The 57,671-nt window shown below is 42.5% G+C and carries 44 protein-coding genes and 1 other RNA gene (1 of these 45 running past the window's edge); 25 read left to right on the top strand and 20 right to left on the bottom strand.

The features are described 5' to 3' along the window. The 3 genes in view from F9Y84_RS01510 to F9Y84_RS01500 are tightly spaced (at most 9 nt apart) and all read left to right on the top strand, a layout consistent with a single transcriptional unit that may run on beyond the window. Positions 1-475 carry the 3' portion of a YajG family lipoprotein gene (locus tag F9Y84_RS01510; protein WP_125250948.1) on the top strand. It extends 83 nt beyond the left edge of the window, so only the last 475 of its 558 coding nucleotides appear in the window; its start codon lies beyond the left edge, outside the window; its stop codon occupies positions 473-475. Then, positions 475-1,092 (top strand): peptidylprolyl isomerase, encoded by a 618-nt coding sequence (locus F9Y84_RS01505; protein WP_147389003.1) that lies wholly within the window; start codon positions 475-477, stop codon positions 1,090-1,092. Before F9Y84_RS01510 ends, F9Y84_RS01505 begins: the two co-directional genes overlap by 1 nt. 9 nt (positions 1,093-1,101) lie before the next feature. Continuing rightward, positions 1,102-2,487, top strand: coding sequence for an AmpG family muropeptide MFS transporter (locus F9Y84_RS01500; RefSeq protein ID WP_147389004.1), 1,386 nt, complete (start codon positions 1,102-1,104; stop codon positions 2,485-2,487). Positions 2,488-2,529: 42 nt separating this feature from the next. Here F9Y84_RS01500 and F9Y84_RS01495 read toward each other — a convergent pair whose 3' ends face one another. Next, the gene (locus F9Y84_RS01495) at positions 2,530-2,772 is read right to left on the bottom strand and encodes a helix-turn-helix domain-containing protein (protein ID WP_125250951.1); all 243 of its coding nucleotides are present in this window, start codon (positions 2,770-2,772) and stop codon (positions 2,530-2,532) included. Between the two features lie 732 nt (positions 2,773-3,504). Beyond that, positions 3,505-3,843, bottom strand: coding sequence for an iron-sulfur cluster insertion protein ErpA (gene erpA, locus F9Y84_RS01490; RefSeq protein WP_088529908.1), 339 nt, complete (start codon positions 3,841-3,843; stop codon positions 3,505-3,507). 190 nt (positions 3,844-4,033) lie between these two features. Between erpA and F9Y84_RS01485 the strand changes: the two genes are divergently transcribed. From F9Y84_RS01485 to F9Y84_RS01465, 5 genes are all read left to right on the top strand, one after another. Beyond that, positions 4,034-5,716 (top strand): chloride channel protein, encoded by a 1,683-nt coding sequence (locus F9Y84_RS01485; protein ID WP_125250952.1) that lies wholly within the window; start codon positions 4,034-4,036, stop codon positions 5,714-5,716. Positions 5,717-5,752: 36 nt separating this feature from the next. Next, on the top strand, positions 5,753-6,187 hold the full coding sequence (locus F9Y84_RS01480) for a CopD family protein (RefSeq protein ID WP_128729734.1): 435 nt from the start codon (positions 5,753-5,755) through the stop codon (positions 6,185-6,187). A 123-nt stretch (positions 6,188-6,310) separates the two neighbouring features. Beyond that, positions 6,311-7,327: an aspartate carbamoyltransferase gene (locus tag F9Y84_RS01475; RefSeq protein ID WP_125250954.1), complete on the top strand. Its 1,017-nt coding sequence runs from the start codon at positions 6,311-6,313 to the stop codon at positions 7,325-7,327. Positions 7,328-7,339: 12 nt separating this feature from the next. After that, entirely contained in the window at positions 7,340-8,620 is a 1,281-nt protein-coding gene (gene hemL / locus F9Y84_RS01470; protein WP_147389005.1) for a glutamate-1-semialdehyde 2,1-aminomutase, read from the top strand. A gap of 132 nt (positions 8,621-8,752) precedes the next feature. Continuing rightward, positions 8,753-10,594, top strand: a complete 1,842-nt coding sequence (locus tag F9Y84_RS01465) for a methyl-accepting chemotaxis protein (RefSeq protein ID WP_147389006.1) — start codon at positions 8,753-8,755, stop codon at positions 10,592-10,594. Between the two features lie 127 nt (positions 10,595-10,721). Here F9Y84_RS01465 and mrcB read toward each other — a convergent pair whose 3' ends face one another. From mrcB to F9Y84_RS01445, 4 genes are all read right to left on the bottom strand, one after another. Then, positions 10,722-13,043, bottom strand: a complete 2,322-nt coding sequence (gene mrcB / locus F9Y84_RS01460; RefSeq protein WP_147389007.1) for a penicillin-binding protein 1B — start codon at positions 13,041-13,043, stop codon at positions 10,722-10,724. A 233-nt stretch (positions 13,044-13,276) separates the two neighbouring features. Then, positions 13,277-14,506, bottom strand: coding sequence for an ammonium transporter (locus tag F9Y84_RS01455; protein ID WP_147389008.1), 1,230 nt, complete (start codon positions 14,504-14,506; stop codon positions 13,277-13,279). 13 nt (positions 14,507-14,519) lie between these two features. Next, positions 14,520-14,858, bottom strand: coding sequence for a P-II family nitrogen regulator (locus F9Y84_RS01450; protein WP_125250959.1), 339 nt, complete (start codon positions 14,856-14,858; stop codon positions 14,520-14,522). Between the two features lie 188 nt (positions 14,859-15,046). Further along, on the bottom strand, positions 15,047-16,276 hold the full coding sequence (locus F9Y84_RS01445) for a GGDEF domain-containing response regulator (RefSeq protein ID WP_125250960.1): 1,230 nt from the start codon (positions 16,274-16,276) through the stop codon (positions 15,047-15,049). 274 nt (positions 16,277-16,550) lie between these two features. Here F9Y84_RS01445 and F9Y84_RS01440 point away from each other — a divergent pair, with 274 nt between their 5' ends. The 5 genes from F9Y84_RS01440 (at position 16,551) to serA (ending at position 21,413) form a co-directional block, all read left to right on the top strand. After that, complete coding sequence (locus F9Y84_RS01440; protein WP_147389009.1) at positions 16,551-18,062, top strand: S10 family peptidase; 1,512 nt, start codon at positions 16,551-16,553, stop codon at positions 18,060-18,062. Positions 18,063-18,255: 193 nt separating this feature from the next. Then, complete coding sequence (locus tag F9Y84_RS01435) at positions 18,256-18,789, top strand: hypothetical protein (RefSeq protein ID WP_125250962.1); 534 nt, start codon at positions 18,256-18,258, stop codon at positions 18,787-18,789. Then, positions 18,786-19,412, top strand: coding sequence for a 5-formyltetrahydrofolate cyclo-ligase (locus F9Y84_RS01430; RefSeq protein WP_147389010.1), 627 nt, complete (start codon positions 18,786-18,788; stop codon positions 19,410-19,412). The genes F9Y84_RS01435 and F9Y84_RS01430 overlap by 4 nt, the downstream gene beginning before the upstream one ends. A gap of 106 nt (positions 19,413-19,518) precedes the next feature. After that, on the top strand, positions 19,519-20,172 hold the full coding sequence (gene rpiA / locus F9Y84_RS01425) for a ribose-5-phosphate isomerase RpiA (RefSeq protein ID WP_125250964.1): 654 nt from the start codon (positions 19,519-19,521) through the stop codon (positions 20,170-20,172). A gap of 11 nt (positions 20,173-20,183) precedes the next feature. Beyond that, positions 20,184-21,413 carry a phosphoglycerate dehydrogenase gene (serA, locus tag F9Y84_RS01420; RefSeq protein WP_125250965.1) on the top strand — a complete coding sequence of 410 codons (1,230 nt, stop codon included), beginning with the start codon at positions 20,184-20,186 and terminating at the stop codon, positions 21,411-21,413. 80 nt (positions 21,414-21,493) lie between these two features. Here the strand turns inward: serA and mdh are convergent, their stop codons facing one another. Next, on the bottom strand, positions 21,494-22,426 hold the full coding sequence (mdh, locus tag F9Y84_RS01415) for a malate dehydrogenase (protein ID WP_147389011.1): 933 nt from the start codon (positions 22,424-22,426) through the stop codon (positions 21,494-21,496). 241 nt (positions 22,427-22,667) lie between these two features. Here mdh and argR point away from each other — a divergent pair, with 241 nt between their 5' ends. The 4 genes from argR (at position 22,668) to F9Y84_RS01395 (ending at position 32,006) form a co-directional block, all read left to right on the top strand. Then, positions 22,668-23,135: a transcriptional regulator ArgR gene (argR, locus tag F9Y84_RS01410; RefSeq protein WP_125250967.1), complete on the top strand. Its 468-nt coding sequence runs from the start codon at positions 22,668-22,670 to the stop codon at positions 23,133-23,135. A gap of 345 nt (positions 23,136-23,480) precedes the next feature. Further along, entirely contained in the window at positions 23,481-24,092 is a 612-nt protein-coding gene (locus F9Y84_RS01405; protein WP_125250968.1) for an OB-fold-containig protein, read from the top strand. Between the two features lie 262 nt (positions 24,093-24,354). Beyond that, positions 24,355-26,445 (top strand): SPFH domain-containing protein, encoded by a 2,091-nt coding sequence (locus tag F9Y84_RS01400; RefSeq protein ID WP_147389012.1) that lies wholly within the window; start codon positions 24,355-24,357, stop codon positions 26,443-26,445. Between the two features lie 65 nt (positions 26,446-26,510). Continuing rightward, positions 26,511-32,006, top strand: a complete 5,496-nt coding sequence (locus F9Y84_RS01395) for a DNA repair ATPase (protein WP_147389013.1) — start codon at positions 26,511-26,513, stop codon at positions 32,004-32,006. A gap of 256 nt (positions 32,007-32,262) precedes the next feature. Here F9Y84_RS01395 and F9Y84_RS01390 read toward each other — a convergent pair whose 3' ends face one another. The 6 genes from F9Y84_RS01390 to F9Y84_RS01360 all read right to left on the bottom strand — a co-directional run bounded on the left by F9Y84_RS01390 (position 32,263) and on the right by F9Y84_RS01360 (position 39,528). Next, positions 32,263-32,664: a hypothetical protein gene (locus F9Y84_RS01390; protein ID WP_125251648.1), complete on the bottom strand. Its 402-nt coding sequence runs from the start codon at positions 32,662-32,664 to the stop codon at positions 32,263-32,265. A 283-nt stretch (positions 32,665-32,947) separates the two neighbouring features. Continuing rightward, complete coding sequence (locus F9Y84_RS01385) at positions 32,948-33,862, bottom strand: Dyp-type peroxidase (protein WP_147391306.1); 915 nt, start codon at positions 33,860-33,862, stop codon at positions 32,948-32,950. Between the two features lie 29 nt (positions 33,863-33,891). Then, on the bottom strand, positions 33,892-34,923 hold the full coding sequence (locus F9Y84_RS01380; RefSeq protein WP_147391307.1) for an ABC transporter ATP-binding protein: 1,032 nt from the start codon (positions 34,921-34,923) through the stop codon (positions 33,892-33,894). Beyond that, on the bottom strand, positions 34,923-36,554 hold the full coding sequence (locus tag F9Y84_RS01375) for an ABC transporter permease (protein ID WP_147391308.1): 1,632 nt from the start codon (positions 36,552-36,554) through the stop codon (positions 34,923-34,925). Before F9Y84_RS01375 ends, F9Y84_RS01380 begins: the two co-directional genes overlap by 1 nt. Continuing rightward, the gene (locus F9Y84_RS01370; RefSeq protein WP_125251644.1) at positions 36,554-37,558 is read right to left on the bottom strand and encodes a Fe(3+) ABC transporter substrate-binding protein; all 1,005 of its coding nucleotides are present in this window, start codon (positions 37,556-37,558) and stop codon (positions 36,554-36,556) included. The genes F9Y84_RS01375 and F9Y84_RS01370 overlap by 1 nt, the downstream gene beginning before the upstream one ends. Positions 37,559-38,862: 1,304 nt before the next feature. Next, positions 38,863-39,528, bottom strand: a complete 666-nt coding sequence (locus F9Y84_RS01360) for a tRNA-uridine aminocarboxypropyltransferase (RefSeq protein ID WP_125251643.1) — start codon at positions 39,526-39,528, stop codon at positions 38,863-38,865. Positions 39,529-39,658: 130 nt separating this feature from the next. Between F9Y84_RS01360 and F9Y84_RS01355 the strand changes: the two genes are divergently transcribed. After that, on the top strand, positions 39,659-40,204 hold the full coding sequence (locus F9Y84_RS01355; protein WP_125251642.1) for a GNAT family N-acetyltransferase: 546 nt from the start codon (positions 39,659-39,661) through the stop codon (positions 40,202-40,204). Between the two features lie 153 nt (positions 40,205-40,357). On the opposite strand, the gene F9Y84_RS01350 is transcribed toward F9Y84_RS01355, so the two are convergent. From F9Y84_RS01350 to zntR, 3 genes are all read right to left on the bottom strand, one after another. Next, positions 40,358-41,452, bottom strand: a complete 1,095-nt coding sequence (locus F9Y84_RS01350; protein ID WP_125251641.1) for a lysophospholipid acyltransferase family protein — start codon at positions 41,450-41,452, stop codon at positions 40,358-40,360. Between the two features lie 170 nt (positions 41,453-41,622). Next, positions 41,623-42,879 carry an SO_0444 family Cu/Zn efflux transporter gene (locus F9Y84_RS01345; protein WP_147390674.1) on the bottom strand — a complete coding sequence of 419 codons (1,257 nt, stop codon included), beginning with the start codon at positions 42,877-42,879 and terminating at the stop codon, positions 41,623-41,625. Further along, positions 42,872-43,279, bottom strand: a complete 408-nt coding sequence (zntR, locus tag F9Y84_RS01340; protein ID WP_147390675.1) for a Zn(2+)-responsive transcriptional regulator — start codon at positions 43,277-43,279, stop codon at positions 42,872-42,874. Before zntR ends, F9Y84_RS01345 begins: the two co-directional genes overlap by 8 nt. Before the next feature lie 91 nt (positions 43,280-43,370). Between zntR and F9Y84_RS01335 the strand changes: the two genes are divergently transcribed. Together F9Y84_RS01335 and F9Y84_RS01330 are read left to right on the top strand one after the other, a co-directional pair. Then, positions 43,371-44,318 carry a D-2-hydroxyacid dehydrogenase gene (locus F9Y84_RS01335; RefSeq protein ID WP_147390676.1) on the top strand — a complete coding sequence of 316 codons (948 nt, stop codon included), beginning with the start codon at positions 43,371-43,373 and terminating at the stop codon, positions 44,316-44,318. Positions 44,319-44,506: 188 nt separating this feature from the next. Further along, positions 44,507-44,884 carry a DUF3192 domain-containing protein gene (locus F9Y84_RS01330; protein ID WP_125251637.1) on the top strand — a complete coding sequence of 126 codons (378 nt, stop codon included), beginning with the start codon at positions 44,507-44,509 and terminating at the stop codon, positions 44,882-44,884. 123 nt (positions 44,885-45,007) lie between these two features. On the opposite strand, the gene F9Y84_RS01325 is transcribed toward F9Y84_RS01330, so the two are convergent. From F9Y84_RS01325 to F9Y84_RS01310, 4 genes are all read right to left on the bottom strand, one after another. After that, positions 45,008-45,910: a GGDEF domain-containing response regulator gene (locus F9Y84_RS01325; protein WP_147390677.1), complete on the bottom strand. Its 903-nt coding sequence runs from the start codon at positions 45,908-45,910 to the stop codon at positions 45,008-45,010. 9 nt (positions 45,911-45,919) lie between these two features. Continuing rightward, entirely contained in the window at positions 45,920-49,615 is a 3,696-nt protein-coding gene (locus F9Y84_RS01320) for a PAS domain-containing sensor histidine kinase (RefSeq protein ID WP_147390678.1), read from the bottom strand. A gap of 69 nt (positions 49,616-49,684) precedes the next feature. Further along, a complete protein-coding gene (locus F9Y84_RS01315) occupies positions 49,685-51,085 on the bottom strand; it encodes a PhoH family protein (protein ID WP_125251634.1) in 1,401 nt (466 codons plus the stop codon). 155 nt (positions 51,086-51,240) lie between these two features. After that, a complete protein-coding gene (locus F9Y84_RS01310) occupies positions 51,241-51,381 on the bottom strand; it encodes a hypothetical protein (RefSeq protein ID WP_167508290.1) in 141 nt (46 codons plus the stop codon). On the opposite strand from F9Y84_RS01310, the gene rapA reads away from it, so the two are divergent. The 5 genes from rapA to yacG all read left to right on the top strand — a co-directional run bounded on the left by rapA (position 51,380) and on the right by yacG (position 57,457). Continuing rightward, a complete protein-coding gene (rapA, locus tag F9Y84_RS01305; RefSeq protein ID WP_147390679.1) occupies positions 51,380-54,277 on the top strand; it encodes an RNA polymerase-associated protein RapA in 2,898 nt (965 codons plus the stop codon). The genes F9Y84_RS01310 and rapA overlap by 2 nt on opposite strands. 101 nt (positions 54,278-54,378) lie before the next feature. Next, positions 54,379-55,032, top strand: coding sequence for a bifunctional tRNA pseudouridine(32) synthase/23S rRNA pseudouridine(746) synthase RluA (rluA, locus tag F9Y84_RS01300; protein WP_176031988.1), 654 nt, complete (start codon positions 54,379-54,381; stop codon positions 55,030-55,032). A gap of 174 nt (positions 55,033-55,206) precedes the next feature. Beyond that, positions 55,207-55,389: non-coding RNA, 6S RNA (gene ssrS, locus F9Y84_RS01295), on the top strand. Positions 55,390-55,688: 299 nt separating this feature from the next. Continuing rightward, positions 55,689-57,047, top strand: a complete 1,359-nt coding sequence (locus tag F9Y84_RS01290) for an L-cystine transporter (protein ID WP_125251632.1) — start codon at positions 55,689-55,691, stop codon at positions 57,045-57,047. A gap of 167 nt (positions 57,048-57,214) precedes the next feature. Further along, positions 57,215-57,457 carry a DNA gyrase inhibitor YacG gene (gene yacG, locus F9Y84_RS01285; RefSeq protein WP_125251631.1) on the top strand — a complete coding sequence of 81 codons (243 nt, stop codon included), beginning with the start codon at positions 57,215-57,217 and terminating at the stop codon, positions 57,455-57,457. Positions 57,458-57,671 lie beyond the last annotated feature (214 nt).

Raw genomic sequence — 57,671 nt, 5'->3', positions numbered from 1 at the left:
GCAGTATCAAGGTCCATCTTCGAATGCTTTGAATACCAACATGGCATTACAAGTCAATGACTTGCGCACGACTAAATACACTATTCGCGTGAAAGATCAGGAACCGGCGCTGTACATGCCGGATGCAAACTTGCCAGTCAACCTTAATCATGTGATGACACAAGCGCTTGCAGCGCATGGCGCACAAGTTACACCTATAGCACCAACCAAAGTTGTGGTGAACATCAACCGCTTTAAAGCAATTATCGCAGAAACCCTGTCACAGCACCAAAGTGACGCTCAAACCAATGTAACGATACAAGTTACGCAAGGCACTAGAAGCTTTGAAAAGCAGTATAAGGGGAGCGCGAGCTTATCGGGGCCGCTAAAGCATGATCAAGCCAAAGTGGAAGAACAGCTTAATAACCTAGCTCAACAAGTCGTTGCCCGCATCGTTCAAGACCCAGAATTTATCCAGTTTGTGAGAGGACGTTAATGAAAAAAATAATCTTAAGTTTAACTATCTTACTATTTAGTGTCTGCGCCTTTGCCGATATGAACGGCAAGTTTGTGCAAAAAAACAATCTATTCCCACGGGTGCAAATCAATACCACCAAAGGCCCCATTATCGTTGAACTAGATCGCTCAAGAGCACCTATCACGGTCAACAACTTCCTCACTTATGTGATTAATAAAGACTACAATGGCTCTGTTTTTCATCGTGTTGAGCGCGATGAAGCCAACGAAAGAGACTTCGTCATTCAAGGTGGAGGCTACGACAAAGAATACGATGGTATGTTTGAGCGAGAGGCCATTTTTAATGAAAGTGGTAATGGTTTGAAAAATGATATGTACACCATTGCAATGGCTTATCAAGATAGTAAACCACATTCTGGTACTCGACAGTTTTTCTTTAACATGGCTGACAATGACCATTTAAATCCGGGTCGAGGCTGGGGTTTTGCTGTGTTTGGAAATGTAATGGAAGGCTATGAAACACTGGATGCTATCATGCAAGTGGAAACGGATTACAATGAAAAACTTGGCTATACCTTTATTCCCAAAGAGCCTGTTGTGATCCTGTCCATCGACGTACTAAAGCAACCTGAGTAAATCTTCGTTATGTTGGTATCATCTAGCTTTTCACAGTACCTCAGTTACTACAAGGATAAACGCCTACTTACCATTTTTGCCTTTGGAATAAGTAGTGGTTTTCCTTGGGTATTAATTGGCTCGGTGATGTCAGCTTGGCTCAAAGACGAAGGTTTGAGCCGAAGCACCATAGGTCTTTTTGGTCTGGTTTATGGTGCATACACCATTAATTTTCTTTGGTCTCCACTCGTCGACAGAATCAAAATACCGCTGTTGCACACTTGGTTAGGTCAGAGACGCAGCTGGATAGCTAGCTGCCAAGTTATTGTTATTGTTGCCACCTTTGCACTGGCAAGTGTGTCGATCACGGAACACCTTTCACATGCCGCATTATTGTGCTTCATTATTGCGTTTTTCTCAGCAACACAAGATATTGCAATAGATGCTTATCGTATTGATATTTTGCCCGAGAACGAGAGCGAGAAAGCAACCGCTGCCGCCGCGATGGCAACGTCAGGATGGTGGTCGGGTTATGCTTTATTAGGAGCAATTCCATTTTTTATCGCCGACTTGCCCGGATTCAGCTGGCCTATTATTTACCAAATCTTAAGTGCTGTTGTTTGCTGTCTATTTATCATCACACTCTTAGCCAAAGAGCCTGAGTCTCATCGAGATCAGGTCCAAGCGCAGTTACAGCAAAGCTATGAGCAGAAGCTGACACTCGCCAGCTCACCTTCTGTCTATACCAAGGTGGTAGCGTGGTTAGCTGTAACCTTAGTCGAACCATTTAAGCGCTTTTTCGAGAAAAATGGAGTGAAAACAGCGTGTGCACTGCTTGCTTTTATTTTTATGTTTAAGATTGGTGAAGCATTTTTGGCTCGAATGTCTATCGTCTTTTACAAAGAAATCGGCTTCACTAACACCCAAATAGGTCAGTACTCTAAGCTCGGAACAGGTGTTATTACTATCATATTTGCTTTTTTAGGCAGCATATTTAATCACAAATATGGCATCGTCAAGGGCCTATTTATCAGTGGTGTTGCCATGGCAGCGTCTAACTTGATGTTCTCTTGGATTGCAGTAGCAGGTCCACAAGAGCACTTATATTTGATGGCTATTATTATTGATGGATTTACACAAGCTTGGTCGCTCGTGGCCATGGTTGCATTCATTTCGATGCTTTGCGATAGAGCTTTCAGCGCTACTCACTATGCGCTACTCGCCTCTCTTGGGAGTCTAGGACGTACCATGCTATCGGGTTATAGTGGTTTTGTAATAGATGATTTACTTGGAGGAAATTGGGCGGTCTTTTTCGCGCTAACAGCACTAATGGTACTACCATCCTTGTTGTTCTTATATCTCATTAGACACAAACTTTATGCAATTGAACGTGCATATCACACTAACAAGCGCTAGAGGTGCAGTTCCTTGCACCTTTTCATTTTGCTAGCGTAGCGCTTATTGCTCTTCTTTAATTAGCTGCAATCCCTCGTAAGGGTCAACTTCAAGCGCTTCGCAATAACGTAAAAACTCGATTACATCCAAACGACGCTCTTGGTTTTCAATTTTACCAATGAAAGAATGTGGTGTACCTAGCACTTGAGCAAGGCTACGCATTGTATGACCCTTCTCATGGCGTTTTGATTTAAGCCACTTAGTTAGTTTGCCGTTTTCTTCGGAAGAAACCGTTTTACCCATCATATTAAACATCTCCTACTAGATGAAAGACTAAATTACCTAAATGAAATATGCCCGTCTCATTTAGTGTTTGCTCAAATATCACAGTTGACTCTTTAATGCTAAGCGCGGCACCCTCCGCCAGCTCAACATCAAACCAGTACAAAGCTTTGCTCAGTAAATTGTTTTTATTGACTGCTAAAACGCTAAGGTTGCGATCACATATCACTGAACCATAAATTGTAACATATCGACAAATTGGCTTTGTCCCCATGTACCCAATTAGGTATAGACTAAAAAACAGTTAACACCTAATTAATTTTTTACTTTTTCTTAATTCATCAAGCACAGTAATATCCAGTAACACTTTAACAAATTTTTTAAAAAATGTACCAGTATTTGAAATAAATTATTTTTCTTTAAAAAATAAAAACTTATAGCTAGTATTCAATAAAAGGTTAAAAAAGAGGCCGATACAAAATGATTCGACTACTGTTTTTGCTGCCAATTTTACTGTGTTTTGGATGGTATTTCTTTTTGCGTTCAAACGGCGTGCCACTGAAACGAGGAAAGAAAGGGTTTGTATACATCCTAGCATTTTCATCATTTGTGCTGGGCTTTTTCGTCCTGATGATGTATCTGACGGGAAGTTTATGAGGTCGATTGCTGGGCTTTTATACACCAAGTCATGAGTCTATAAAAACAAAAAGAGTCATGTAAGCATGACTCTTTAAGTGACTTCTTTAGGTATTACCGTTATACGCTAAAGCTTGCGCCACAACCGCAAGTCGTTGTCGCATTTGGGTTATTAACAAAGAAACGAGCGCCTTCTAACCCTTCGGTGTAATCTACAATGCCATCAATTAGGTATTGAATGCTCATCGGATCAACAACCATAGTAACGCCATTTTTTACGATTTCTAAATCACCAGGGTTAACTTTTTCATCAAAGGTAAACCCATATTGAAAGCCAGAGCAACCACCGCCTGTAACATATACACGCAATTTAAGGTTAACGTTCTCTTCTTCCTCTATTAGCTCTTTTACACGGCTTGCTGCTGCATCAGAAAACTGAATTGGTAACTGTTCAGACATAGATGTGGACCCCTAATCCTGTAATTTGTAAATTATCTAATACCTGAGTATTTTAATCAAGTATAGCGTCATACCCTTTTAAGTCTTCGAATGCGTACATAGGATGTGTAACCTGAACTTGGGATAACACAAGGATTTAATGTCAAAAATTTGGTATTCTTAAGATGTTAATTATCGTGGAATTACGTTTATGTCGCTGGATGCACTGAGACGAAGTCTTGCTAAACCGAAAACCTCAGCCCAACTGTGCCTCTTAGGAGCAGCCGCAGGGTTACTCGCAGCCATGCTGATAATCACATTTCGCCTTACTATAGAACTATTCCAGGGCACTTTTCTCGATAAACCCGATGACTTTACAGAGCTGTCAGAGTTACACAGACTATTTTTACCTGTACTAGCAGCCTTACTCATCGCAACTTTCGCAGCGCTTACTGGGTTTAAGCATTATCGCCTCGGGATCCCGTATGTGATCAACCGTATTAAGCACCATTACGGTCACATGCCGATTTGGAACTCTGCTAACCAATTTTTTGGTGGTGCAGTGGCCTTGATCAGTGGCTTTTCAGTCGGTCGTGAAGGGCCATCTGTTCATATGGGTGCGACCGCCGCGAGCGTCTTATCTGAACGCTTGCATTTACCACTAAATGCAGCAAGAACATTGGCAGGCTGCGGGGTAGCTGCCGGTATTGCGGCATCCTTTAATACGCCACTTGCGGCTGTAATTTTTGTTATGGAAGTGGTGCTAAGAGAGTACAAAATTCACATTTTTGTACCTGTGATGTTGGCCTCAGTGATTGGTGCAATGAGCACACAATATGTGTTTGGAAACAATTCCGAGTTAGCTCTTATTCATATTACGCCTTTGAGTTTTTGGCACTATCCTTACCTGATTATCTGTGGCGCCGCACTAGGGGCTGTCGCTTTTGCCTTTAATCAAAACCTCATGCTTATCATTAAAACCTTTAAACCGATCAGCATGTTTCCTCGATTATTACTAGCGGGTTTAATTGCCGGTTTAATCGGTTATGCGGTTCCAGGTGCCATGGGCTCCGGCATGAGTGCCATCACCCAAGCTGTAGAGTCCCCCCATAATTTACAGCTACTCACTACGATATTAATTGCCAAACTTCTGGCTACTTTATTTGCTATTGGCTTAGGTATTCCCGGAGGGATTATTGGTCCTGTTATTGGACTTGGCGTAATTATGGGCACTCTAATGTCATTTTTTGCCCAATTTATTTCACCGAGTGTGGATGTCGCTGGCACTTATGGCGTACTTGGTATGGCAGGTTTACTTGCCGCAACCTTACACGCTCCCCTTGCCGCGCTGACCGCCGTAATGGAGTTGACTTCAAATCCCAAAATTATTGTGCCTGCAATGTTAGTGATCACCACCGCTTATGTAACCGCGTTACAGGTTTTTGGCAACCGTTCAATATTCATCCAACAGCTAGATTTTCAAGGTCTACCTTATCAAGTTTCACCGGCGAAAGAGGCATTACAGAAAGTAGGGATTGTGGCTGAAATGGATGAAAACTTTAAATTGCTCTATTCAGACGACAAAGAGCAAATAAAAGAAACCCTATCGGCGGTCGACAGCCAAACTCCGCTGATTGTGTACGATGAACAAAGTGGTTATCGTCTTGCTGAATACGATTTGAACCTGATCTCACAAGAAAGCGTATCGGTATCTTACATAGAGTTGCAAGGCTTGAGTACCCAAGCAACACTTGCCGATGCCTTTGATGTATTAAAAGACAAGCGCTCAGGTGCGGTATACATTTATAACCAAAAGGATAATAAACAAATACTTGGGTTATTGCGATGGGATCAAATTCGTCACATACTCACCACTAGAAACAGTCTACTCTAGGGGCTGTTTACCTTAATTTACTACTTGGGACTGACAATGAGCTTATTGTTAACATATAAAGCCTTACATATCTTTTTTATGATCGCTTGGTTTGCAGGCATTTTTTATCTACCACGCTTGTTTGTTTACCATGCCTTAACTGAAGAGAAATCTTGTAGTTCTATGCTCAAGATAATGGAAAGACGATTGCTCTACTTTGTCACTCCGTTTGCAATCCTTACTGCTGTATTTGGCGTGTTGACCATTATTGAGTATGGCAGGGAGTGGTTTAAACACAGTATGTGGCTGCACTACAAACTCGCCATAGTCACTGTACTTTACATTTATCACGGCTATTGCTTTAAGTTACTCAACGACTTCAAACGAGACCGCAACCAAAGAAGCGATAAGTTTTATCGTTACTTTAACGAATTTCCTGTACTGCTGCTATTAGCTATCGTCTTTCTTGCCGTCTTAAAACCTGCACTGTAGCCGTGCATTATGAGGGGTACTTGGGTATAATATACGCCCAAGTAACCGCCCACATTCTGCGTGTTATCTGGTTGGGTGAGCGCCCTGCAACCCGGTAGTCAATTTGTCTTTAGGAATCGCCACATGTTCAGTTTCCAAGGTGAAAACATTCTTTCTGTCAATCAACTAGACAGAGATTCTATTGAACACATCTTCTCCATTGCTAAAAAAATGGAACCCTATGCTAAAAAGCAAAAACGCACTCAGGTACTTGATGGCGCGATTTTGGCAAATTTATTCTTTGAACCAAGTACCAGAACACGTGTGAGTTTTGGTACTGCGTTCAACTTGCTAGGTGGTTTGGTTCGCGAAACCACAGGTATGCAAAGCTCAGCATTAGCCAAGGGTGAATCTTTATATGATACTGCCCGCGTGATCTCGGCTTATGCTGATGCTGTCGCGATGCGTCACCCTGATGCCGGCTCAGTCGCTGAATTTGCAACAGGATCGGATGTACCCGTTATCAACGGTGGCGATGGTCCAAATGAACACCCAACACAAGCGCTTTTAGATTTGCTCACCATTGATCGCGAGCTTGGCCGATTTGGTGCAGGAATTGATGGTATGCACATCGCCTTAGTCGGTGACTTAAAATATGGCCGCACCGTGCACTCGTTATCAAAGCTGCTCAGCCATTACAAAGATATCCGTTTTACCATGGTTGCCCCTGACGGCTTACAAATGCCACAATCAATTTTAGATGTGGTTGATAATGCTGGGCATAAGGTTGAACTGGTATCAAAAATGGAAGGCAATCTAGCTGCTGATATTGTTTATCAAACTCGCATTCAAGAAGAACGCTTCCCTTCTCAAGAAGAGGCAAATAAATACCGTGGCGGCTTTAGAATAAGCCAGGCAATTTATGACGCACACTGTAAACCAAGCTCCGTTTTAATGCACCCACTGCCACGAGATAGCCGCAGTGATGCAAATGAACTTGATAATGACCTAAATAATAATGACAACCTAGCTATCTTCCGCCAAGTACAAAATGGTGTATTGATCCGTATGGCACTTTTTGCCTTAACGCTAGGTGTTGAAAACCAAGTGGAAAAATACGAGGTGGATGTACCTTGGTTTAGCCGCAAACGTGAAAGCTAAAAAGGATCGACAATGACAATCAGTCAAGATTTATTCGAACGTGCCCTCGACTCAATTCCAGGTGGCGTAAACTCTCCAGTTCGCGCATTTAATGGCGTTGGTGGCACACCACTATTTATCACCAAAGCACAAGGCGTTCACACTTATGATGCCGATGGTAAACAATACATTGATTATGTAGGCTCTTGGGGTCCGATGATCTTGGGTCATAATCACCCCGAAATTAAGCAAGCAGTGCTTGATGCCGTTGAAAATGGCTTATCTTACGGTGCTCCGACTGAAACTGAAATTTTAATGGCGGAAAAAGTAAAAGCGTTGGTTCCCTCCATTGAAAAAGTGCGTATGGTAAGCTCTGGTACTGAGGCAACAATGAGTGCTATCCGCCTTGCTCGTGGCTACACTGGCCGTGACAAGATTTTGAAGTTTGAAGGTTGTTATCATGGTCATGCCGACTCTCTACTGGTAAAAGCTGGCTCTGGCGCACTGACTATGGGTGTACCTAACTCACCGGGTATTCCGGCTGATTTTGCCAAACACACGTTAACGGTTTCATTCAATAACCTAGACGAAGTAAAAGCTATTTTTGACCAGTACAAAGACCAAATCGCTTGTGTGATCATTGAGCCTGTCGCAGGTAACATGAACTGTATTCCTCCTGTTGAAGGCTTTTTAGAGGGGCTACGCGAAATCTGTACTGACAATCAAAGTGTCCTTATTTTTGATGAAGTTATGACCGGTTTTCGGGTTGCACTAGGCGGGGCTCAGCAGTACTACAACATCCAGCCTGATCTTACCTGTTTAGGCAAAGTGATCGGCGGTGGTATGCCTGTCGGTGCGTTTGGTGGTAAAAAAGAAATCATGGACTACATCGCTCCAGTGGGCCCGGTTTATCAAGCAGGGACGTTATCTGGCAACCCAATCGCTATGGCTGCCGGCTTAAAAGCACTAGAGCTACTTTCAGAGCAAGGCTTACACGAAGAACTGGAAGCAAAAAGTAAAGCATTGTGTGAAGGCTTCCAAGCCGCCGCTGATGAGGTTGGTATTGCACTCACCACAAACTATGCCGGTGGCATGTTTGGTTTCTTCTTTACTGAAGCTGAGAAAGTAACAAGTTACCAACAAGCAACAGAATGCGATTTAGCACGTTTCAAAAAATTCTTCCACTTAATGCTTGATGAGGGTGTTTATTTAGCTCCATCAGCATTTGAGGCTGGTTTTGTGAGTACGATGCACTCTGATGAAGAAATTGCCAAAACTATTGGTGCAGCAAAGCGTGCATTTGCCAAACTATAAATAAAATTAATCATTTAAAAAGCCCGCTCAGGGCTTTTTTTGTTTTTTCAGCTACCCTTTGAATAAACTTTTGAAAAGATTCGGTCTACTTGTACCGTATCTTTGAAATAGACTATTCATACAGAGGAAGTGATGGCTGGATTCAATACCATAGTTAACCCTGCAACTCGCTTGATGGCAAGTTTGCAATATAAAACCAAAATGGCAGTTGTTTTTGGCCTGTTGTTATTACCTTTAAGCCTCAGCTTGTTTTTTCTCAATGGTGTGCTCAATCACTCGATTTCCGTCAGTGATATGCAGCGGCAAGGACTCACATTCTACCCTCAAATGCTAGAAAATATTCTAGATGGTGATAGTGCGAATAACACCAGCCTACTCAAACAAGCCAAATTGCCTTCGCTCAGCGCGCCAAATGCCAGTGCACTTGAGCAGCTTTCAATTGCCTCTCAGCTCGCGGTTGACGATGATCTTGGGCGTAATTATCTCAATCGCACATTGGTAGAGTCTACCCCTCTGTTAATCGCACAAATTAATCAAATTGAAGTACAAGCACGACGCGTGATCAGCAAAGGAAGCTTTACCCCTGACAGTTTTATCGCACTATCCAACTTACATAAAGGCTTGCCTGCGGTAATGAAGCAATTTTCAGGAACGCTCAACATCGCAATGAATCATAATAAACAACTAAAAAAGCAATTAAGCCAATCTATGGCAGATCTCAATGCTAGCTTGTCAAACTATCAAAGTGCAGTTAAAACAGGGCTACTTGATCCAGACGAGTTAGCGCTATCACAATCGCAATTCAATCGACATTATCAGCAAGCCAGTCAAACTATTAAGCAGTTTGTGAACATAGCCACACCGACGTTGGCAGCATTAGTTGCTGAAAAGCAGAGTCAACAACAATGGATCAGAAACACCGTAGCGATTGCATCTATCCTTGCCCTATTGCTGGCTATTTATCTTATGATTGGTTTTTACTTATCTGTCATCGGAACCATTACCACTTTCTCAAAAGCGGCACAAAGTGCAGCGAGTGGAGAGTTGAGTGTTAAAGCTAAGGCGACAGGCTCTGATGAGTTAAGCCAAATTATTGATCAATTTAACGCGGTTTTAGACGCTTTTATATCGCTACTTGGTAACGTCAAGCTCACGAGCAACGAACTACAACAAGCAACAAAGACACTCAATCAAATAAGCCAAGACACCGAAAAAGATGTGGCGCAGCAAGAGAGTAAGATCCAATCGATTCATCACTCACTTGAAAATATGGCACAGTCCGCACGCTCAGTGGAAGATGCTGCATTTAATGCAACTGAATTGGCATCAGTTGCCGCTCAGCACGTCAAGCAAAGTAGTATCAATACCACAGCGCTTGCGGGACAAATGACAGAATTACAGGCAGAGTTTCAACAAAGCCGGGCATCATTAGATAAGCTTGCCGAAGATACGCAAAATATCAGTCAAGTAAGTTCTGCGATTAGAGAAATTGCAGAGCAGACTAATTTACTGGCGCTAAATGCTGCAATAGAAGCCGCACGAGCTGGTGAACAAGGTCGCGGGTTTGCGGTAGTTGCAGATGAAGTCCGTACCCTAGCGCAAAGAACTCAGCAGCAGACTGAAGAAATACACAATATAATCCAGTCCTTGCAAGCGGCCTCTAAAGATACCCAAAATAAAATGCGCAGCAGTGAAGAGAATATGGCACAGAGCGTCACCGCTGCCAATGAGACAAATAATGTGTTACAGCACGCAGAGCAAAGTATGCGTGATATTGACGAGCAAGGAAAACTCATTAGTCAACTTGTTCAGCAGCAAACACAGGCAACCGAACATGCACTCAGTGGCTCTCAAGATATCAACAATTTAGCGCAGCACACATTAGGTTCGGCTAGAGCAACACAAGCTGACGCTAAAAAACTCGGTACCCTATCGCAAACCCTAAATAGGGAAATTGACAAATTTAGAACGTAATAGCATTTTGCCGTAATCATTACTCAATATGTGGGAGTAAAGCAGAAGCGATTGGCTTGTATTAAACCAATCGCTTTGTTGACTTATAGATTATCTATAGACTCAGTATATTAAACAAAGGTTAGGATTAGCACCTAGGTCTTGGCTCAAACATACTCGATCGAATAGGCAACTGCACAACAGGGCCACAACTAGGAGGTGATTGTTTACCTGTTTTAGGGTTAATGAATGCCCAACGGATTGAATCAGGGCGTTCATCCACAATAGCTTGAGGGTTAAGTGGTTTGAGGTAACGAATGTAAAGTTCGAGTGCACCTTGACTTCCTGTCAGCCCCGTTGGTTTATTATCATCTCTTCCTATCCAAGTCACTGTCACTGTATTTTGGTCAAACCCTGCAAACCAACTATCGCGTAAATCATTACTCGTCCCTGTTTTACCTGCTAGCTGGATAGAAGGGAAATGTAAGTTTAAACGCTTAGCTGTTCCCTTCTTCGTCACCCTTTTTAGTCCGTACTTCGTCATATACACAGCTTCTGGGTCTAATATTTGCTGTTTTTTCACTCTATGGTCGTAAAGCAATTTACCGATTGAATCCGTGATTGCCATAACACTTGTTAATTCACTATGTTTGCCATCAGCCGCAATCGTTGTATAGGCTTGTGCCACATCTAAGCTAGATAATTCCAATGCCCCTAACAGTAACGATGGATAAAGCGTGATAGACTTATCGACCCCAAGCTCATTTAATGTTTGTGCTACGCGGTTTACTCCGACATCCAAGCCTAAGTTCACAGCAGGAATATTAATACTATTACTAAAAGCATCAAACATAGGGACTTTGCCTCTAAATTTGTGGTCAAAGTTTTCTGGCGACCACACTTTACCTGAGCCATCAGTCACTTCCAGCGGGTTATCATCCAATAGCATACCTAAGTGATAATTTGGATTAGATAATGCACTCAAATAAATAGCAGGTTTTACTAATGAGCCTATGTTTCGCTCTGTATCCAACACCCGATTAAACCCTGAAAACTTTAATTGCCTACCGGCAACTAGTGCTGACACGCCAGCCTTTTCAACGTTAACAGATAACATTGCGGTCTCTAGATCTTCAGTTTTAAAACGGCGTTCTAAATACGGTAAACCCTTTTTGACCGCTTCCTCCATCGCTGTTTGTTTTTGCAAATCTAGATACGTGAATATTCTCAGCCCGGAGTCAATCAGGCTATCATCAGGAACTAGCTGCTTCAGCTCGCGGTTAACCAACTCTAAATACCCAGGATACGACTGTAAACGACTGGCTTTTAAAGGCTCAACATCAATCGGTCGCGCCAATGCTACGCGATATTCAGGCGTCGTAATTAAGCCATTTTCTACCATTAATCGTAACACTAGGTCGCGTCTTTCCATCACCCGCTCAGGGTAACGTCTGGGGTTATAAAAAGAAGGGCCTTTGACCATTGCAATGAGCATTGCAATCTGGTCGAACTCTAATTCATCGACGGGCTTTGCAAAATAAAACTCTGCCGCTAACCCCATGCCATGCACGCCTTGGTTATACGCTTGGCCTAAAAACACTTCATTTAAATAGGCTTCCAGAATTTCATCCTTACTGTAGCGGAAGTCCAAAATTAACGCGATAAATGCCTCATTCACTTTACGAATGAGTGTACGCTCGCGAGTAAGATAAAAGTTTTTTGCCAATTGCTGAGTTAACGTACTTCCACCTTGCACCGTACGGCCAGCTTTTATATTGGTATAAAGCGCACGCAAAATCGACAGCACAGAAACGCCGTGATGGTCATAAAAGTTTCTATCTTCCACCACTAACAATGTTTCTTTGAGAATATTGGGAAACTTATCAAAAGGTACAAACTCTCTATCTTGGCGAGTTTCGTTACCAATACGTGCTATTTGCACAGGCTCAAGGCGAGCAGCGGATAAACGTCGCCCCTGATTATCAACAATACTTGCAAGCTTTTTACTAGCAAAATTTAGCGTAAAAATACGCGCATTTTCAGGCCCATCATAAAATTCAAATGCTCGACGGTGAATGGTGATAGTGCGACCTTGTACCGTATATTGACCGGTACGGCTAATACGATTTACACGGGAGTAGTTAAGCCGTTTTAACTCCCATAATACCTCTTTTTCATTCAAGTATTGATCAGGAAAAAACTGCATTGCTCTGGCATACACTTGAACCGGCAGTTCCCATTTATTTCCTTCAAATTGCCTGCTTATTTTTGCATCTAGATAGATAACATACATTGCCACGACAAATATCATCGCTACAGTGCCTTTCCACACAAAAGACCATGTCGCGCTTAATATTTTACGCTTAACTTTTTGCATCTTAGTGCTAGCAGGTTGGGTCTTTTTTTTACGTGAAGTGCTCGCTTTGACGTTTGATTTTTTGGTAGGTGTTGTTTTCTTTTTGTCCGTCATGACCCAAATAAAACTGAAAAGTGAATTGCAAGATAGTAGAGTAACCTAAATTAACAACTGCTGAAAGCACAATCACGGTGAATAAGAAAAGTGAACCCACTGGACTCACTTTATTTAGACAACGAGAACTCTAAGAGCGGCTTATCTGCTCACTGGCTTTGTCCTATATCAAGCAAACCGTTGTAAACGTAAGATAAACCACTCCTCACATATTGACCTAGAGCCAATAAGTATTACTGTCCGCGAACTGTCACGAACTCTGGGTAGGCATCTACGCCGCAGTCATGTTGATCCATTCCGCTCAGTTCTTCCTCTTCACCAACTCGGATCCCCATACTTGCCTTAAGTACACTCCACACAATGTAGGATGTGATAAACACAAAGCCAAGAATCGTCACAAGCCCAACCGCTTGACCTTGAAATGTAGCGTCTGAGTTTGAAAATGGCACCATCATCACTCCTAATGCACCACAAACACCGTGCACTGAAATTGCTCCAACAGGGTCATCAATTTTAGCCTTATCTAGCGCAATAATACTAAACACCACAAGTGCTCCGCCAAGCGCACCAAGGATAAGAGCCAGTATCGGTGTCGGTGAAGCAGGCTCTGCGGTAATCGTTACTAAGCCAGCTAATGCACCGTTTAGCACCATTGTTAAATCAGCTTTACCCCACATCATTTTACATACTAATAAAGCCGCCACCGCACCCGCAGCGGCTGCGGCATTGGTATTGAGCATAATTTGACTTACTGCGATGGCATTTTCCTTATCTGCCAAAAATAATTGTGAGCCACCGTTAAAGCCAAACCACCCCATCCATAAAATAAACGTGCCAAGTGTGGCTAGCGGCATATTTGAGCCAGGAATAGGGTAAATCTCGCCATTTTTACCATACTTACCCTTGCGTGCACCGAGTAATAATACTCCGGCTAACGCCGCAGCGGCACCAGCGCCATGCACAATGGCAGAGCCTGCAAAATCCACAAACCCAAGCTCAGATAAAAATCCTCCGCCCCAAGTCCAATACCCTTCAAGAGGATAAATAAAACCGGTAAGCACAACACAAAATGCTAAAAATGCCCACAATTTCATTCGCTCAGCTACCGCTCCAGACACAATAGACATCGCAGTAGCCACAAAGACAACTTGAAAGAAAAAGTCAGACTGCAACGCATGATCCGCATCAGCAGCGGCGTTTCCAATTAGCGCGCCAATGCTTGGCAGGACACCGCCCTCAGCATTATCAACATACATGATGTTGTAACCAATAAGCAGATACATAGTACAAGCTATCGCGTAAAGCGCGACGTTTTTGGTGAGTATCTCAGTGGTGTTTTTGGAACGAACAAGTCCGGCTTCTAGCATGGCAAAACCAGCTGCCATCCACATCACCAGCACTCCCGATATCAAAAAATAAAAAGTATTTAATGAGAATTTGAGTTCTATGATTGTATTTTCCATCGTTAGGATCCCCTTAAATCGCTTCTTCATCAAGTTCGCCGGTACGGATCCGAACGATTTGGTCTAAGTCATATACAAAGATTTTTCCATCACCAATTTTGCCAGTGAAAGCTGCCTTTGTTACTGTCTCTACTACTCGCTCTGCATTTTCAGCCAAGGTCGCAATTTCTATTTTTATTTTCGGTATAAAATCGACCTGATACTCAGCACCACGATATAACTCGGTGTGACCACGTTGACGTCCAAAGCCTTTGACATCAACAACCGTCATCCCTTCAATCCCCAAGTCGGCCAACGCTTCGCGCACTTCGTCGAGTTTAAATGGTTTTATTATTGCACTTATCATTTTCATACTAAGTCCCCTTAGGACAGTTGATCCTGTTACATGCTGTAATCCAACCTTTATGCCAAATTTTTTATTCCTTAATTAACAATGAATTAATACTGAACCGCACTTTTTACGCATAAAAAATGCACCATCTAGGTGCATTGTTATTAAGTCTGAACTGGGTTGGTGCAAAACTCTATACTAAAGCAATATTAATGCGCAATAACACAATTTCGCTGCTTATCTTTAGCTTGATATAGCGCTTTATCGGCTTTACGCATCACCTCACTCAGCGTATTTGATTGACACGCCGCCATACCTATACTGATAGTGCATCGGTATTTCCCCTGCACAATCGTAAACGCTTGTTTAGCTAAACGCTCTCGGAAATCTTCTAACATTTGCTTTGCTCGATTAAGATCTGAGCTTGGGATCAATAGCGCAAACTCTTCACCGCCAATTCGAGCGACTATGTAATGCCCAAAAGCACTGCGTAATAAGTCAGCGACCTGTTTAAGTACTTCATCGCCACTTTCATGGCCATATTGGTCATTAATCGACTTAAAGTGATCGAGGTCGAGTAAAGCAAGAATATGCTGGTTGGGTTTATTTTTTATTAGGCGCTCAGCGTGTTGGCAAAAGTATCGGCGATTGTACAACCCTGTCAGATAGTCTCTGTGCGCATACTCTTTGATTTCCGCAATCAAATTAAGCTGCTCCATTGTTTGCATAATTCGACAATGGAACTCCTCACTCATAAATGGTTTCGCCAAAAAGTCATTTGCACCGTATTTGATAAACTTTGCCGACAGCCCATGACTGCCTGCCCCAGATAAACCAATAATGGCAAGTTCATCTCGACCGCGACTATTTCGCACCGACTTTACCAACTCAAAGCCGTCCATTGTTGGCATCGCAAAGTCAGTAAGTAGTAACTTAATATCGTGATCTCCAAGCAGCATTTCCAATGCTTCAGCACCATCTTGTGCTTCTAGTACAGTAAAAAGCTGCTTTTCTAACATCTGCTTCATAACTACGCGACTAATCACTGAGTCATCAGCAATTAGCGCTTTACACCCTTGGTTTCTTAACAGGCGAGATGCAAGCTTGACTGCGTATAGATAAGAATCGCGGTTATCTTTGATGACATAATCCACCACTCCCATCTCAAGCATTTGCTGGCGGCTATATTCATCGATTTTTGATGTAAGCACCACCGTTGGGATCTGATGACTGAGCGTGAGCTGCACAACTTCTGCGTCCATCGCATCGGGCAGCGTTAAATCTACCAGCGCCAGTGTATATTCATGCTGGCTCAAAAAGGCCTTACTTTCCTTGAGTGACCAAGCAAAATCAATTGCGACATCAAGATATTGAGCGGCAAGGTGTCGCAATACCTGCTGTACGACCTTACTGTCTTCAACAATTAAAATTCTTTGCATGGATTGAGATCTCTTAAGTACAACGAGAAGCGCAGTGAAACAAGAATTTAACGAGGCTAAATACTTTATTACTACATAATTAAGTATTAAATATACGCGAATCCAGAACTAAAAAAAACCAGCAGCAGACAAATTTGTTACATAATAATAAATGAGTTGAGAACAGTTATCTTCCAACTAGCTGTTTTTTTACTCTGTTTGTCTCAATGACTTTGAATTTCACCTAAAATACTTTTTTAATGCCGCAATACCTTACCGTTTTACTGAGGAAGCCATGAACAAAATACTGTCATTTGTGTTTTTAAGTTGTGCTTTGTTTTCATTGCCTAGCATAGCTGAACAACACAACCGCACCATTGAGATAGATCATAAAATCACAACAGAACACCGCGTTGAAATCAAAGGCAAGCGTATAAACTATACGGCAACAACGGGGACGCAACCGGTGTGGAATGAAAAAGGTGAAGCAATTGCCACGCTGCATTACACCTATTACCAGCGTAAAAATATAAAAGAAGTAAGCGAACGCCCACTATTAATTTCTTTCAACGGTGGTCCTGGCTCTGCGTCTGTATGGATGCACATCGCTTATACTGGACCAAGAGTATTAAAAATAGATGACGAAGGTTATCCGCAACAACCGTACGGTTTAAAAGATAATCCATATTCTGTTTTAGATGTCGCAGACATTGTATATGTCAATCCAGTCAATACTGGCTATTCCCGGGTTCTTAAAAATGCTGAAGGTAAATACCCAAGTAAACCAGAACAAACAAAAATGTTTTTTGGAATCAACGCCGATATAAAATATTTAGCGGAGTGGCTAAATACCTTCATTCATCGTAATGAGCGCATGTTATCACCTAAGTATTTAATTGGTGAAAGCTATGGTACCACGCGTGTTGCAGGACTCGCACACGCTATGCAAAACAAGCAGTGGTTATATTTAAACGGCGTTATTCTGGTATCTCCAACCGACATTGGGATCAAGCGTCAAGGCCCAGTAAAAGTTGCTAACCGTTTACCCTATTACGCAGCTGCTGCGTGGTATCATAAGGCCCTGCCAACCGAGCTTCAAAGTAAAGACCTGCCTGAGGTGCTAACAGAAGTAGAAGCATATACTATCGACAAGTACCTCCCTGCACTCGCCAAAGGGGCATTTATCAGCGAACAGGAAAAACAAAGTGTTATCAAAACTGTTGCAAAATATAGCGGCTTAAATGAGCGTTTCGTTGCTCAAAATAATCTCGACATTCCTACCGCTGCATTTTGGAAAGAGCTATTGCGCGACCGCGGTCGCACTATAGGTAGACTAGACTCTCGCTATCTCGGTATTGATAAAAGAGATGCAGGATCCCGCCCTGACTATTGGCCTGAGCTTACATCTTGGCTGCACTCATTTACGCCGGCAATTAATCACTATTTTGCGACCGAACTCAATTATAAAACAGATGTAAAGTACAATATGTTTGGTACGGTTCATCCTTGGGATAATAGCGACAATAATGTCGGTGAGCAGCTCAGATTAGCCATGGCACAAAACCCCTACCTCCATGTACTTACTCAGTCTGGCTACTACGATGGCGCGACTAATTATTTTGATGCTAAATATAATATGTGGCAACTAGATCCTAGCGGGAAGATGCGAGACAGGTTAACCTTCAAAGGCTACCGCTCTGGACATATGATGTACCTACGTCACGAAGACTTAGAAGCATCCAATGAAGATCTCCGCCGCTTCATTCAAAACACCCTACCAAAAGTGGGGCAGTCAGCACTTTACTAATCTTCATTAAGTAGTGGCTGCAAATGTGGCCACTATTTTAGGCTCTACCTTGTATAAACACCTATCAAACTGCTACAAAAACAAACTTGAAAGATCAACAGGCCCTAATAATAAAAATTTCCTTTTATCTTTCTACAGTTACCTATAATCTAGATATACTTAATACTATCTATTTACAACTTAGGCACGCACCATGAACGAGCAGTTTAAAGTCGTCTTCGTTGGCATGGCCGACGGTAAAGATCAGCAAAGTGCTGCGGCGACCCTCGCTGAAAGGTTAAAAACCTCGCCATCGAAAATTCAGCAGTTTTATGCTGGAAAAGCTTTATTTGCCCCCAGTGATAAAACCAAAGCACTCAAACAGATCAAACTATTAGCCAGTGTCGGGATCACTGCCAAGCTGCACGCTCATTCCTCTGCTGCCGTATCAAATCCAGATCAGGAGAGAGTTTTTGAAGCGCTTGACTACATTACAAGTAGCCTAATCAGAATTGAAGAGCGCTTAGAAGACATAGAGCAGCGCCTCGCTCCTACGCAACAACACGAAGCCACAGATAAAGAAGAAGATGACTGGGAGTCTACTGATCTGTTCGACGAGCTCGAGTACGAGCCTGCACCACCAGCGAAATCAAAAACTTGGCTTTATTATCTACTCGCGGTGCTGATTATTTTATTTATTTTGCTTGGTATCAGCTTATTTTTCCCTGAGTTGCTTGCAATAGAATGAGTAAATCTAATAACAGCATTAATAATTCTCAACTTACTAGGGGTGAGTTGAGAAAAACCATTAGAAAACGTAGAAACTCGCTATCTTCAATAGAGCAATCTGTTGCAGCCACACAATTAAATATTAATTTTTTTCAACATGTAAACCTACCAAATAACGCCCGTATAGGTGTCTATTTACAAAATGATGGAGAACTAGACACATCCCTTTTAATTCAATCACTTTGGTCTAAAAAACATCAAGTTTACCTACCTATAATACACCCATTTAACCACACTAACTTACTCTTTCAGAAGTATGAAAAAAACTCACCCATGAAGACAAATCGCTATGCTATCTTGGAGCCTAAGCTAGATTGCTCAACTGTGGCGCCTCTTGCATCGTTAGATTTACTATTGATGCCGTTAGTCGCTTTTGATGAGCATGGAAACCGCTTAGGTATGGGTGGTGGATATTATGATAGAACATTGGCGTTACATTATGCTGAACAGCGAGATAAGCCAACCTTGATGGGGCTGGCTCATGACTGTCAGCGCGTTTTAAGCTTACCGACCGAAGCTTGGGATATACCACTGCCAACTATTCTTACACCAACCCGCTTATATACCTGGCCGGAACAATAATAGAGTGCAACAAGTTAAGCGCGATTAGCGCTGCTTTTGACCATGACGCTACCACTTTGATTGAGTTATACTCTGTGCAACTTCAATAACAACTAAGTGTAGCGTTATGACTCAAGATGAAATGAAAAAAGCCGCAGCGTGGGCAGCCTTAAACTACGTAGAAGAAAATACGATTGTTGGGGTTGGAACAGGTTCCACCGTTAACCACTTTATTGATGCGTTAGGAAGCATCAAAGACAATATCAAGGGGGCGGTTTCCAGTTCTGAAGCATCGACGGAAAAACTAAAAGCACTTGGCATTGAAGTCTTTGAGCTAAACGATGTGTCAGAACTTGCAGTATATGTCGATGGCGCAGATGAGATTAACAGTCAAAACGAAATGATAAAAGGCGGTGGTGCGGCACTAACACGTGAAAAAATTGTCGCTGCCGTCGCTAAAAAGTTTGTTTGTATTGTTGATAACACCAAACATGTCGACACTTTGGGCGCTTTTCCGTTGCCAGTTGAAGTGATCCCGATGGCACGCAGTTATGTAGCGAGAGAATTACTTAAGCTTGGCGGCGACCCTGTGTACCGCCAAGGTGTCACTACAGATAACGGCAACGTTATTTTAGATGTACACGGCCTAGAAATTAGCGCAGCAAAAGCGCTTGAAGAAAAAATTAACCAGATTGTTGGCGTTGTCACCAATGGCTTATTTGCCTCACGTGGCGCTGACGTTGTTATAACAGGCACCGAAGAAGGGCCTAAAATCAACTAGTGAGATTACAGATGAGCAAGGTTTCGTTATCAAAGGATAAAATTCGAATTTTGTTGTTAGAAGGTGTGCACCAAAGTGCGGTAGAAACACTAAAGCGCAACGGCTACAGCAATATAGACTATGTCAAAACATCCTTACCGGAGCCTGAGCTTATCGAGCGGATCAAAGACGCCCACTTTGTCGGGATCCGCTCTCGTACACACTTAACAGAAACCGTGTTAGCGCAAGCTGAAAAGCTAGTTGCGATTGGGTGCTTTTGTATCGGTACCAACCAAGTTGATTTAAATGCTGCAAAACAGCGCGGTATCGCTGTGTTCAATGCGCCATTTTCTAATACTCGCTCGGTTGCAGAGCTGGTGTTGGGTGAAATCTTGTTATTACTTCGCCGTATTCCTGAGCGCAATGCCAAAGCACACCGTGGTGAATGGGATAAGTCGGCCGATGGCTCCTTCGAAGCTCGCGGAAAAACACTGGGTATTATTGGTTATGGCCATATCGGTACTCAGCTTGGCATTATGGCTGAAAATATCGGCATGAATGTCGAGTTCTACGATATTGAGGATAAACTTACCCTAGGAAATGCAACCCAGCTCCCAACTCTGACGCAATTATTACAGCGTGCTGATGTGGTTAGTTTACATGTACCAGAAACGCCACAAACGAAAAACCTCATCGGTATGGCTGAAATCGAAGTCATGAAACAAGGTGCAATTCTGATCAACGCTTCTCGTGGTACTGTTGTTGATATTGACGCCTTAGCAGAGGCATTAGCGGGTAAAAAGCTATCCGGCGCGGCAATAGATGTCTTTCCAGTAGAGCCTAAGTCGAACAACGAAGAGTTTGTCTCACCACTGCGTGAATTTGACAATGTACTACTGACCCCACATGTTGGTGGCTCAACCCAAGAAGCACAAGAAAATATCGGTGTAGAAGTAGCTGGCAAGCTCACAAAATACTCTGATAATGGCTCAACAGTCACCGCCGTGAACTTCCCTGAAGTATCATTACCTGAGCTATCGAACAGAAGCCGTTTACTGCATGTGCATGTCAACCGCCCTGGTGTGCTGACTCAAATTAACCAAGCATTTGCTCAGCATGGTATCAACATCGCCGCGCAGTATCTGCAAACAGACGAGTCGATCGGTTATGTTGTCATAGATGTCGATAGCGACCATTCAGAAGTTGCGTTGAAAGAGCTGAGCGCAGTAGAAGGTACGCTAAGAGCTCGTATTCTTCACTAAACCCAACAGTGTGAGGGTAAACCTCAGGCATAAAAAAACCAGTCACTGTAAAAGCGACTGGTTTTTTGTATCAGTCTGGCTTACGCCATGAAATCAACACCTTCTTTGATGTCTTTTTCAAGTGTCGCTAGCATGTCGTCTTTTGCTTTTTGCTCAAACGCACTTAGCTCACCGTAAGGAAGTAACTTCTCTACACCGTTTTTGCCAAGGATAACTGGCTGAGCAAAGAATGTAGCATCGCCTGTGTTACCTTCAACATAGGCGTATTCTAACACTTCTTCACCTTGCAGGCCTTTCACTAGCGAGAAACAGAAACGTGCTGCTGCTGCACCCATAGACAATGTCGCTGAGCCACCACCAGCTTTTGCTTCAACCACTTCAGTACCTGCGTTTTGAATGCGAGTAGTAAGTGAAGCAACTTCTTCGTCAGTAAACTCAACACCTTCAACTTGAGAAAGAAGAGGCAGAATTGTAGTACCTGAGTGACCACCAATTACTGGGATCTTAACTTCAGAAACATCTAGACCTTTTAGCTCTGCGATAAAAGTTTCAGCGCGGATAACGTCAAGCGTTGTTACACCGAATACACGAGCTGGATCATAAGTTCCTGCTTTTTTGAATACTTCAGCAACGATTGGTACCGTGCCATTTACTGGGTTTGTAATGATACCGACAAGTGCTTTAGGGCAGTTTTTAACAATACCTTCAGCAAGCGTTCTGATGATACCAGCATTTACATTGAATAGATCAGCACGGTCCATACCCGGCTTACGCGGCATACCAGCAGGGATAAGCACTACGTCAGCACCAGCTAGTGCTGGGTCTAGGTCATCTTTACCATAACCTGCAACAGTTACCGCAGTTGGGATGTGAGATAAGTCAACTGCAACACCAGGTACAACAGGTGCAACGTCATAAAGCGCTAACTCAGAGCCAGCTGGTAGACCATTTTTAAGCAATAAAGATAGAGCTTGACCGATACCGCCAGCGGCACCTAATACAGCAACTTTCATGTGAATTCTCCATAATTTGAAGGTGGAATTGAGTGTGCAGTAAAGATAATGAAAAGCGCAGGTAAACACAAATATATCACGGCTATTTTCAAGATTTTTTGACTAATGTCTTAAGTAAAAGTGTAAAGATCGCGACACTTTGTGCGCCAATGCTTTACGACAGCTATTTTGGTCGCGCAAATTTGGGGATCCTTACGGTTTTGTGTAGAATTTAAAAATTAGCCGTAAAAGAAGACAAACTATGCAGCCGCAAGAAAAACAAGAAGCACTTATCAAAGCATTTAAAGCGATTCTAAAAGAAGAAAACTTTGGCTCTCAAGGTGAAATTGTTGATGCGCTCAAACAACAAGGGTTTGACAATGTTAGTCAAAGTAAAGTCTCCCGTATGCTTAGCAAGTTTGGCGCTGTAAGAACCCGTAATGCAAAGCAGGAAATGGTTTATTGTTTACCAGCTGAGATGAGCGTGCCCACGGCAAAAAGCCCACTACGCCAACTGGTCGTAGACATTATGCACAATGAAATGATGATCATTATTCGCACCAGCCCAGGAGCTGCCCAGCTAATCGCGCGATTATTGGACTCTCTTGGCACCGCAGATGGTGTACTAGGTACCATAGCCGGTGACGATACTATTTTTATTGCACCAGCTAAAATATCAGAAATAGACGTGACCCTAGATAAAGTAAAGACACTATTTGATAACGTATAATACTCCGCCGCGCTGGTATCACAACTGGCGCGATTTCCCCGCCTCAGCTTATTGCACACAGCTAAACAAATGGGTTAAAACAACAGCAAATATTTAGTTGACATAATATGTCTCATTGTGGCAACTTTAGATACACAGGGTGACTATTTCTCACCTTACAAGAGGGACAGCTTGTTTTATACCAATTATCTATTGAGTATTATCAGCAACACAGCATATCGATTATCCCTCGTTCAGCTATAATGCAATGCGCTGTCAAGTCGTGAAAGCAAAAACCCATGAACACGCAGCCTTTTCTAATTATTTGCTGAGCACAAAGTAAATACGAGGAGTTAAGGAGCGCAAATGGAATTTTTAAATACAGCATTTACTTTTCCTACGATCATTTTTTCAACCTTACTATTGATCGTCATCTTATTTTGGATAATAGCTCTGCTGGGCTTGGTAGATCTCGATATTTTAGAGAGTGATGTTGATATTGAAGCGAACACGGCTTCAAGTAGCTCGTATTGGCAACTCGCATTTGGTGGAGTGCCACTGAGTATCTCACTGAGCATTATTATATCGCTTGGCTGGATTATCAGTTTATATACTCAGCAGCTTTTTGCTTATTTGCTCGGTAATGGTATTTCCTATTATTTGATAGGTACAGTATTCATGCTCGCCAGCCTTATCGTAGCTTTACCACTTACCGCGCTGTTGGTAAGGCCTTTACGACGCTTTTTTGAAAGCCAAGAAACCACTTCAAAACATGCGCTGGTTGGACTTGAGTGTACCATCGCCACGTCACGCGTAAGTAGCACCTTTGGTCAAGCCAGAGTATATATTCAGGGTACTGAACAACTGATTGAGATCCGTTCAGACGAAGACAATACCTTCACCATAGGAGACAGTGCGTTACTTATTGACCATGACATCACGACCCATAGCTACACGGTTGTAGCTAAACCTTGGTAATTGCCCCCTTACTCTGCTCAATTAGTGACAGAGTAAAACACACAATTAACTCGTATCTGAAGTAAAAATAAAGTGCTTGTTAAATCGGACTCAACAGCCTTTTTATCTAGCCAACAGCTTTACACAGAGCGTACTTAGTCACCTATCTATTTGCAGCAGGAACATAACTATCAATGCAATGGGTGAAACATACAAAACAACGGAATTAAAACACGAGCCACTACTTCTGGTTCAAACTATATAGCGCAAAGCAGGAACAAGCATGGAATTTCTAAATAACCTCGGACCGGTACTCGCAATCGCGGGAATAGCCATTGTAATCATATTCGCCATTTTACTTTTAATAGGTAAATTCTACCGTAAGGTTGAGCAGGGTCAGGCATTAATCATCAACAAAATGAAAAATGAGCCTGATGTTACTACCACAGGCGGTGTTGTATTACCCGTGATCCACAAAATGGAAGTGATGGATATTTCAACTAATCGCATGGTATTAGAGCGCCGTGATAACAGCGGCCTCATCTGTAAAGACAATATCCGTGCCGATATTGCCATTACCTTTTATATCCGCGTCAACGAAAATAAAGAAGACATTCTACGTGTTGCAAAGCAAGTTGGTTGCGCTCGCGCATCAGCACCAGAAACCTTGCAAGCACTGTTTGAGGCCAAATTCTCAGAAGCCTTGAAAACAGTAGGTAAACGTATGAACTTTGAGGAGTTGTTTACTCACCGTAATGAATTCCGTGATGCAATTAAAGAGGTGATTGGCCAGGATTTATCGGGCTATACATTAGAAGATGTCGCGATTGATTACCTTGAGCAAACTTCTATTGATAAACTAGATCCAAATAACATCCTCGACGCTGAAGGTATTCGTCGTATTACCGAAAAAACCTCTAGGCAAAACGTTGAAACCAATCAGCTTAAATGTGATGAGAAAGCGCAGATCGACAATCAAAACCAAGCTGCATTCGAAAAAGCCGCAGAAGTTGAGCGTCAAAGAGAAGATGCAAGCGCAAAACAACGTCGTGAAATTGAATCGGTGCGTGCAAGAGAAGCTGCTGAAGCGGAGCGCGTGAAACATGAAGAACGCTTAAAAGCCGAAGAGGCTCGTTTAAAAGCCGATGAAGCAATCGCGATTGCTGAGCATAACAAACAACGTGAAATCGACGTAGCGGAGCAAAACCGCCTTCGCTTGCTTGCCATTGAAGAAGAGAAAGTGGCACGCTCACGAGAAATTGAAATCATCGAACGCGAGCGCGAAACCGAAATTTTACGTATTCAAAAAGCCAAAGCTCTTGAGGTTGAGCAAAAAGAAATTGCTGACGTTCAGCGTGAACGCGTTGCTGTCGAGAAGACCGTCGCAGAAGAGCAAGAGCGTATCAAAGATGTACAGTGTATTGCTGATGCTGAGCGTCAAAAGCAAGCCAAAATTATTCTTGCGCAAGCAGAGGCCGAAGAAGCTCTAGTGAAAGATATTGAAGCGGCAAAGGCCAAAGAGCAAGCAACTGAGTTTAAAGCCCGTGAAATGGAAAAAATGGCTTCAGCAGAGCTACGTATTGCAAATCAGACAGCTGAGTCGAAGAAGATATTGGCAGAAGCTTCGCAAGTTGAAGCTGCAGCATCTGGGCTTGCTGAAGCCGATATTATCAAAGCGAAAGCAACCGCTAATGCACTGCAAGGTGAAACAGAAGCACAAGTACTAAGACAAAGACTTGAAGCTGAAGCACAAGGCAAGCGTGACATTGGTATGGCAGAAGCCGAAGTGCAGACAGCCATGGCTGACGCCATTGAAAAACAAGGTGAGGCGGAAGCCATCAATCTTGAACGCAGAATGTCAGCTGAGGCAAAAGGTCTCACAGAAAAGCTTGAAGCGCTTAACAAGATGGATAACGATGCTCGTGAATACGAAGCCTTCACACTGCAACTAAATCAGCAAAAAGAACTGACACTGGCGAATATCGAGGCAAATAAACAAGTTTCAGCAAGCCAAGCAGATGTGTTAGGCAAAGCACTAAGCGGTGCTGATATTAACTTTATGGGTGGCGACGGTCAGTTCTTTAACCAGTTCATGAATGCGATTACCGTAGGTAAGTCTATCGATGGCTTAGTTGGGGAAAGCAAGACTGTGCAAACTGTATTCAAAGATCACTTAAATGGTGAGCGCAACCTAATGGATGACCTAAAAGGGGTGCTAGCAGGTGCCAATGCGTCTTCTGAAACACTAAAGAACATCAACATGAGTAAGTTTTTCCAACAACTGAGCAGCAGCTCAGATGCGGATAAACAGCAGTTACTCAAGTTACTTGGTGGTTCATTAAATGCCAGTAAACAAAACGAACCTGTAGAGTAATCAAGCAAAGGGGCCAAAATCTTGGCTCCTTCCCCATTTGCGCAGTGAACATAGGAAAGCAAAGAATGACGGAAGCAACGCAACAAGCGCCAGAGCGAACGCTCGAGCAAGATTCTTATCAACTCATAAAGCGCCGACTTGGCAACTTTGGTAACGATCTAAAAAGCCAAATAGACCAAATTAACCAACAACGTGTTGATACCTTTGGTAGTACAGAACTTAAAGTACAAGGTCGAGCAAGAGTTCGTACTGAGCATAACTGCGTGCCACGAGACATCGTGCTCATAGGCGATAAACTTATCTTCGCCTACAATGTGTTTATGGGGCTCAAACAAAACACCCAAGTGAGTGATGTATTCACAGTACAAAAACTACACCTGCAAGATGACCATTACGAGATAGAGCCTTACCCCCAAGAAACTAAGTTTCTTACCGATCCGCGTTTTTTACGTGACTTTGATGAATTATACACCTATTACAAAGACACTCGACTACAACACCTCTTTGTCAAATCAAACAAGCTCTTTGCGCTATTTCAGATTGGTGAAAAACTCTCTGATGTCCGTGTATTTCGCTGGCAGATCGCCAAAGACGAGACCTTAGATTACATTGATAACCGCGGAGAGCGTGACTTAGGCGAGGTAGAAAACTTTGACTTTGAGTGGCAAAAAACCGACCGCTCCGACCATGTCGAAGGCCGCCATCCACATATTAATGTAAACGATAAAGTCTTTATAGAAGTTTCTCGCGGCAAACTCACCGTTAAAATTGAAAATAACACCCAAAGTGGTGAAGGTATTTACCAAGAAGATGTAGATGACGCCAGCCAATCGCTTACAGATTGCGATTTACGCTTTGCCGAAGTTGGCGAAATGGTACTGCTCAAGTTGCTCCCCTATCGTGAAAAACAGTGGCGTTACTTTATTTATAACTGTCGTACCCAGCAGATACTGCGCCAAGATGCACTAGGTGGTGCCTGTGTGCAGCTACCAGAGAATCAAGGTATTATTTTTCCTGGGGGATATTACCTGCAATCTGGGCAAACTCGCTATTTTGACGACCAACTAGATGAGTTAATTTTTCATCGTCAGCTCAAATCCCCCAATGGTGAAGACGTACTCTATATTTTTTACGAACCAAACGATGGGCGCTATGCACTCTTCTCTTATAATATTATTGAGAAAAATCTGCAAAACCCTATTTATTGTCATGGCTATGGTATTTATGACGACGGTTTGGCGCTGACCTTTAAAGCGGAGCCTGAGCCTGAACGCGTTCACCCTATTCAGATCTGGCAAAGCCCTTTTTATAGCAGTGAGTTTGCCGCCAAAGCGCCTCGAGCCACTGGATTATTTGGCCGGATTGGGAACCCTGATTTAGTACGGGCGATCTCTGATTTATACAGCGTTTTTAAAGCAATCAACGACCAAAGCCCAACGGTATTTCATTATGAAGATTTGATAGCCCTGACCCGCAGTATTTTAGACCGTTACCACTGGCTTGCAGAGCCCGATTTTAAAGACGTAACGGCAAAGCTGCATGATATTTTTGAAACTTCAGAACAAGTACTTGATGAGTTTGAAAAAGTAAGTCAAATTGAAGCTGACGCCAAACGCGCAGAAGCTGAAATACAACAGTCCTTACAAGACGTATTACGGGAAGTACGCCCAGACAGCTTTAAAAAAGCAGAACAGTTTGTGCAAAGTTTAGAGTCACTTAAGCATTTAAAGGGAAAAGTAATTAGCCTTGAAGAGGTGAAATACATCAACCTTGAAGCGCTCTTTGCAATGCAGCAGCAAATTGATGAACACACCCTAAGTCTAAGCCACAAAACTGCCGAGTTTTTGCAACAAGACAGTGCATTAGCGCCCTACTACGCCCAACTTGAGGGTTTAGAAGAAGCCAGAGCACACACTGAAAGTGTCACAGAACTAAATGGCTTTCTATCGAACTTAGAAACTTTGAGCGCTGAGCTTGATTTGCTCAACCACACCATGCTGGATCTCGACATTGAAGATAGCCGTGTTCGCACTAAAATTTTGGAAGATGTCAGCACTATTTATGGCCAAGTAAATCGCACCAAAGCAGCATTAGAAATTCAGAAAAAAAGTGTCGGCAGCGTTGAGGCTAAAGCGGAATTTGCAGCTCGCTTTAAGCTCTTTAGTCAAAGTATTACCAGTGGTCTTAGCGCAGCTAAAACCCCAGAGCAGTGTGATGAACAGTTATCTCGCTTGCTTATTCAGCTAGAAGAATTAGAGTCCCAGTTTAGTCAATATGATGAATTTTTAACGGAGATTTTGGCTAAACGTGATGACGTTTATGAAAGCTTTGAGGCACATAAACAGCAGCTCATTGACGACAGACAGCGCCGCGCACTGAGCTTAGCAAACGCTGCCGAACGTATTTTACAAGGGGTAACAAGGCGCACACAAAGCTTTAAAACTTTAGATGACATTAATAGCTATTTTGCGTCTGATCCTATGATTGGCAAGCTTCGCGATTTAACCCAAGAGCTAAAAGATCTCAGTGATGAAGTGAAAGCAGATGATATTCAGGCCAAACTCAAAGCCTGTAAAGATCAAGCGATCCGAGCTTTGCGAGACAAGCAAGATATCTATACCGATGGTGGCAACACAGTAAAAGTAGGAAAACACGCATTCAGTGTTAACAAACAAATGCTTGATTTGACTTTGCTACCACGTGACGAACAGCTCATGTTACACCTCACAGGTACTGAGTATTTTGATGTTATTCCAGATTCAAAAAGCAACCAATTACTTAATGATGCAAGTGCCTACTGGCAACAAAATCTGATATCAGAGAATCGCCATTTCTATCGTGGAGAGTACTTAGCAGCACAAGTTTTGGCTGCTGCTGAACAAGAAGAGAATGATTTTACTCAAGCTACACTTGAGCTTGCTGCTGATAATGGAAGTTTGCTTGCCATCGTACAAAAGTATGCCGAGCCAAGATACCAAGAAGGCTATGAAAAAGGCATTCACGATCATGATGCCAGTCTGATTTTAGAGAACTTACTACAACAAAAGCAACAGCTGGGGTTACTCATCTATCCAGCCAGTTGTCGGGTTGCAGCACAGTTATTTTATACACAACTAAGCCAACCTGAGCTCACTGAATTGACGTTTCAAGCGACACAAGCTGAGTTAATGGCAACGAAGTTAGATGATCATGGTTTTAGCCAGCAGCTGAGCAACACACTAAGTAAACATATCACTGTATTTTGCCAACAGAACTTATCGGGCTATGTAGAAGAGTTAAGCCGCTTTTCAGGCGAATTAAGTGCAGCTTACCTCATTAAAGCCCTTGCTAGGCAACACAAACCGAGACAATTTGATCTGGCAGCGTCGGCTAAACAGATAAGCGAGCAGTTTATCTCAATGGCAAAAGCCAAAGGGGTGTGGCAACAACTTGAAGACTCATTGGCGCATTTAACTAAACTTGCAGACAAATGTCGCCTACTAAGCAGCTGGCTGCGCGCCTATGGCAATAAGCAAAATGCAAGCACAGAGATATTACTCGAAGCGGCAAACAGCATTTTGCTCTCTAAGCATTTTAGCCTCACCTACCAAGTCAAAGAAGCCGAAATAAAAACCGAGATCTCAGGTTTAATGGGTCAACACCCACGGATCGAGAACCAAGTGCTACACCTAGATTACGCCGACTTTTTTGCCCGAAGCAATGAGTATCTTAGTATTCATGTTCCCGCTTACAAACAGTACCAACAACTAAAAGCACAAGTGCTTGAGGCACAAAAGCAGCGCTTGCAGCTGGATGAGTTTAAACCCAGACCACTAAGCTCATTTGTGCGAAATCAGCTGATTGACAAAGTCTACTTCCCTATTATTGGCGATAACTTAGCAAAACAAATCGGAGCGGCAGGTAATAATAAACGCACCGATTTAATGGGCATGCTACTCCTTATTTCACCACCGGGCTATGGTAAAACCACGCTAATAGAATATGTAGCGAATCGCCTAGGACTCACTTTCGTTAAGGTAAACTGTCCATCAATTGGTCATGACCAATTATCCTTAGATCCCGCGCAAGCCATCAACGCCACTGCTGCAAAAGAAATTGAAAAGATCAATCAAAGCTTTGAGATGGGCAATAACGTGATGCTATACCTTGACGATATTCAGCATACCAACCCTGAGTTTTTACAAAAATTCATTTCTTTATGTGACGGCTCAAGACGCATAGACGGTGTGTGGAACGGTCGCAGTAAAACCTATGATCTCAGAGGTAAGAAGTTTGCCGTGGTAATGGCTGGAAACCCTTATACCGAATCTGGTGAGTCATTTAAAATCCCTGATATGCTAGCCAACCGTGCCGATATTTATAATCTTGGTGATACCCTAAGTGGCTGTGAACAAGAATTTGCGATGAGCTTTATTGAAAATACGCTCACTTCCAACGCCGTGCTCGCACCTCTTGCTAATCGTGGCATGGAAGACTTATATCAACTGGTTCGCATTGCTCAAGGTGAAGATCTTTCTATTAATGAATTGGAGTTTAATTACTCTCAAGCACAAGTAAATGAAATTGTCAGCGTACTGAAAAAGCTACTCACCATTCGCGACACTATTTTAAAAGTAAATGCACAGTATATTGCCTCTGCTGCGCAAGATGATAACTACCGCACAGAGCCGCCGTTTAAATTACAAGGCAGCTACCGTAATATGAATAAAATGGCTGAAAAGGTGGTTGCTGCCATGAATGACAGTGAGCTTGAAAACCTAATTCAAGATCACTACCGCGGTGAGGCACAAACACTGAGCAAAGGCAGTGAAGAAAATCTACTAAAACTGGCCCAATTGCGCGGCACATTAACGGATGAAGCAGCGGCTCGCTGGTATGAAATTAAAGCAGAGTACGCGCGCCTAAACCGTAGTAGTGATGAAGGAAGCCCTGCACAATTGGCCGTTGAACAACTAAGCTTTGTTAATAAATCCCTTGCCCAAATCGCCGCTAAACTCGATAAAGAACAGCTTAGCTTTGATTACAGTGCGCTGCTGCAGCAATTGGCTCAAGTGCTTGACGAACAAGAGTTCTCCACCCAGTTAACTGAGCTACGAGAGACCTTATCACAGCAGCCTTATGTTGCCCCGTTAACACAATTGATAGCTTCACAGCAACAAGTTGTTCAGGAAATGACAGGGTTACAAAATACTATCCAACAAACCGCGAATGGCCAGCAGCTACTCGCTAATCTGGATAAACTCAATGACTTGCTTAACACTCAAGCACAAATACAACACGCATTGGGTCAACAGAGTCAGCAGCAAAATACGTTATTTTCATACTTGTCAGATCGCTTAGAGGCGGTGGCACAACCGCAGATCCAAGTCGATAATCACCTTGATGACAGTAATGCAAAAGCGCTTGAGGCCGTCACGACATTATTAGCAAATACCCTAACAAACTCAAATACAGAGCCAGTTCAGCAACAGCTCAAAGACATTTTACATAAGCTTGAGGAAATTAAATCAAGACCCGTCGTCAGTAATGACTCAGGTGCGAAAAATCCATACATGCTATGATACCAATTTGACTTAATACTTGCTCAATTTGAAGGCGAAAACCTGACGCTAACCGCGTTAAAAATTTCTTATTTAGAACAACTAAATAGCAAAATTTTTGCCTTGCCTACACGGAGGTAGAGGACGCGGTAGCGGGGTTATCGACAAGATTTTCTCGCCTCAAAATAGACCACTTAATTAAGAAAATTGGTATCAGCTCGGCGCAATTCGCGCTAAAACTCGCTGCTAGGAAGGCATTAATTATTCAAGGTTCAAATTATTTAGGCGCTGCGACTTTTTTCATTGAGTATTCACTCCATGACCAAGGACTGAGCTCAAATATTTTATCGGATTGAGCTTCACCATTAGCGCAAACATCCTCATGTCCGATGATCCTAACAGGCAAACGCTCCGAATATGATTTTTTCAGAATATCAAATTGATATTGCGCGACAGGTGAAGAAAGGTCTAATTGCCATGTAAGCTCATCACCATTGGCAATACAAGTTTCAAAATTAGAGTACTCTTTCATTACTTCAATTCTAAAGTAAACTGCGTGGTCGCCATTAGCACCCGACCTTGTGATCAGTTGATCAACAGTCCCATATACGTCATTTGCAGCACTAACCGACAATGAAAAAAGACACAGTGTAGTCAGGCAGAAGGTTTTTATTCTCATTATTTTATCCATTATTAAAGTGATACCAACTTGCTTAAGAGGGTAAATCATGTTGATAGCTGCATTACTAAGCAATTACAATTCCAAAAAAAATAAATAAAGGAATTATTTATTACATAAAATTACCATTTTGGTTAATTTGTAACAAGTAAGTTTACAACTATTTGGATTGGATAAAGGAAAGACCAGGCCGTCGCCTCAATGCTTGCTTTATATTACTTTCTGTCTAATTCCAAAATAAGAAGACCGCTCGGTCAAAATAGTATTCAGATCAACTTGCGACTCACTCCGGCATTTTTGCCATCACTGACAAAAACTCTAAGGATGGTGCAAAAAAAGCAGACCCCATATCTGCGCTGGAATAATCTAATATCGGATCATAATTCTCTGCTACTCCCAGCCTATTTTTTAACACCTGCTCAAACGCATCACCTTTGGCGCTACAGCTTAAATACAAGCTTCCTTGTTCAAATACATCGCCAAATGGCATACTTTGCTCCAGTATTAGCGCATGACCATTTTCATCTTTTAATTCGGTTAAAGTTGCGTGGTTCGGGAGCTCACAATCGACTATCAAGTCATTGTCTAACCGTGTGCGACCCATTAAATGCTCTTGTTCACTGAGTGATAAACTCTGCCAACGCATTAGGTCAAACTTCACCCGCTTTACATGAATATAACTTCCTAGGTGATCAGCTGCATTTGGGTTATGCACCAAAGCCACTTCACGCTTGCTACGCCCTCTGGGATTATTGGCGCCGTAAATAAAACCGTTAAAATCACGCCCATCCAGAAAACGAAAAGCACGGACGTGTGCCACCATCTCGACTAAACCATTGAGCATATGCAATACACTTTGGGCAAAGATATGATTAACATCTTCGCGATCAGAGCGGATCACATAGAGTAAGTCGAAAGGTTGAGTATGTACGGTATGCTCCGCATCAATAATGTGCGGAAAGCTTTTTAGCTCTTTAGGAATAAATTCGGGATAGATATGCGGCCAATACTGTGCACCAATAGCCACAAAACTCGACAACATGGACTCAGAAAAGCGGTCTTCTAATTCTTCTTGTAGACGCCCGCAATTACCAAGCGCCGCTCGTAACGCTTCATCTTGCCCTTCAAGCACATTGAAGAACAAATGTAAGCCGTGCAAATTAGCTTCAGCACACACACCAGATTGGGCAAGCGCCATGCTCTACTCCCTGCTTTATTCATCTACTATTAAGAAAAGAAATTTACAGCATGTGCCTTAATTTTTAAAGAGATTGGTTTAGTTAAGTCAAGAGGCTCATGTGCAGGGTGAGATACCTCAAGCTCTTGACCCTCTACGGTCACGCGATAAATATACTCTGTTCCCATAAAACGTTGATTAAGGATCTTAACACTGCCTTGGGCGCAATTTTCTAGAGTAATATGCTGCGGTCGTAGATACACTTCACCTTTTGCATCCATATTCCCAAGTTCAACCAAAGAGTGTACAGCACCAAATTTCGTTTCGACGGAAGCACCATTGACCCTTTGTGCAGGAATGTAGATCCCTTGGCCTAAAAATTCAGCAACCATTTTACTTTTGGGACGTTGAAATAGTGTTTTTGGATCACCAACTTGGGCAATCTTTCCTTTGTCCATAATGGCAAGGCGATCGGCAAAAGCAAACGCCTCTTCCTTTGAGTGGCTCACAAAAATAGCAGAAACTTGCTGATCTTTAATGATACGACGAATATCATTAATTAATTGAAAACGTACCTGCGCATCAATATTTGAAAATGGCTCATCAAGTAATAGCAAATTAGGCTTGTATGCCAGTGCACGAGCAATCGCAACTCGTTGTTGCTGACCACCAGAAAGCTCATGAGGGAAGCGTGCTGCATAGCCTTGAAGCTGCACCAAGTTGAGCATTTCAGCGACTCTGCTTTCACGCGCCGATTTATCTTTGATAGTTAAACCAAACGCCACATTTTGTGCCACAGTCAAGTGCGGAAATAGCGCGTAATCTTGAAACATCATCCCAATATTACGCTTTTGTGGTGGGATAAATCCGCTCGCACCATTCATGGCTTTACCCAAAATACTGACGCTACCCTGAAATGGCTCTATCAAGCCAGCAATCACTTTAAGTGTCGTGGTTTTTCCGCAACCGCTAGCACCGAGCAAACATACGATCTCATTTTGCTCTACATTTAGAGTTAAGTTATTCACTACGGCTTCGCCGTCATAGCGATAAGAAAGATTTTCTAGCACTAAGCTATGCATTAACTTCGCTGCTCCATTGAACGGTTTACGACATAAAGCGGAATTAAACCAACTAAAACAATAAATAACGCCGACACAGAGGCTAATTCTAGCTGCTCATCACTGACATATTGAAAAACATGAGTGGCTAATGTCTCATAATTAAAGGGTCGCAATAACAACGCTGCGGGTAGCTCTTTCATACATTCAATAAACACCAACAGTGCAGCGGTTAAAATACCACGACGTAATAAAGGCAAATGAATCGATAACATCGTGCTGAGTCGATTGCGTCCTAAAGAAAAGCTTGCCATATCTAGACTTGGGCTGATCCGTTGATAACTTGACTCTACCGCTCCTTGAGCTATGGCATAAAACCTCACTACATATGCAAAAACTAAGGCAAAGATAGTTCCACTAAACAATAACCCAGGCTCAAATTGAGTGCCTTCAAACCATGTGTTTAGCTTATCATCTAGTAAGGTTAGCGGGATCAACACTGCGATTGCCAACACAGTTCCTGGAAGTGCGTAGCCAGTACTCGCTAATTTACCCGGCACAGCAACACGCTTACCATGACTGACACGCTGGTTAAATACCACCAACATACTCATGATAATCAAGACTACACTCACCCAAAATGCAATTTTTAGACTTTGCCACGCGTACAAGAAAAAACTATCGTTCCATGCTTGCTCAAAGTAGTTAATAGCATAATCGACCAGTACCCATGTTGGTACAATGAATGCTACGGCAAGAATCAGCCAACAAAACCCGCTGGCCAACCATGCCTGCGTGCCTTTCAGGTGATATAGCGTGGTGCTGTTTACACTTGATTGGCGCTCATGTACTACTTGTGTTGGCCGGCTCAACCGCTCTAATGTTAACGCCAGAAATAAAAACAACAGCATAATGCCAGATATTTTTGCGGCAGCAGTAAGAGAATAATACCCAAGCCAAGTATCGTATACCGCGGTAGTTAGCGTGCTTACAGCAAAATAGTGAACGGTAGCGAAGTCTGCCATACTTTCCATTGAGATCAACGCTAAACCAGCAACAATGGCACCACGAGATAAGGGTAAACTGACCTTAAAAAAGCTTTGAGAAGGTGATTTACCCATAAGCTGACTAGCTTGCACAAGCTTGAAAGATTGCTCTCTCAGTGCGGTCCTGAAGATCAAAAATAAATATGGATATAGTACCAAAGCTATCATCACGATAGCACCGGGCAAAGTGCGAATATCGAAAAACCAATAGTCATCAGGTGATTGCCACCCAAACCACTCTCTTAGCGCAATTTGTACAGGCCCAGCATAATCAAGTAGATCCGTATAGACGTATGCAATAAGGTAAGTTGGCATCGCCAGTGGTAACATCAACGACCACTCAAAAAAACGCCGCCCAGGAAATTCACAATACGCGGTTAACCAACCTAGAGGCAAAGCTATTAACGCGCAGACAAGACAAACACCAACAATAAGCCAAATGGTATTGCTGACGTAATCCCATAGGACAGTATCCCAAAGGTGAGCAAATACTTCAGAGTCTGGTTGAAACGACTCAACGATCAAAAATAAAAGCGGGACTGATAAGCTAAGCCCTATCAGCCACGCAAACGTCTGCCATTTAGACAGTGACAATGATAACTGCATTAAAGGTCAAATTTTACCTCATCAATTAACTTAAGCGCTAATGGACGGTATTTACTGATCTCTGACAATGGTAGGCTATCTTCCTTAAATTCGCCCCATGATGCCACTAGTTTAGATAACTCGACGCCAGGTTTCACTGGATATTCCATATTCATCGACGCATACATATTCTGCGCCTTATTGTCGGTCATAAACTCAATGAGTTTCAAGGCATTTTCAGTATTTTTAGCGTGCTTGGTTAAGACAACACCAGAAACATTAATATGCGAACCACGATCTTTCTGATTTGGGAAGTTGATATAAACGGCATCAGCCCAGGCTTTTTGCTTTTCATCTTCCATCATTTTACCGAAGTAGTAGCTGTTTCCGATGGCTAAATCACATAGCCCTTCTTTTACCGCTTTCACTTGCGCACGATCGTTACCTTGAGGCTTGCGCGCTAAATTTTCCTTAACCCCTTCTAGCCATGCTTTAGTTTTTGCTTCACCGTGATGTGCAATCATAGAGGCAACTAAACCAAGGTTATAAGGGTGCTTACCTGAGCGTGTACAAATTTTGCCGCGATACTGCTCGTCTGCTAATGCCTCATAAGTAAGTGCATCTAACTTGCCAGTGCGAGCTTTAGATGAATAAACATTACGTACCCGTTTAGTTAATGCTACCCACTGCCCTTCAGGGTCTCTAAAGTTTGCCGGAATATTTTTTGCAACCGTGTCGCTACTAATTGTTTGCGTCAGGTTCTCATCCTCTAACTGGATTAGCGCGCTGAAGTTTGATGTAAGTACAAGGTCAGCACGACTGTGTCTACCTTCACGCTTAACTCGCTCTATCAAGCCTTTTTTTGCAAAAACCACATTAGTTTTAATACCAGTTTGCTTTGTAAAATCATCCAAAATTGGTTGGATTAGAAAAGGTTGTCTAAACGAATAAATATTAACCTCTTCTGTCGCCACTGCTGGTAAGCAAGTGAGCGCAGCCAGTAAAGTAACCAGTGCTTTTTTCATAAAGACTCCATTTAGTAAACAATAATTATTATCAAATAATTCTACCTGTAATTATATCGTTTTACACCCTGAATATTTAATCTTGTATCAGGGCTTGGTGATCCATTGTAGAAAAGTGGAAAATCAACTGTGAGATATTTCTTACTTAACTACCAGAAATTGAGTAAATAGACGCTGAAATAACACCCAAAATAAAGCTATTCCATTGAAATTTATAAAGTTATAAATTTTCATATTTACCCCTCTTGTAAAAGGTCTACTTTTAACTACAGCGATTTTTTTTGGCTTGCTTATAATTAACAACATCTCAGGAAGAGAAATAAAGGGACATCAGGATACGCTCAGGGTAGGAAATGCAAAAGGAGGCGCACCCACTTAAAGGATGAGAGGGTAAGTAGAGCGAGGATAGTGTTTACAGGGAGTAAGCACAGAGATGGGAATGGAATATAAGGTTCATGATGAACCTGAGGAGCGCTTCAGGGGAGAAGCTAGACGTTAAAGGTTAACGTTACTGTGTTGGATACGCAGTTGGTTAAGGATGAAAAAGGAAGGTACAAAGGATGTACCCGTAACTAGTGGTTTAGGAGATACCAATCGTTGCAGTTATAAACGCAACACTTAGCTTGATATACTAGCTTCAAGCTACTAAGTGCCTAAGTAGATAAAGCGATTATTGGCACTGCTGCTTTGGAAAGTAGCAACAAGGGACAATGAGAACAAATGGATGTTCTTAGCAATTGGACGGCGAAGGATAATACAGCGGACGTTTAAAAGGAACAAGGACACAGGGCTAGATGCCTTTATTCGCAAAATGAGAACACTAAGCGATACCATGGAAGAGGAAAGATTCAGGACGTTGAACTACTCAACTTTGCAGGATGCAGTTAGAAGATTCCGTAAGCGCGGCTCAGCAATGGGTCGCGCTCTTCTTATTTTGCTCCCTCTCTAAACTCACCCGCTATTGAGGCTATGTAAATCAAAAGCGTCGTTATACCAATTGCATTATTTGCACAAAATGAAGTATCCATTTACAGCCTATCATTCGGAATAACATCAATAGTTAGCAATAATACCTATTTTCTTAATTAAGTGGTCTGTTTTGAGGCGAGAAAATCTTGTCGATAACACCGCTTCCGCGTCCAGCTCACGCCGAGGTACCTACGTCCTGTAGGCAAAGCAAAAATTTTGCTATTTAGTTGTTCTAAATAAGAAATTTTTAACACGGTTAGCGTCAGATTTACTCCGTCAGATTGAACAAGTAGTAAGTCAAATTGGTATTAGTGATTGCTCACAATATACCTAGGCTACATTTTGCTGCGCTTTCCTTTTAGGTAAGCATCTCTGAAGTCGACAAAGTGGGCAGTTAATTTATCAGCTGCATCTTGCTCACCACACTCAGCAAACAATACGCAAGCCACTTCTGCCGTTCCAAGCTGGTGCTCATGTGGTGCCACCCGAAGCTTATAATCTGAAAGCTTATCCGGTGCGATTGACAGCACAGGCAGGTTATCCAAGTAAGGGCTTTTTCGAAACATTTTTTTCGCTTCTCGCCATGTTCCGTCCAAAAAGATAAACAATGGTTTTTTATCGGCTGTACGATGTATTTGCGTGATCACCCGCTCAGGCTCTACCCCTTGTTCAGGAAAAACGACTATCGGCGCATATTGTGGATCTGCAAGTAGCGCCAATAAACCTTCATCAGGTTCTGTTCTGTCCCAACGAAACGCATAATTATCAGGAATAACATCAGCAATGAGACGCCCGGTATTGGACGGTTTAAAGCTTTCGTTGTGATACATTAACAAGCATACTGCACAGTTTGCTTCAGCAACTTGTACTTTATTGCAAATACACAAAGTGGACGCTAATAAGCAACATTCACAACGCGCTAATTTGGAGCCTCTGGCTTTATACTCTCGTCGTGCAGCAGCAATTTGTTGCTGTCTAAGTGCTAATACTGAATTGTTCACTCTGTTCCCCATCAAAAAATGCCGGCGTATTTTAGTCAAGCGTTACGCCTGCGTCTACGCAAACTTAATCACTACCTTTACTCAGGATGTAAGCTCTTGTACGCTAAAGTTTTATTGAGAGTATAAATAGATGCAAGTAAAGGATTCAAAAAGGCTACATTACCGTTTGCTCACCGCAGCAGACGCCCAACTGCTCGCCGACCTTGATAGCGACCCTGAGGTGATGAAGTTTATTACAGGTGGCAAAACAAATTCACTGGAAGAGGTGAAAACGGTCTATATTCCACGCTTAAGTACATTCACCGAAGAGTCTAAAGGATGGGGACTTTGGGGCTGTTTTGAGTTGCCAGATAAACACTTTCTCGGCTGGATTCTAGTCCGCCCTGCTCATTTTTTTAGCGAACAAAGAAATGATCGAGATTTAGAACTTGGCTGGCGATTTAAACAGATATCATGGGGAAAAGGACTTGCAACCGAAGCGGCGCAACAAGTCATGTCTGAATTAGTCAGTGCAAACCCTGATGTTACGCACTTTAGTGCGATTGCTGATGAAGGCAACACAGGCTCTATCAATATAATGAAAAAGCTCGGGATGAGCTTTGTCAAAAAAGGGCTACACACTGACATTTTAGGCGATATGGAAGTCGTATATTACGAAAAGCCAGTATCGAAATAATGCGCTTTGAGAGTGATCCTCATTCACTGTTCGGTGCGCGACACATTTAACTGTATCTGCGCACAAGCCTTTATTTTACTGAAGAAAGACTTGGATCAAGTGGTATGGTTTAACCACGAGTGAATATGAGGAAAACAAATCGCGAGAAAGGGATTAAATCCCTTTTCGACGTAGCGGCTCAGCATACATGCTCACCACAAACTGTTTCAGTTCATCAGGAACAGTTTCAAGCTTTGACATAAAATCAGCTCTATCCTCAGCGCTTACTTTCGTGTCATCCCCTGCTGCCAAGTGATTAGTTGAATGTAAGTGATAAAGCTCTAAGATTTGTTTATCAATAACTTGGGCTAGTTCGTCGGGATTCTCCACATCGCAAGTAATTGGCGCACCAAAGGCAACATGCACATGGCCTTTGTCTGAGCTAAAGCCGTCAACAATACTGGCGATATCTTCCCCTTGCGCCTTAACATACTGGCCAAACTGCTGCTTATGATACAACTCTTTTGCTTTGGCTACTGCACATGGTTCATATTGATATGAAATCGCAACCGGTACAATTTTTAGCTGCTTAATATACTCAGAAAAGTCTACTTTTAGCTTTCTGCCGTTCAACTGCAACATCTTTAGTAAAGCAGGATCCGTTTGATCGATGCCATCTTTAGCTCGTCCTTCTTTTTGGGCAATCCAAATAGAGTTTCCTTCGCTAAGCGAGTCAAAAATATAGGCTGAGAGCTGGGTTAACGCCTTTAGCATTTCTTTAGGCGCTTTTGCAGAGCGTTTCACGATAAAGCTTTTGTTGAGACGCATCAGCTCCGTGATGTAAGGTACTTGCAACAGGTTATCCCCAATCGCGATTCGAACAGTACGCATATGCTGTTGATGCAATCCCCAGTTTACCAAAGCTGGATCCAGGACAATATCACGGTGATTTGAAATAAATAAATAAGAGGTATGCGAGTCAAGCGACTCAAGACCTGAATATGTGACTTTAGACGTCGTTTTGTTGATTAAAATCTGTAAATAGTACGCAACTTCATTTTGTACCTGCTCGATACTGCAAAAGTTTCCCCACTTATTTTTAAGCTTCATTCTTACTAGGGGTCGGGCAACTACCGGCCAGGCACTTAGCCATGCCGGCAAGTTATATTTAGCGATAACATCGATAAACTGGTCATCTCCCAATAAACGTGCCAAGGCAGGTACAACTTCATCATCATTATACGGTCTTATGTCAGCGTATTTATCCACTCTACTTCTCAAACTCTCGGATTAAAGCATACTTTGGCGCATTCTATCGTGTCAGATAAACAGACGCTAAGCATTTCATGTCTGACCACCAGAGTAATACATCTTGCTGGAACATAAAATGCCTAAGCGTAATTTAGCAGTGCTGGATAACGATTACTTTAAAGTCAGCACTACACACTCTCTGCTCTAAATACTTCACTCAGCTTAAGTATCGCCAGTCTCAGTAGTAATGCGGCAAGTAATATTCCCATGGATACGCTAAGCCAGTGAGGCAGAATTTCATGCTCTTCACCAATCATCGGAGTGACCACAAAGCCATAGGTAGCAACGAGGTGATCGGTCAGGAAGCCAAAGATAAGCGCAACCCCAATCACACCGACCAAATAAGCAAATACGGCTCTACGCCCAAGCTCTTTACCTACAACACCTATAGTAGCAATATTGGTGGCAGGGCCTGCCAACATGAATACCAATACCGCCCCCGGAGACACTCCAGCCATTAATAAACCTGCTGCAATTGGCGTTGAAGCGGTAGCACAAATATACATTGGAATACTGATCAAAATAACCACCAGCATCGCTAAAATACCATCGCCCCATTGAGATAAAAATGACTCAGGTACAAATGTTTGCACTAACGCGGCAAAAAATAAGCCTATCAATAACCACACCGCGGTATCAGATAATAACTTATTACAGCTAAACTTTATTGCTTCAATTATTTTTGCCGTAATCGCTGACTGCGCTTCTGTTGGCTGTGAGCTACAACAATTGGTTTCAGAAGGGCTGGGATCACAACAATTTGACGCCGATGAAGCCTTACTCTGGCAACTACTATTACTACTTCCAGCGGCTACTAGCTTTGGCTCTGTTGTTGTACAGCAGCTTGGGCTGGTTACCGGCTTAGTATCGCAACAAGACTTGGTTACCTGCGGTTTTGGCTCCGATGGGGCTGAGGCGCTACAACAACTGCTAGTTTTAGGAGACGTGTTTGACACTTTTTCCGTCGTTGATTTTTTATCTTCGTCTTTTTCCTTTCCAACCAATAAACCCGCTGCAATCGCACTAGTAACCGCAGCAATAGGTCTTATCACCGCCATAAAAGGCCCAAGCAGCACATAGGAAACAGAGATTGAGTCGACGCCGGTTTCGGGCGTTGAAACTAAAAAAGCTGTCGTCGCACTTTTCGACCCTCCAGCTCTTCTAAGCCCAACCGCTGCGGGTATAACACCGCAAGAGCATAATGGCATTGGCGCACCAATTAAGGCAGCTTTAATTGTCGTCCAAAATCCTTCCTGACCTAAGTGCTTTTGCAGTAAGTTTTTTGGAATAAAAACGTTGAGTAAGCCCGCTAACACTAAACCTAGTAACAACCATGGCGCTGATACTAAAAATAGCTGCCAAAAATTCAATATCAGTTCATTCATCGATAGCCTCCAAGGCGGTTAAAATTGAGCAGCTCACTGCTGCTTCCTCACCACCACAGCATTGCTTTGCCAGTGTTGACAAGGATTGTTCAAACTTTTGTAACTCTGCTATGCGCGCTCTGACTAAATCACGCTTAGTGAGCGTCAGCGTTTTTACTTCTTCACAGCTGTGCTGATGCTTTTCAAATTTAATTTTTAACAGATCTTGCACTTCTTTGAGGCTAAATCCCACTTTTTTAGCACGAAGAATAAAACGCATCTGTTTTTCACTTTGCTCATCAAACAAGCGATACCCTCCTTCACTCCTTGCGCAAGGGTGAAGCAGATCATTTGCTTCGTAATATCTTAACGTGTCCGTCGATACGTTAAGCCGATTTGCCAGCTCACCAATCTTTATCACTTTACACTCCTCAGTCCCGAAGATTATCCTAGCCGATATGATAAGTATAAACCTTAGAGTTAACTCCAAAGTCAAGTAAAGGATAAAAATAATGCAAATAGTGGTTTTAGACGCTAAAACTCTTGCCAATACCGACCTTACACCTATTGCTAAATTAGGCACACTCACATCTTATGATATGACCGCCTACGAAGACATTTTGTCTCGATGTGAAAACGCAGAAGTCATAATTACCAATAAAGTCAAACTTGATGCGAAGCTCATTGCGTCTTTACCGAAATTAAAGCTGATTTGTGTCGCAGCCACCGGGGTTAATAATATCGAGTTAGAAGCAGCTAAGGCACATCATGTTGCGGTGGCAAATGTAGCTGGTTACTCAACCCCCTCTGTTGTTCAGCATACTTTTACTATGTTAGGTAATTTGATGACAAATATTCATCGTTACCAACAAGATTGCCATGCTGGACGCTGGCAGCAAAGCTCTATGTTTTGCCGTTTAGATTACGACATTAGCGAAATCGCAGGAAAGCATTTTGTCATTATAGGGCATGGTGCTTTGGGTGAAGCGGTTGCAAATGTTGCCAAAGCATTTGGTGCAAAGGTGATCATTGCTGAGCGTAAAGGCGCCACTCAAGTTAGAAATGGCCGCATGGCTTTTACTGAAGCACTACGTATTGCTGATATTGTGTCTATCCATTGCCCCCTGACAGCAGAAACTGAAAACTTGATTGATGACGCTGAGTTTGCAGCACTTCAAGGTCATGCTTTTATAATAAATACAGCAAGAGGTGGGATAGTAAACGAGCAAGCTCTTGTTAATGCACTTAATAATAATCAAATTGCAGGAGCTGCAGTGGACGTGTTAACACATGAACCTGCTCGCACAGATAATCCATTAGTGAACTATCAAGGCGATAATTTGCTACTCACCCCTCATATTGCATGGGCAAGTAAAGAGGCGATTGCACGCTTGGTAAATGAGATCGCACTCAATATTAACGCATTCGCCTCCGGCACAGACAGAAATAGAGTGGTCTAGTTACTTGAACAATGATGAATATCACTAAATTTTGGTAAAAATGTAACTCCCAGGTTGGACAAAAAAAAGCAAGTTATTGATATTATTAAGCATTACAAGTTGGCAAAAAGTTTGCTTTAATAAGGTACAAAAAAGTGAAAAGCTGTTTACAATAAAAAACAGCAATAAAGAGCAAAAAGGAAAGAATAATGAAAAAATTAATGTTAGTAGCAGCACTAAGCTCGACTCTGTTATCAGGTTGTATTGTTGCAGTATCGGATGGTGAAGTTGAGCACGGCTGGGCATCTAAATACAATTCGAATTGGGAACAAAAGCAGCGTGAAAACCGTGAAAAGATAGCGGATTTTAAAATGGGCACCGATTACGCAACGGTGAAAGAAGCGCTGTCTACTCCTGACTTCAGTGAGCTCGTGGCAAAAGATGGTGATAATTATCAAGTGCTTTACTATGCTACAAACAGCAAGCATTCAGATGGAAAAATAACCAAAGATGAATGTACTGCGCTAGTATTCAAAAATAATCAGCTTATCGGCTTTGGTGATAGCGCACTTAAACAAGTTCTTTAAAGTGTATACACACCAAGGATGGTGTGATTAAGACAAGCTGCAAAGCAGCTACACATCTTATTGCGTGCCCATTCTTTATCTAAGCTCGAAACCATGCTGAGCTGTAGCTCTTATAAAAACGTATTATATCTGTTTGATAAATATTGTGCTCTGTTGCTTTTGCGCTTCTGCCAGCGCGCTATCAGCATTTTTTATCAATTCGTTGAGCTCTAGGGTTTTATGTTGCTCAATATGTACAGCCCCGATACTGACACTAACATGTGCACAAATGGGAGAAGCGATATGTGGTATTTTTAGCGCATTAACTGCATCATGAATTGACTGTGCAATTGATGTTACAGTATCAATATCATGCTGTGCCGATACTAATGCAAAGCGAGTACCATCGAAGCGACCTATAAATACGCTGTAGCGTGCGGCCGTTTCTTCTAGCGCTTTAGCCACCTTAAACAAACAAGTATCACCATGCATATAACCATAATGCTCGTTAAACGTTTTAAAGAAATCGAGTTCAACCAGCATGATAGAAAAACAGCCCTGTGCGGCCTCATCTCCAGTTAATAGCGCCCGCATTTCTTCATCTAAACGTCTACGATTTGGTAATTCCGTCAACCCATCCAATGAGACCAGCTTTTCTAGTAAGTCATTCTTTTTCTTAATTGCCAGATGATTTTTGAGTCTTGTTTTTACTATCAGAGGGTTAAAAGGCTTTGTAATATAGTCTACGGCGCCTAATTCGAGTCCCCTCGCTTCGTCTTTAAAACTCACGCTACCCGATATGACTATCACCGGGATCCCATAAGTGCTCGCGTCTTTTTTTAGCTTCTCCAAAATGGTAAAACCAGATCCATTGCCCATAGCAACATCTAAAATAATCAGATCGGTACGATTCGCTTTTACCTCATCGATGCAAAACGCAGGATCTTCACAGTGAAAAAGTGTGTGATCCTCACTCAGGATGTTGGTTAATACCATTTTGTTTATCGGGTCGTCATCAATTATAAAAATATGCTCAGCTTGCTGCATCCCTTAGTACTACCTTCTTTGCTCAATAAAGCATATGACTTGAGATAGTGCGGTGGTAAGTTTATCCAAGTCTGTGCGATTTGTTATAGTTGTAATTTTTTTACTTTGCGTTTCAAGGTCTTTGGCCACTTTAGCAAGCCGCTTAAACCCTAATCCCGCAGCCGCCCCTTTGATGCCATGTGCAAGTTCAAATAAAGCTGACCCCTGTTCAAGTTGGCTGACCTGTTCTAGGTAATCATGACAAAGTTTAGCAAATTTATCTAACATTGTTTGCAAAAACGTTTCATTTTGCATCATCTGTGACAAGGCAAACTCATAATCAAAAAATGCCTCTGTAGTAAACTCTGACTTAACAATATTACTTGCAAGCGTTTTACAAGCTTGAGCGCTACTAATGGGTTTTACCAAATAGTCATTCATACCGACTTTAGCAGCCTTCGCACGCTCTTCTTTACTTGCATTTGCAGTCAACGCGATAATCGGAAGCTCAGCTGCTGAGCATATCTTTCTTATTTGTTGAGTGGCTTGATAACCATCAACCTTGGGCATATGAATATCCATCAAAATGGCATCAGGACTTAAGGTTTGTACTATTTCCTGAATTTTCTCAGCACTTTGAAGTGCAACTGTCGATATGCCATTTTTTTTCAACATATTTTCAGTAATATCCAGATTCAGACTGTTATCATCTACCACCAAACACAGCGCGCCTGCTACTTGCATACAACCACTATCCACGGTTTGCGTCATATGAGCAAACTCCGCAAGCCAAGTATATGCAGATTGATAGAACACATGTTGATTCAGGGCGATATGGTTATTTTGCTCTGTTAGTTGCTCGTCACAATGTAATATAACGGCCTTAGTACTCGCTAAAACACCTGCAGGTAAATTGGCACAGTGTGGAGGCACAACCACGATGGACTGCTCCAAATCTTCAGCACTTTGCGATACTTGATCTAACAATATAGGGGTTGCCAGTCCCGCGAGGTAACTCGGCAATTGCTCCTGAGTGTCAACAAGACAGTAAACGGCCTTATGGCTCTCGACAATGGGGCAAGCTCCTTTATCCACAACCAATTCAAAAAAGAAGCAACTACCTTGGTTGGGCGTCGAGTCAACGGTAATATTCCCTCCCAGTAATGCCACTTCTTGTTTTGCGATCGCAAGTCCAAGACCAATTCCTTCATGCCGTCGAGTGAAGCTCTCGTCCCCTTGAGTAAAGGCGTCAAAGAGATGTTCCACTTGTTGTGCTTTGATCCCAACACCAGTATCCCACACTGCAAACTTTATTGTTTGCTTAGCTGTTGTATCCGCTGTGACATCAACTTTTAAGCCAATTTGGCCTTGATTGGTGTACTTAACTGCATTACTTAATAAGTTAACTAATATTTGTTTGATCTTGTCTTCATCGCTATACAGATAGGGCCAAACTAAGGCGTCAATTTGCAACTCAAATGATAAGCCTTTTTGCACACACAAAGGCTTTATCAACGACTCTATGGCCGTAAATGCCTGACAAGCTTGAAAGGTCTCGTACTGGATAGTGCCTTGGTGACTCTCTACTTTTGCAAATTCCAAAATGCTATTGAGCATTGCCAATAGTTCGTTTGCAGCACCAGAAAGCTGTTGCAATTTTTTACTTTGCAGTCGTGTTAGCGACTCACTATTTATCATGTCCGCAAGACCTAAAATAGCATTGATTGGCGTTCTAATTTCATGGCTAATATTTGCGATAAAGCGGCTTTTAGCAAGTGTTGCACGTTCAGCGTCCTGCTTCGCAAGCAGCAGGCCTGTAATATTTTGAATATGAATAACATAGTATTTTGGGCGTTTATCCTTATCCCAAACCAAAGAGATGCTAAGTTGAAGCCACCTGTGCTTACCTGCCTGCGAAACCGTGTGTTCTACTACTTTTTTTTGCTGCTTTAATAACCCAGCTAACACACTTTGAAGCGACTGCCAGTTTTGTTCATCAAACAACCGCTCCAGCTGCTTTTCTCCGGTGTTTTTATCTAAGGATAAAAAGCGCTTTGCAGCTTTGTTCATTTCCAGTATTTTGCCATCTATTGCTGATAAAATAACCCCATTGGGGGCAAACTCAGTTGCCGCTCTAAAGTTTTCTTCAGAATCTCTTAAAGCGTTGTAAGCTTCTTGAGCTGCTGTAATATCACGTGCAACGCCCAAGCACCCAATCAACTTTCCAGTGTCCGATTTAAGTGGTGTGATAGTTAAGAAGTAGGTATTTTTACCCAATACAAAGTTGGTAGACACTTGTTCTTGTGAGTGTTCCATTAGTGCCTCTTGCTCAAGTAAAATAGTGAGGCCTGAGGTAATTTCTCGTTGAGTTTTCGCCACCAGTAAAGACTTATCCACCCCCATAAACTCCTCAAACGCTCGGTTACAGCCAATGAAAGAGCCATCAATATTTTTGAAGTAAATGATGTCTGGTACCGAGTCTAATACGGCATTTAATAATGCAGCTTGGCGTTCCTTAGCTTCAAAACTCTGCTTTAGTGCTTGCTGCTTACGCTTTATTTCGTCATCAAGTTCTTGGTTATGCTGCTTTAGCGTATGCATTAAGCGCGATTTTTGCTCTACGACTTGTTTGATTTGAGCAAACCATGGTTGCCATTCTGAGGGAATAGGATAATTTAACGTCGTTTCAGGTGAGTGTTCCTGTAACGAGAGATAGTTGACAAAGTGCGTTAATGGCCGCACAAAAATCTGCCGACTAAGCCACACAATGGTGGTAAACGTAAATAATATAAAAAAGAGCAATAGCGCAAGCTCTAGCAATATTTCTCGTTGCAGGGGCGCGGCAAATTGTGCATAGCTTTCATGATAATTTAAGCTAATAGGTTCTTTAGCTGGCTCTGCAATAAAGTGTAATCCGTACTGCCAAGGCGCAGCAGACTTTGCAAGCCCGGCATGCTCATAGTCAAAACGCTCCCCCGCAATGATTTCATTACTTTGGTTTTTAAACTCCATGGTTCCATCCAAAGAGCCTATGTTTTGCAGCCAACGATCAATAATATGACTATCGTAAATCATTAAAATATGGGTATTGTCGACCGTCGAGAGCTTTTTACCAAGAGCGAACATTTGCCTATCAAAAAATTTAACTGGAGAGCCAACGACAATATTACCAAGGCTAAAGTCAGGCTGAAATTTACCGCGCACTAGCTGAGTAATAAAGTGGCTGCTCGTGGCCTCCCTACGTTTAATAAAGGCAAAGCCATCATCTTCGATATAAGCAACTGCATATAGCCCACCTTGCAGTGCCAAAGCTGCATCAAAAGCGGTATTGAGTGACAACACGGTCTGCCAACGCTTAGTTGCAAATAAGGCCTCGTTTACTTGCCCTCTGCCAACAATTTCGCCGCCGCTATTTGGCAGTGCATGATAATAATGCTCAGGGTGCTGTTCTATGTCTTCCAACCATTCTGGTGGTTTCTGAAAAGAAATTGGCTGCGCGAGATTAACTGCAATACTGTCTAACACAACATGTGCAGCATAAAACTCTTGTTTGAGCTGTTGAGAAACGTATTCATACTGACCAAAACGCACTTTATATTGGCGTTCGAGTTTAATTTGATATAGGTGGTAAGCTAAAATGAGTACCAACAAGATAGGAATAACCACTGCAACTAAAATTCCCTTTCGATAGCTTCTTAGTGGTAAAAATTCTTTAGTTGCATCCATTTACTGGCTCATTCCCGTTTGCACACATACGTATTCAAAAGAGTAACGAGCCAGCCGATTCAAGGCAAGTTATAAATTTTCTTCTGCAAAACTGGCTAAGCGACTCCTTACAACGCCATTTAAATTGATGGTAGCACTGCCTTCAAAGTCTTTAAATCGCTCCACAATATAAGTCAATCCAGACGTAACTGGGGTTAGATAATTACTGTCTATCTGTGCCAAGTTGCCGGTACAAATAAGCTTAGTGCCCTCGCCACAGCGAGTAATAATGGTTTTTAATTGCGAGGCGGTTAAGTTTTGGCTCTCATCCAAAATAACGACCGCATTTTGAATACTGCGGCCACGCATAAAGTTCACCGACTTAAATTGGATATTTGCTTTCTCCATGATGTAGTTTCGACTCGTGACAGGGCTTTCATCATGTTTATGAAGCACCTCTAAAGTATCGGTGATGGCTGCAAGCCAAGGCGCCATTTTTTCTTCCTCGGTGCCGGGTAAAAATCCGATACTCTCTGCGATTTCAGGTGTGTTACGCGTCACAATGACTTTGTCGTAAATACCTTTTTCAATAATCATCTCTAGTGCGCTCGCAAGCGCTAGTAATGTCTTACCGCAACCCGCAGGCCCTGTTAGTATCACCAGTTCAATATCAGTATCAAGTAACGCATCCAATGCCATACCTTGGTTTATATTCTTTGGTTTTACCCCCCATGCTTGACGGTGCATTAGGCGCTCAACACCAAGGTCTTTTAATCTGATGTGCTCATCATCATACCCCACCACTCGCGCTGCAAAATGATTGGTATCATCAATAAGATACTCGTTGCAAAACACATCAGGCACCAATGATTTTGGTACCTCATGGATAGTATAACGGCCATTTTGCTGCGTTTGACACTCCCCAACATCTTGCCAAAAATCGCCATCAACCTTTTTAAACCCACTGGTAAGTAATGCAATATCATCTATCAGCTGATCAGTGCGATAGTCTTCTACATATTTAAGCCCAGCCCCCTTCGCTTTTAGCCGCATGTTAATGTCTTTGGTAACCAATAAGACTTTTTTGTCACTATATTGCGTTTGTAAATGTACCGCACAGTTGATGATCCTATGGTCATTTTCATTACCAGGTAACCCTGATATAGAGTCAGGAAATAAATGATCATTAACAATTATCAACTTTCCCGAACTTGGCGTTCTGTGGTTTTCAAGTTTTAATGTTGGTAGCGCTACCCCCTCTAGCATTTGCTCTGGCGTTGCATCGCGCAGTACATCATCTAATCCGCGAATTGCAACTCTCGCATCTCTACTTACATCACTCTTTCTATCTTTGATGTGGTCAAGTTCTTCTAAAACTGTCATGGGAACGACAACGTCATGCTCTTGGAAAGAAAGGTAAGCGAGTGGTTCGTGGAGAAGTACGTTGGTGTCTAGTACGTATACTTTATGGTCTTTATCTTGTTTTACCATAGCGCATTCCTGTTGTTTACAGATTATTATGCTATACCCAATACACGGTGAGTGTGACAAATTATGCTTTGGGTATAGGTCAAGTTTAGTCTATTTGTCATAAAAGTCGCTTTTATGACAAAAGAAAATACAACTTGCGTTTTGTTAAAAAACAACTAGTTGGCTAATGGCATGCCAATTTCGTCCAGCTCCTTGTCAAGCTTGATTTGTAAAGCAGTGTACAGACTTTCATATTGAACAAATGGGCGTGAATAGGTAACATAGCCGCCTTTTTTCTGCATAGACGAGATAACCATGAATTTTTCCTTAGGTCAGCGCTGGATCAGCGATACGGAATCAGATTTAGGATTGGGCACGATAGTGGCACTTGAGGGGCGTCAAGTGACTATTTTATTTCCTGCTAGCGGAGAAAACCGTGTTTACTCAGTACAGGAAGCACCTGTAACTCGAGTGGTATTCAACCCAGGCGATGTGATCCGCCATGTTGAAGAGTGGGAACTGCGTGTTGACAGCGTGGAAGAGCAAAATGGACTATTTTGCTATCATGGTACTCGAGTTGACAATGAAGAAGAGACTTCATTTAAAGAGACCTTTCTTGATCACTTCCTTAAATTCAATAAACCTCAAGACCGTCTATTCGCAGGCCAGATCGATCGTTTTGACCGTTATACGCTACGTTATCAAACTTGGCAGCATCAGTTTGATAAAGAACAGTCTCATCTCAAAGGGTTGATAGGTCAGCGTGCAAGCCTTATTCCGCACCAGCTTTACATTGCCGATGAAGTCGGTAAGCGTTTTGCACCTCGCGTACTTCTGTCTGATGAAGTAGGCCTAGGTAAAACCATTGAAGCAGGTATGATTTTACACCAGCAAATCTTATCTGGCCGTGCCAACCGTGTGTTGATTGTAGTTCCTGAAAACTTGCAACATCAATGGTTAGTCGAGATGCTACGCCGCTTTAACCTGCACTTTTCTATTTTTGACGAAGAGCGTTGTAGTGAAGCGTATGCAGATGCACCGAATGTATTCGAAACAGAACAACTGGTACTGGTTAGTCTAGAATTTATTACCAAAAAGCGCCGCTGGTTTGAGCAAGCTACACTCGCCGATTGGGATCTACTGATTGTCGATGAAGCGCACCACCTGACAGTCACTAAGGAAAAGCCAAGCACTGAGTATCAACGTATTGCAGAACTTGCTCAAGACATTCCTGGATTGATCTTGCTAACTGCAACACCAGATCAGCTTGGGCACCGCAGTCACTTTGCGCGTTTGCAGCTACTAGACCCTGACCGTTTCTATGATTACGACGTGTTTGTAGAAGAGGAAAGCCACTATAAAGAAGTTGCAGAAGCCGCGAACAACTTACTGCAAGATAAAAAGCTAGATGCAAAAGAAGAGCAAACACTTTGTACATTGCTAAAAGAAACCGATATTTCAGAGCTGCTAGCAAAGGCACAAAATGGCGATAGCGACGCCAAAGCTGAAATCTTGTCTATGCTATTAGACCGCCATGGTACTGGCCGTATTCTATTTAGAAATAGCCGTAGTGGCATTGATGGCTACCCAAGTCGTTTATTACATCAATACCCAGTACCTCTACCTAAGCAATACAAAACAGCAATGTCGGTAATGGGTAACATTGGCGGCATTCAAAGCCCTGAATTTAACGCGATGCGTGCATTATTCCCTGAAAAAATCTTCCAAGAATTTGAAGGTGAAGGAAGCGGCTGGGCACAGTTCGACCCCCGCGTTGAGTGGTTAATTGCTAAATTAAAAGAGCTAAAGCATGAAAAAGTACTCCTTATTTGTGCCAAAGCAGAAACCGCGATTAGCCTTGAGCAGGTGTTACGTGAACGTGAAGCCATTAAAGCGGCAGTATTCCACGAAGGCATGTCGATTATCGAGCGTGACCGTGCGGCGGCATTTTTTGCCGATGAATACGATAGTGCGCAAGTATTGCTTTGTTCAGAAATTGGCTCTGAAGGTCGAAACTTCCAGTTCTCACATCACTTAGTGCTATTTGATCTGCCGCTTAACCCTGACTTGCTTGAGCAACGTATTGGTCGCCTTGACCGTATTGGTCAAAAACATGATATCAATATTCATGTGCCTTACTTTGAAAACACCGCACAAGAAGTATTACTACGTTGGTATCACGAAGGCTTAGATGCGTTTGAAACCACCAGCACAACAGGACAAATGCTGTATAAATCTTTCTCTGATGATTTGCTGGCGCTAATTGCTGAACATAATTGTGACGAAGACGAGCTAGATCCATTATTAGAGCAAGCCGCAAAAGAAAATGCACAGCTGCGCACAAAGATGGAGCAAGGCCGAGACCGTCTACTTGAGCTTCACTCTAGTGGTCAAGGTAAGACAGATAACATCGTTGCTGAAATCGAAGCGCTTGATAACGACGTAATCTTGCCTGCATTCATGATTAATGTGTTTGATACTTTTGGTGTTAATCAAGAGGACAAAGGCGAGAATACCATTATCCTGAAGCCTACTGAGCACATGCTAAACCCATCGTTTCCATGCTTAAAAGACGACGGGATCACGGTAACCTTTGATCGCGACACAGCATTATCGCAAGAAGATGCGCATTTTATTAGCTGGGATCACCCTATAGTCAGTGGCGTCATGGATATGATTTGCAACGACGACTTTGGCTGTGCATCCGTTGCGCTGTTGAAAAACAACAAGTTACCTGTAGGCACTTTCTTTGTTGAATTGATCTTTGTGGCTGAGTCTTCGGCACCTAAGTCACTGCAATTAGGTCGCTTTTTACCTCCCACACCAATTCGCGTGCTAATGGACAAAGGCGGGAACGACTTAGCACAAAATGTTGCATTTGATGCTTTCAATCAGCAACTTTCTGCCGTTGGCAGACAAACAGGTAGTAAACTTGTAAATGCACTACAAAGCGCAATCCATCCACTTATCACACAAGCAAGCGATATTGCCCAAACTCAGCTTGAAAGTATTCAAGCCAGTGCGATGGACAAAATGCAAAAGCAACTCGGTGATGAGCAAGGTCGTCTGCAAGCACTAAAAGCCATCAATCCTAATATTCGCGACGAAGAGATAAAGGTTTTTGATAAACAAAGAGCGGAGCTGAGCACACACATTGAAAAAGCACAGCTTAAGTTAGACGCTATTCGTTTGATTGTGGTTGCGAACCAGTAACTCCCTAGCATGAAGAGAGCTGCGGCTCTCTTCATGCTACCGCTTAATAAGCAACTCATATATAATACCCGGCTTGGTTCTTGTTCATACAGAGGCAGCTGGTGTTATTAAATTACGCTCCCCCCCTTTCTCCCTATCTTGACATTTTGTACCAAGATGAAGATATGTTAGTGATCAATAAGCCCAGTGGGTTACTTACTGTACCAGGCAAAGATCCAAAACACTGGGACAGCGCTATCGCCAGAGTAAATTTTGTTTACCCCACAGCAAGAATTGTACACCGCCTTGATATGGCAACATCGGGCGTATTATGCCTTGCCATGCACAAAGCAGCGCATCGACACCTGAGCATCCAATTTCAAGACCGCTTAACCCACAAATACTACATCGCTCGAGTTCATGGCAAATTACAGCAACAAACGGGCTCTGTTGATTTACCACTTGTGTGTGATTGGCCAAATCGCCCAAAACAAATGGTTTGCCATGAAACAGGAAAGCCTTCATTAACGCATTTTGAAGTCATCGAATATGAAGCGCAGGCCACCCGAGTTAAATTGACTCCGATCACTGGACGTTCTCATCAACTCAGAGTACATATGCTTTCGCTTGGACATGTCATTCTTGGCGATCGACTATATGCCAAAGATGAAGCATTAGCAGCAGCGAAGCGGCTGCAATTACATGCACAGATGTTGCAAATTTCACATCCCACAACCAATGAGATGATGACCTTTACTGCCCCCACACCTTTTTAACTTAAGATGTAGATAAGGAATAAACTAATAATAATGGAGTAAATATTGAGCCGAAGTTAACGCCCAGATTAACGCTTGGTCAGTCACTAAGCAAACTGGGGAAAAACCACGCGGTTGACACAAAAATTGCAATACTATGGTTTCGTGATCGGCAGATGTTTTATATACTGTAGTTGTTCCCTAGCTCGTCGGACAGCTGATTAAGTCCCTGAGCCGATAAATTTCGTTTAGGATAGCAGTTTGTCTACTATTGAGCATGCTCGGCATGTACCGAGAAGCCTACGGTAGGCTGTTGCTCTCCGCCTTGAACCTCAGGGTTCAAGGGCTGACATTGGCATCCACGAAGCCGGGGAACAATCTCCTCTTTCTTTATTCAATTGCTTTTTATCTATACATTTGCAACAACAAATATCTCTTCAACCTCACTAACTTTTATCAAGTTCAACATTTCAAGCTCTGTGAATGTAAGTATCCTGAACTTGGGTTAAGTAATCTGAGCTTCGGTTAAGTAAGGATCTACAACTTAGTATCTCCTAGAAAACTTTTACCTGTTTTGATAACCTTTTGTTCTATTCCATAGTGAAAGAATATTTTAGCAAAATCACTAAAACCGCTATAGTTGCGCGTTATTTTTTAATGTTTCGAAAGGTATCATGATGTCTTTTGCTGTTATCGCCGCATTGGTGGTGTTTGTTGCCATACTTTTCGGTCTTTATCGCTTTCAACAGCGCGCTGAAACGCTCTCTCGCACTGTATTACTCGGCTTAGTTGCCGGTAGTGTATTTGGGCTCGCACTACAATTTGTTTTCGCTAATGATCTCTCGACTAAACAAACAGTATTAGATTGGGTCGCTATTGTTGGCAGTGGCTATGTAAACTTGCTTAAAATGGTGATCATGCCTCTGGTATTAGTGTCTATGATTGCAGCAGTGGTCAAGCTCGACAATCAAGGCTCTCTCGGTAAGATTTCTTTTGTCACTATCGCTATATTAGTATTTACCACGGCGATTGCTGCCCTGATTGGTATTTTTATCACTCAAGCATTTGGGCTAAGTGCAGCGGGCTTGGTGGAAGGCGCGCGCGAAACTGCACGAATTGCTGTACTTGAACAAAGAGCAACAACAGTCGCTGATTTAACCATCCCACAAATGTTGCTCAGCTTTGTACCAACTAATCCATTTGCAGACTTAACAGGCGAACGTTCTACCTCTATTATCGCTGTGGTAATTTTTGGCGTATTAACTGGTATTGCCGCCCGTAGAGCCATCATGGAAGAGTCAAACTTAAGCAGCCCAATAAAGAATGCGGTTGAGGGCGCACAAGCCGTTGTACTTCGTCTTGTACGTATGATCATCGCCCTTACACCTTATGGCGTTGCAGGCTTGATGGCAAAAGTAATAGCAACATCAAGTATGGCCGATATAGTTAGTCTACTAGGCTTTATCATCGCGTCTTATGTGGCAATTTTACTGATGTTTGTTGTCCATGGCTTGTTAGTTACTTTGGTTGGAGAGAATCCAAAACAGTTTTTCCAAAAGATTTGGCCTGTTTTAACGTTTGCCTTCACCTCTCGTAGCTCTGCGGCAACCATTCCACTTAATGTTGAAGCGCAGATCCACAAGCTCAATGTACCTCCCGCCATCGCAAATTTATCCGCTTCATTTGGTGCGACAATCGGACAAAATGGTTGTGCTGGTATCTATCCTGCGATGTTGGCGGTCATGGTTGCGCCAACGGTTGGCGTTGACCCTTTTGCTATCGACTTCATCGTATCCTTAGTCGCAATGGTCGCAATTAGCTCATTTGGCATTGCAGGAGTTGGCGGTGGCGCCACCTTCGCAGCTCTAGTTGTGTTACCTGCTATGGGACTTCCCGTGACAATTGCTGCACTGCTAATTTCAATTGAGCCATTAATTGATATGGCAAGAACGGCACTCAATGTATCAGGCTCAATGACTGCAGGTACTGTAACAAGCAGACTATTGAAACAAAAAAATATGGATGAAGCGGCCTAATTAAATCTGTTCAGAGGTAGTGTTGTATCACTACTTCTGAACTAGGCTCTCTTAAACCCAGAGTTTTTAGTCGGTAAAACAAAGTACTAAGGCACTTAGTTCACAAACCTTCTAAATACCATTAGACTTACAGCATCAGAAAATGAAGTTATGAGTTGTAACACGTTATGCCGACGATAGTAAAATGCCCAACCTGCCAAAAAGATGTTGAGTGGGCTGATAAGAGTCAATTTCGCCCATTTTGCTCTAAGCGCTGTCAGCTTATTGATTTGGGTGACTGGTCAGATGAATCTAACAAGATTTCTTCCCCGATGAAAACCGGCGAACTTACTCAGCAAGATACACAAAGCTTAATTGAAGACATCGAAGCTGCTTTAGCAAAAAATGAAGACAGTTTTTTCAAAGAGTAGTAGAGGCCGTTATCGGCCTTTCATTACTTTTTATTTCCAAAAAATACCGCTTGTACAAGCGCTTTAGTAGGTTATTACAGCACTAAATAACCCCAGCTCGGGATAAGAATTTAAAAACTAGGGAACTATATGCCTGTTCCAAGATCAGATCTTTCGACCAAAAAAGAAAGTGACCCAGTAAGGAACAGGCATGAATAAGTTAGTTGAGTTGTTT

It is taken from the genome of Pseudoalteromonas peptidolytica (assembly GCF_012641745.1).
Lineage (GTDB): Bacteria > Pseudomonadota > Gammaproteobacteria > Enterobacterales > Alteromonadaceae > Pseudoalteromonas > Pseudoalteromonas peptidolytica.
The sequence above is the reverse complement of the archived record's forward strand: the minus strand, read 5'-3'. Positions and strand labels throughout refer to the sequence as shown.

What these genes read in the sequence shown, in the direction of transcription:
- F9Y84_RS01505 (WP_147389003.1), top strand. Translation starts at nt 475, where the DNA reads ATGAAAAAAATAATCTTAAGTTTAACTATCTTACTATTTAGTGTCTGC.
- F9Y84_RS01500 (WP_147389004.1), top strand. Translation starts at nt 1,102, where the DNA reads ATGTTGGTATCATCTAGCTTTTCACAGTACCTCAGTTACTACAAGGAT.
- F9Y84_RS01495 (WP_125250951.1), bottom strand. Translation starts at nt 2,772, where the DNA reads ATGATGGGTAAAACGGTTTCTTCCGAAGAAAACGGCAAACTAACTAAG.
- erpA (WP_088529908.1), bottom strand. Translation starts at nt 3,843, where the DNA reads ATGTCTGAACAGTTACCAATTCAGTTTTCTGATGCAGCAGCAAGCCGT.
- F9Y84_RS01485 (WP_125250952.1), top strand. Translation starts at nt 4,034, where the DNA reads ATGTCGCTGGATGCACTGAGACGAAGTCTTGCTAAACCGAAAACCTCA.
- F9Y84_RS01480 (WP_128729734.1), top strand. Translation starts at nt 5,753, where the DNA reads ATGAGCTTATTGTTAACATATAAAGCCTTACATATCTTTTTTATGATC.
- F9Y84_RS01475 (WP_125250954.1), top strand. Translation starts at nt 6,311, where the DNA reads ATGTTCAGTTTCCAAGGTGAAAACATTCTTTCTGTCAATCAACTAGAC.
- hemL (WP_147389005.1), top strand. Translation starts at nt 7,340, where the DNA reads ATGACAATCAGTCAAGATTTATTCGAACGTGCCCTCGACTCAATTCCA.
- F9Y84_RS01465 (WP_147389006.1), top strand. Translation starts at nt 8,753, where the DNA reads ATGGCTGGATTCAATACCATAGTTAACCCTGCAACTCGCTTGATGGCA.
- mrcB (WP_147389007.1), bottom strand. Translation starts at nt 13,043, where the DNA reads ATGACGGACAAAAAGAAAACAACACCTACCAAAAAATCAAACGTCAAA.
- F9Y84_RS01455 (WP_147389008.1), bottom strand. Translation starts at nt 14,506, where the DNA reads ATGGAAAATACAATCATAGAACTCAAATTCTCATTAAATACTTTTTAT.
- F9Y84_RS01450 (WP_125250959.1), bottom strand. Translation starts at nt 14,858, where the DNA reads ATGAAAATGATAAGTGCAATAATAAAACCATTTAAACTCGACGAAGTG.
- F9Y84_RS01445 (WP_125250960.1), bottom strand. Translation starts at nt 16,276, where the DNA reads ATGCAAAGAATTTTAATTGTTGAAGACAGTAAGGTCGTACAGCAGGTA.
- F9Y84_RS01440 (WP_147389009.1), top strand. Translation starts at nt 16,551, where the DNA reads ATGAACAAAATACTGTCATTTGTGTTTTTAAGTTGTGCTTTGTTTTCA.
- F9Y84_RS01435 (WP_125250962.1), top strand. Translation starts at nt 18,256, where the DNA reads ATGAACGAGCAGTTTAAAGTCGTCTTCGTTGGCATGGCCGACGGTAAA.
- F9Y84_RS01430 (WP_147389010.1), top strand. Translation starts at nt 18,786, where the DNA reads ATGAGTAAATCTAATAACAGCATTAATAATTCTCAACTTACTAGGGGT.
- rpiA (WP_125250964.1), top strand. Translation starts at nt 19,519, where the DNA reads ATGACTCAAGATGAAATGAAAAAAGCCGCAGCGTGGGCAGCCTTAAAC.
- serA (WP_125250965.1), top strand. Translation starts at nt 20,184, where the DNA reads ATGAGCAAGGTTTCGTTATCAAAGGATAAAATTCGAATTTTGTTGTTA.
- mdh (WP_147389011.1), bottom strand. Translation starts at nt 22,426, where the DNA reads ATGAAAGTTGCTGTATTAGGTGCCGCTGGCGGTATCGGTCAAGCTCTA.
- argR (WP_125250967.1), top strand. Translation starts at nt 22,668, where the DNA reads ATGCAGCCGCAAGAAAAACAAGAAGCACTTATCAAAGCATTTAAAGCG.
- F9Y84_RS01405 (WP_125250968.1), top strand. Translation starts at nt 23,481, where the DNA reads ATGGAATTTTTAAATACAGCATTTACTTTTCCTACGATCATTTTTTCA.
- F9Y84_RS01400 (WP_147389012.1), top strand. Translation starts at nt 24,355, where the DNA reads ATGGAATTTCTAAATAACCTCGGACCGGTACTCGCAATCGCGGGAATA.
- F9Y84_RS01395 (WP_147389013.1), top strand. Translation starts at nt 26,511, where the DNA reads ATGACGGAAGCAACGCAACAAGCGCCAGAGCGAACGCTCGAGCAAGAT.
- F9Y84_RS01390 (WP_125251648.1), bottom strand. Translation starts at nt 32,664, where the DNA reads ATGAGAATAAAAACCTTCTGCCTGACTACACTGTGTCTTTTTTCATTG.
- F9Y84_RS01385 (WP_147391306.1), bottom strand. Translation starts at nt 33,862, where the DNA reads ATGGCGCTTGCCCAATCTGGTGTGTGTGCTGAAGCTAATTTGCACGGC.
- F9Y84_RS01380 (WP_147391307.1), bottom strand. Translation starts at nt 34,923, where the DNA reads ATGCATAGCTTAGTGCTAGAAAATCTTTCTTATCGCTATGACGGCGAA.
- F9Y84_RS01375 (WP_147391308.1), bottom strand. Translation starts at nt 36,554, where the DNA reads ATGCAGTTATCATTGTCACTGTCTAAATGGCAGACGTTTGCGTGGCTG.
- F9Y84_RS01370 (WP_125251644.1), bottom strand. Translation starts at nt 37,558, where the DNA reads ATGAAAAAAGCACTGGTTACTTTACTGGCTGCGCTCACTTGCTTACCA.
- F9Y84_RS01355 (WP_125251642.1), top strand. Translation starts at nt 39,659, where the DNA reads ATGCAAGTAAAGGATTCAAAAAGGCTACATTACCGTTTGCTCACCGCA.
- F9Y84_RS01345 (WP_147390674.1), bottom strand. Translation starts at nt 42,879, where the DNA reads ATGAATGAACTGATATTGAATTTTTGGCAGCTATTTTTAGTATCAGCG.
- F9Y84_RS01335 (WP_147390676.1), top strand. Translation starts at nt 43,371, where the DNA reads ATGCAAATAGTGGTTTTAGACGCTAAAACTCTTGCCAATACCGACCTT.
- F9Y84_RS01330 (WP_125251637.1), top strand. Translation starts at nt 44,507, where the DNA reads ATGAAAAAATTAATGTTAGTAGCAGCACTAAGCTCGACTCTGTTATCA.
- F9Y84_RS01325 (WP_147390677.1), bottom strand. Translation starts at nt 45,910, where the DNA reads ATGCAGCAAGCTGAGCATATTTTTATAATTGATGACGACCCGATAAAC.
- F9Y84_RS01320 (WP_147390678.1), bottom strand. Translation starts at nt 49,615, where the DNA reads ATGGATGCAACTAAAGAATTTTTACCACTAAGAAGCTATCGAAAGGGA.
- F9Y84_RS01315 (WP_125251634.1), bottom strand. Translation starts at nt 51,085, where the DNA reads ATGGTAAAACAAGATAAAGACCATAAAGTATACGTACTAGACACCAAC.
- rapA (WP_147390679.1), top strand. Translation starts at nt 51,380, where the DNA reads ATGAATTTTTCCTTAGGTCAGCGCTGGATCAGCGATACGGAATCAGAT.
- F9Y84_RS01310 (WP_167508290.1), bottom strand. Translation starts at nt 51,381, where the DNA reads ATGGTTATCTCGTCTATGCAGAAAAAAGGCGGCTATGTTACCTATTCA.
- F9Y84_RS01290 (WP_125251632.1), top strand. Translation starts at nt 55,689, where the DNA reads ATGTCTTTTGCTGTTATCGCCGCATTGGTGGTGTTTGTTGCCATACTT.
- yacG (WP_125251631.1), top strand. Translation starts at nt 57,215, where the DNA reads ATGCCGACGATAGTAAAATGCCCAACCTGCCAAAAAGATGTTGAGTGG.